Origin of the sequence: Pseudomonas sp. TWI923, assembly GCF_039673365.1 — a bacterium.
In the GTDB taxonomy this organism is placed as follows: domain Bacteria; phylum Pseudomonadota; class Gammaproteobacteria; order Pseudomonadales; family Pseudomonadaceae; genus Aquipseudomonas; species Aquipseudomonas sichuanensis.
In genome coordinates this window covers 1-55,076 of record NZ_JBDJLM010000033.1, presented here as the reverse complement: position 1 = coordinate 55,076, position 55,076 = coordinate 1, and the positions used below count along the sequence as shown (strand labels likewise).

Annotated in this window: 51 protein-coding genes and 1 pseudogene; 33 read left to right on the top strand and 19 right to left on the bottom strand. The window is 64.6% G+C overall.

All coding sequences use genetic code 11. The features are described 5' to 3' along the window. Positions 1-499: pseudogene (locus ABE459_RS14690) on the top strand (PAAR domain-containing protein); the annotation flags it as partial. Positions 500-2,148: 1,649 nt separating this feature from the next. Here the strand turns inward: ABE459_RS14690 and ABE459_RS14685 are convergent. Genes ABE459_RS14685 through ABE459_RS14660 form a run of 6 tightly spaced genes read right to left on the bottom strand, consistent with a single transcriptional unit; the run spans position 2,149 to position 8,951 of the window. Then, a complete protein-coding gene (locus ABE459_RS14685; protein WP_323831166.1) occupies positions 2,149-3,771 on the bottom strand; it encodes a BatD family protein in 1,623 nt (540 codons plus the stop codon). Then, a complete protein-coding gene (locus tag ABE459_RS14680) occupies positions 3,768-5,486 on the bottom strand; it encodes a VWA domain-containing protein (protein WP_323831167.1) in 1,719 nt (572 codons plus the stop codon). Before ABE459_RS14680 ends, ABE459_RS14685 begins: the two co-directional genes overlap by 4 nt. Beyond that, a complete protein-coding gene (locus ABE459_RS14675) occupies positions 5,483-6,559 on the bottom strand; it encodes a VWA domain-containing protein (protein ID WP_125463289.1) in 1,077 nt (358 codons plus the stop codon). Before ABE459_RS14675 ends, ABE459_RS14680 begins: the two co-directional genes overlap by 4 nt. After that, positions 6,552-7,046: a DUF4381 domain-containing protein gene (locus ABE459_RS14670; RefSeq protein ID WP_323831168.1), complete on the bottom strand. Its 495-nt coding sequence runs from the start codon at positions 7,044-7,046 to the stop codon at positions 6,552-6,554. The genes ABE459_RS14675 and ABE459_RS14670 overlap by 8 nt, the downstream gene beginning before the upstream one ends. Beyond that, the gene (locus tag ABE459_RS14665) at positions 7,043-7,987 is read right to left on the bottom strand and encodes a DUF58 domain-containing protein (protein WP_125463291.1); all 945 of its coding nucleotides are present in this window, start codon (positions 7,985-7,987) and stop codon (positions 7,043-7,045) included. The genes ABE459_RS14670 and ABE459_RS14665 overlap by 4 nt, the downstream gene beginning before the upstream one ends. Before the next feature lie 4 nt (positions 7,988-7,991). Then, positions 7,992-8,951, bottom strand: a complete 960-nt coding sequence (locus tag ABE459_RS14660) for a MoxR family ATPase (RefSeq protein ID WP_110995264.1) — start codon at positions 8,949-8,951, stop codon at positions 7,992-7,994. A 347-nt stretch (positions 8,952-9,298) separates the two neighbouring features. Here ABE459_RS14660 and flhA point away from each other — a divergent pair, with 347 nt between their 5' ends. The 14 genes from flhA to ABE459_RS14590 all read left to right on the top strand — a co-directional run bounded on the left by flhA (position 9,299) and on the right by ABE459_RS14590 (position 23,530). Beyond that, positions 9,299-11,428: a flagellar biosynthesis protein FlhA gene (flhA, locus tag ABE459_RS14655; RefSeq protein ID WP_110995265.1), complete on the top strand. Its 2,130-nt coding sequence runs from the start codon at positions 9,299-9,301 to the stop codon at positions 11,426-11,428. An 11-nt stretch (positions 11,429-11,439) separates the two neighbouring features. Next, positions 11,440-12,750: a flagellar biosynthesis protein FlhF gene (gene flhF, locus ABE459_RS14650; RefSeq protein WP_125857942.1), complete on the top strand. Its 1,311-nt coding sequence runs from the start codon at positions 11,440-11,442 to the stop codon at positions 12,748-12,750. Positions 12,751-12,864: 114 nt separating this feature from the next. After that, positions 12,865-13,698 (top strand): flagellar synthesis regulator FleN, encoded by an 834-nt coding sequence (gene fleN / locus ABE459_RS14645; protein ID WP_008093270.1) that lies wholly within the window; start codon positions 12,865-12,867, stop codon positions 13,696-13,698. Beyond that, complete coding sequence (gene fliA / locus ABE459_RS14640) at positions 13,695-14,435, top strand: RNA polymerase sigma factor FliA (protein ID WP_110995267.1); 741 nt, start codon at positions 13,695-13,697, stop codon at positions 14,433-14,435. The genes fleN and fliA overlap by 4 nt, the downstream gene beginning before the upstream one ends. Positions 14,436-14,538: 103 nt before the next feature. After that, positions 14,539-14,913, top strand: coding sequence for a chemotaxis response regulator CheY (locus tag ABE459_RS14635; protein WP_178125875.1), 375 nt, complete (start codon positions 14,539-14,541; stop codon positions 14,911-14,913). An 18-nt stretch (positions 14,914-14,931) separates the two neighbouring features. Continuing rightward, positions 14,932-15,720, top strand: a complete 789-nt coding sequence (locus ABE459_RS14630; RefSeq protein WP_125463293.1) for a protein phosphatase CheZ — start codon at positions 14,932-14,934, stop codon at positions 15,718-15,720. Positions 15,721-15,732: 12 nt separating this feature from the next. Then, positions 15,733-17,973 (top strand): chemotaxis protein CheA, encoded by a 2,241-nt coding sequence (locus ABE459_RS14625; protein ID WP_258706045.1) that lies wholly within the window; start codon positions 15,733-15,735, stop codon positions 17,971-17,973. 45 nt (positions 17,974-18,018) lie between these two features. Further along, a complete protein-coding gene (locus ABE459_RS14620; RefSeq protein ID WP_125463295.1) occupies positions 18,019-19,143 on the top strand; it encodes a chemotaxis response regulator protein-glutamate methylesterase in 1,125 nt (374 codons plus the stop codon). Beyond that, on the top strand, positions 19,143-19,883 hold the full coding sequence (locus ABE459_RS14615; protein WP_110995272.1) for a flagellar motor protein: 741 nt from the start codon (positions 19,143-19,145) through the stop codon (positions 19,881-19,883). Before ABE459_RS14620 ends, ABE459_RS14615 begins: the two co-directional genes overlap by 1 nt. Before the next feature lie 3 nt (positions 19,884-19,886). Beyond that, on the top strand, positions 19,887-20,744 hold the full coding sequence (gene motD / locus ABE459_RS14610; protein WP_153788578.1) for a flagellar motor protein MotD: 858 nt from the start codon (positions 19,887-19,889) through the stop codon (positions 20,742-20,744). Positions 20,745-20,922: 178 nt separating this feature from the next. Beyond that, the gene (locus ABE459_RS14605) at positions 20,923-21,711 is read left to right on the top strand and encodes a ParA family protein (RefSeq protein WP_110995274.1); all 789 of its coding nucleotides are present in this window, start codon (positions 20,923-20,925) and stop codon (positions 21,709-21,711) included. After that, positions 21,711-22,586, top strand: a complete 876-nt coding sequence (locus tag ABE459_RS14600) for a CheW domain-containing protein (RefSeq protein ID WP_323831169.1) — start codon at positions 21,711-21,713, stop codon at positions 22,584-22,586. The genes ABE459_RS14605 and ABE459_RS14600 overlap by 1 nt, the downstream gene beginning before the upstream one ends. Before the next feature lie 67 nt (positions 22,587-22,653). Then, entirely contained in the window at positions 22,654-23,133 is a 480-nt protein-coding gene (locus ABE459_RS14595) for a chemotaxis protein CheW (protein WP_110995276.1), read from the top strand. 1 nt (position 23,134) lies between these two features. Beyond that, complete coding sequence (locus ABE459_RS14590; protein ID WP_110995277.1) at positions 23,135-23,530, top strand: DUF2802 domain-containing protein; 396 nt, start codon at positions 23,135-23,137, stop codon at positions 23,528-23,530. A 55-nt stretch (positions 23,531-23,585) separates the two neighbouring features. Here ABE459_RS14590 and ABE459_RS14585 read toward each other — a convergent pair whose 3' ends face one another. From ABE459_RS14585 to ABE459_RS14575, 3 genes are all read right to left on the bottom strand, one after another. Continuing rightward, a complete protein-coding gene (locus tag ABE459_RS14585) occupies positions 23,586-26,336 on the bottom strand; it encodes a DUF6543 domain-containing protein (RefSeq protein WP_323831170.1) in 2,751 nt (916 codons plus the stop codon). A gap of 70 nt (positions 26,337-26,406) precedes the next feature. Then, entirely contained in the window at positions 26,407-26,745 is a 339-nt protein-coding gene (locus tag ABE459_RS14580) for an EscU/YscU/HrcU family type III secretion system export apparatus switch protein (RefSeq protein ID WP_323831171.1), read from the bottom strand. After that, the gene (locus ABE459_RS14575) at positions 26,742-28,316 is read right to left on the bottom strand and encodes a flagellar hook-length control protein FliK (RefSeq protein WP_346648049.1); all 1,575 of its coding nucleotides are present in this window, start codon (positions 28,314-28,316) and stop codon (positions 26,742-26,744) included. The genes ABE459_RS14580 and ABE459_RS14575 overlap by 4 nt, the downstream gene beginning before the upstream one ends. Before the next feature lie 243 nt (positions 28,317-28,559). Between ABE459_RS14575 and ccmA the strand changes: the two genes are divergently transcribed. From ccmA to ABE459_RS14525, 10 genes are read left to right on the top strand one after another with little or no spacing between them, the layout of a single operon-like run. Next, positions 28,560-29,192 carry a cytochrome c biogenesis heme-transporting ATPase CcmA gene (gene ccmA, locus ABE459_RS14570; RefSeq protein WP_125463301.1) on the top strand — a complete coding sequence of 211 codons (633 nt, stop codon included), beginning with the start codon at positions 28,560-28,562 and terminating at the stop codon, positions 29,190-29,192. Beyond that, positions 29,189-29,857 carry a heme exporter protein CcmB gene (gene ccmB / locus ABE459_RS14565; protein ID WP_110995309.1) on the top strand — a complete coding sequence of 223 codons (669 nt, stop codon included), beginning with the start codon at positions 29,189-29,191 and terminating at the stop codon, positions 29,855-29,857. Before ccmA ends, ccmB begins: the two co-directional genes overlap by 4 nt. A gap of 46 nt (positions 29,858-29,903) precedes the next feature. Next, a complete protein-coding gene (locus ABE459_RS14560; protein ID WP_110995282.1) occupies positions 29,904-30,671 on the top strand; it encodes a heme ABC transporter permease in 768 nt (255 codons plus the stop codon). Beyond that, positions 30,668-30,844: a heme exporter protein CcmD gene (gene ccmD, locus ABE459_RS14555; protein ID WP_110995283.1), complete on the top strand. Its 177-nt coding sequence runs from the start codon at positions 30,668-30,670 to the stop codon at positions 30,842-30,844. Before ABE459_RS14560 ends, ccmD begins: the two co-directional genes overlap by 4 nt. After that, entirely contained in the window at positions 30,841-31,284 is a 444-nt protein-coding gene (ccmE, locus tag ABE459_RS14550; protein WP_110995284.1) for a cytochrome c maturation protein CcmE, read from the top strand. Before ccmD ends, ccmE begins: the two co-directional genes overlap by 4 nt. An 11-nt stretch (positions 31,285-31,295) precedes the next feature. Then, positions 31,296-33,269 carry a heme lyase CcmF/NrfE family subunit gene (locus ABE459_RS14545; RefSeq protein WP_323831202.1) on the top strand — a complete coding sequence of 658 codons (1,974 nt, stop codon included), beginning with the start codon at positions 31,296-31,298 and terminating at the stop codon, positions 33,267-33,269. Further along, positions 33,266-33,802 carry a DsbE family thiol:disulfide interchange protein gene (locus ABE459_RS14540; RefSeq protein WP_125463303.1) on the top strand — a complete coding sequence of 179 codons (537 nt, stop codon included), beginning with the start codon at positions 33,266-33,268 and terminating at the stop codon, positions 33,800-33,802. Before ABE459_RS14545 ends, ABE459_RS14540 begins: the two co-directional genes overlap by 4 nt. Continuing rightward, entirely contained in the window at positions 33,799-34,275 is a 477-nt protein-coding gene (locus ABE459_RS14535) for a cytochrome c-type biogenesis protein (protein ID WP_110995287.1), read from the top strand. Before ABE459_RS14540 ends, ABE459_RS14535 begins: the two co-directional genes overlap by 4 nt. After that, a complete protein-coding gene (ccmI, locus tag ABE459_RS14530) occupies positions 34,268-35,455 on the top strand; it encodes a c-type cytochrome biogenesis protein CcmI (protein WP_323831173.1) in 1,188 nt (395 codons plus the stop codon). The genes ABE459_RS14535 and ccmI overlap by 8 nt, the downstream gene beginning before the upstream one ends. 12 nt (positions 35,456-35,467) lie before the next feature. Continuing rightward, positions 35,468-35,887, top strand: coding sequence for a hypothetical protein (locus ABE459_RS14525; protein ID WP_110995289.1), 420 nt, complete (start codon positions 35,468-35,470; stop codon positions 35,885-35,887). Positions 35,888-35,938: 51 nt separating this feature from the next. On the opposite strand, the gene ABE459_RS14520 is transcribed toward ABE459_RS14525, so the two are convergent. After that, positions 35,939-36,928: a hypothetical protein gene (locus ABE459_RS14520; RefSeq protein ID WP_323831174.1), complete on the bottom strand. Its 990-nt coding sequence runs from the start codon at positions 36,926-36,928 to the stop codon at positions 35,939-35,941. A 51-nt stretch (positions 36,929-36,979) separates the two neighbouring features. Further along, positions 36,980-37,954: a halovibrin HvnA gene (locus ABE459_RS14515; protein ID WP_323831175.1), complete on the bottom strand. Its 975-nt coding sequence runs from the start codon at positions 37,952-37,954 to the stop codon at positions 36,980-36,982. A gap of 268 nt (positions 37,955-38,222) precedes the next feature. On the opposite strand from ABE459_RS14515, the gene ABE459_RS14510 reads away from it, so the two are divergent. From ABE459_RS14510 to ABE459_RS14490, 5 genes are all read left to right on the top strand, one after another. Continuing rightward, positions 38,223-39,161, top strand: coding sequence for a 2-hydroxyacid dehydrogenase (locus tag ABE459_RS14510; protein WP_323831176.1), 939 nt, complete (start codon positions 38,223-38,225; stop codon positions 39,159-39,161). Positions 39,162-39,635: 474 nt separating this feature from the next. Further along, positions 39,636-40,049: a GFA family protein gene (locus ABE459_RS14505; protein ID WP_323831177.1), complete on the top strand. Its 414-nt coding sequence runs from the start codon at positions 39,636-39,638 to the stop codon at positions 40,047-40,049. A gap of 74 nt (positions 40,050-40,123) precedes the next feature. Continuing rightward, entirely contained in the window at positions 40,124-40,462 is a 339-nt protein-coding gene (locus tag ABE459_RS14500) for an FKBP-type peptidyl-prolyl cis-trans isomerase (protein ID WP_125463310.1), read from the top strand. A gap of 209 nt (positions 40,463-40,671) precedes the next feature. Next, positions 40,672-41,334 (top strand): histidine phosphatase family protein, encoded by a 663-nt coding sequence (locus ABE459_RS14495; protein ID WP_323831178.1) that lies wholly within the window; start codon positions 40,672-40,674, stop codon positions 41,332-41,334. Between the two features lie 46 nt (positions 41,335-41,380). Next, positions 41,381-42,574: a D-amino acid dehydrogenase gene (locus ABE459_RS14490; RefSeq protein WP_323831179.1), complete on the top strand. Its 1,194-nt coding sequence runs from the start codon at positions 41,381-41,383 to the stop codon at positions 42,572-42,574. A gap of 52 nt (positions 42,575-42,626) precedes the next feature. Here the strand turns inward: ABE459_RS14490 and ABE459_RS14485 are convergent, their stop codons facing one another. From ABE459_RS14485 to ABE459_RS14475, 3 genes are all read right to left on the bottom strand, one after another. Then, a complete protein-coding gene (locus tag ABE459_RS14485; protein ID WP_323831180.1) occupies positions 42,627-43,355 on the bottom strand; it encodes an aspartate/glutamate racemase family protein in 729 nt (242 codons plus the stop codon). Between the two features lie 17 nt (positions 43,356-43,372). Next, on the bottom strand, positions 43,373-44,908 hold the full coding sequence (locus ABE459_RS14480) for an NCS1 family nucleobase:cation symporter-1 (protein ID WP_323831181.1): 1,536 nt from the start codon (positions 44,906-44,908) through the stop codon (positions 43,373-43,375). A 901-nt stretch (positions 44,909-45,809) separates the two neighbouring features. Next, on the bottom strand, positions 45,810-46,247 hold the full coding sequence (locus ABE459_RS14475) for an Lrp/AsnC family transcriptional regulator (protein WP_110995303.1): 438 nt from the start codon (positions 46,245-46,247) through the stop codon (positions 45,810-45,812). Positions 46,248-46,380: 133 nt separating this feature from the next. Between ABE459_RS14475 and ABE459_RS14470 the strand changes: the two genes are divergently transcribed. Then, positions 46,381-47,283 carry a DMT family transporter gene (locus ABE459_RS14470; RefSeq protein ID WP_323831182.1) on the top strand — a complete coding sequence of 301 codons (903 nt, stop codon included), beginning with the start codon at positions 46,381-46,383 and terminating at the stop codon, positions 47,281-47,283. A 12-nt stretch (positions 47,284-47,295) separates the two neighbouring features. Here the strand turns inward: ABE459_RS14470 and ABE459_RS14465 are convergent, their stop codons facing one another. Continuing rightward, a complete protein-coding gene (locus ABE459_RS14465) occupies positions 47,296-48,027 on the bottom strand; it encodes a TorF family putative porin (protein ID WP_323831183.1) in 732 nt (243 codons plus the stop codon). A 92-nt stretch (positions 48,028-48,119) separates the two neighbouring features. Beyond that, positions 48,120-49,865 carry an amidohydrolase gene (locus tag ABE459_RS14460; RefSeq protein WP_323831184.1) on the bottom strand — a complete coding sequence of 582 codons (1,746 nt, stop codon included), beginning with the start codon at positions 49,863-49,865 and terminating at the stop codon, positions 48,120-48,122. Between the two features lie 105 nt (positions 49,866-49,970). Here ABE459_RS14460 and ABE459_RS14455 point away from each other — a divergent pair, with 105 nt between their 5' ends. After that, positions 49,971-50,888, top strand: coding sequence for a LysR family transcriptional regulator (locus tag ABE459_RS14455; RefSeq protein WP_125463320.1), 918 nt, complete (start codon positions 49,971-49,973; stop codon positions 50,886-50,888). Positions 50,889-50,958: 70 nt separating this feature from the next. Next, the gene (locus ABE459_RS14450; protein ID WP_323831203.1) at positions 50,959-51,885 is read left to right on the top strand and encodes a class I SAM-dependent methyltransferase; all 927 of its coding nucleotides are present in this window, start codon (positions 50,959-50,961) and stop codon (positions 51,883-51,885) included. Between the two features lie 127 nt (positions 51,886-52,012). Here ABE459_RS14450 and ABE459_RS14445 read toward each other — a convergent pair whose 3' ends face one another. The 3 genes from ABE459_RS14445 to ABE459_RS14435 all read right to left on the bottom strand — a co-directional run bounded on the left by ABE459_RS14445 (position 52,013) and on the right by ABE459_RS14435 (position 54,975). After that, positions 52,013-53,011, bottom strand: coding sequence for a sulfate ABC transporter substrate-binding protein (locus ABE459_RS14445; protein ID WP_125857967.1), 999 nt, complete (start codon positions 53,009-53,011; stop codon positions 52,013-52,015). 221 nt (positions 53,012-53,232) lie between these two features. After that, positions 53,233-54,054 (bottom strand): ion transporter, encoded by an 822-nt coding sequence (locus tag ABE459_RS14440; RefSeq protein WP_323831185.1) that lies wholly within the window; start codon positions 54,052-54,054, stop codon positions 53,233-53,235. Between the two features lie 45 nt (positions 54,055-54,099). After that, on the bottom strand, positions 54,100-54,975 hold the full coding sequence (locus ABE459_RS14435; protein ID WP_323831186.1) for an urea transporter: 876 nt from the start codon (positions 54,973-54,975) through the stop codon (positions 54,100-54,102). Between the last annotated feature and the right edge of the window lie 101 nt (positions 54,976-55,076).

The following is a 55,076-nucleotide window of genomic DNA, read 5'->3' as shown; positions in this document are numbered from 1 at the left end:
GCGCAGCGCTTTTCTCGGCAAGTACCTGAACCTGGGGCAGCACGAGGATTTGCGTCGTGGGCTGGGGATCTCGACCAAGAGCCTGGTGCATCACTGGTCGAAGGCCGGCGCTCCGGGGGCGATCCCTGGGTATGCGACGCACCTGGATGAGATGGCGAAGATGACCAAGTACCTGAAGTACGGCGGGCATGTGGCGGTGGGGGTGGGGGCGACTTCGTTGTACATGAAGATCTACGAGGCGTGCCGGGCGGGGGAGACCGAAGAGTGCAAACGGATTCGGTTCACTGAGACAGGTAGCTTTGCTGGAGGGTTGGCCGGAGGAACAGCTGGCGCTTTGGCCGGGCAGTCGGCAATCAAGTACGTTTGCTACTTCGGCCCGTGGGGGCGAGCAGTCTGCGGAATAGCAACAGTTGGGGCAGGTTCTTTTGCAGGCAGTTCGTTCTTGGGGCAAGCCGCTGAGTATGTTGGAGAGACAATTTACGAGACATTCTATGATTGATCTGAATGATTGGCCGGCAGGTGTGAAAATCGCAGTATTGATTACACCCTTTTTAACTGGGCTCACAGGCATAGGAATCAGTGCGCATATCGCTTCCTCGAGGCACTTTGATTTGATGTGTGAAGCGCTTCAGAGAAGTAAATGTTTGCATGATGAGTTGAGGCGAGGAGGGGGGTTTACATTAAAGCTCCGATTGATGACGGTGGGTGCTATTGCGGGAGTGCTAATCTGGCCAGGGTTATCGATTAGGCGGGGTGATCTGGATTCGGAGGACTATCAAAACTTTCCTGCCTATCTCAAGAGGCGTATAAGAGCCGCTATTGTCTGTGTCTATGTTTCTTTGGTTTGGGCAGCCGTCATTGAGCTATTTGTTGAGCTGAAACGGACATAATAGTTGCGGGGTCAATCATCTCGGCTATTAATGGAGGTTGTGGTGATGCGGTCACCGTCGAGGACTTGGCCTTTGCGGTAGATCACGATGCGATAGACCATAGCGATCACCTGCGGCAATGACCTTGAAGCGGTTGCTGGTCATGCGGGCTTTCCTTGTGCGCAGAAAACGCCGAACGCTAGCAGCTCGATGGGGGTTATTTATAATGCTGAATATAATTGATGTCAGTGGGGGCTCTGTTGTTGTAAAGCTGCTGTTGCTGGTGACTCCATTTCTTTTGTTGATTGTCGGGCTCGTCGTTAATGCCTATATTGCGGGTTCACGCCACTTTCACGTCATGTGTCGTGCCTTTGGGCGCAGCAGTGGCCTGCAGGATGAGCTTGTTCTTTGGGGGGGCGACGAGGTTGCGGTCTCGGATGTTGATCGTTAGTGCTATGAGCCTTGCTGCGGTTTGGCCATCACACGGGTTCCGCCGTGGATGGTTGGACGCTAACGACTGGCGAGATTTCCCTGAATATTTGAAATGCTGCATGAAAGTGAGTAGCTATTTTTTATTTATAGGGCTGGGAATGCTTTTTCTCTTGGTGTCATTTGTGAGAGTTGTACCTTGAGAAAGTGATAATTCAGGTAAGGCTTTGATGCCTTGCAGTAGTCTGTGGTTTGAGCTTGGGGTAGCACGAGGACCTGCGTTGGGGGATCTCTTGGCCGAGTAGCCAGTCGAGGAAGCAGGCATGTAATAAGTCGTTCCTGGCCATGCAGGCTCTGGCCAAGGTGCCAGTCGGAAGTGTGAAACAGACGCATGGAAGATCCGCTGGATGAGCGGCAGGGGGTATTGGGGTGAGGGCGATATGGTAACTCATCGGGGGGGCTTGGAGCCGGGTGTGTGGTGTTGAGGTTGGATCGGTTTGGCCGTGATGTGTTCGCCGAAAGAGTTGTAGTGCCTACAAGATCGAGCGCCGCCCGCGCGGCGCATCGCTGGCAAGCCAGCTCCCACATCTGTTTCGGGCCAGTCACTCCTGTGACTACATCGCTGCACGCCTTGTTGGCCCGACTCGATTTCGAAGTGGGCGCTGAAGGCCCTGCGCCAGACTCAAGACATGCACCAAGGCGGGCAGCGGTACCCCCACAGGCATAATTGGCCCGAAACAAATGTGGGAGCTGGCTTGCCAGCGATGCGCCGCGCGGGCGGCGCTCGATCTCAAGAGCGCTGCAAGACTGTCGCCTGGCACCTCGCCGCCCTCAAGCGATAGACCTGCGGTTATTTCGGATACAACGGCGGCAAGCTCCCCGCCTCACCCGCCGGCGCCAGCACCTGCTCGGCCCGGGGAATGTCGCCGATCGCCCGCCACAGCTCATCCCCATGCCAGTACTGGCCACTCTCGCTGTACAACGCCCCATTCAAACCATCCAGCGCATCGGACAACGGCACGAAGCGCGCCGCCATCTCGGCCAGGGTCTCCGGCTGCTGCCGCGCCCAGGCGTCGAGCGCCTGGCGGGTGGCCTGGGGGTCGTTGGCCTGGCAGGCGCGCTTGAGGTCGTCGAGCAGCGTGCGCGGGCTCGGGCCGGTCTGCGCGGCGCGTAGTACCGCCGGCTGCGAGCGGGCGCGCCACCACAGGGTGAAACCGAGCAAGGTGGTCAGGGCCAGGATCAGCGTGGCCAGCTGCCAGGGCCACAACAGGTGGTTGGTGCTGCTGTCGCCGACCGGGGTGTCGGCGCTGAGCGCCGGGTTGTCCTGCACGCTGAGGGTGCGCGCCGGCAGGCTGGTCTGCTGCAGGTGGTCTTCGAGGGTGTTCCACCAGGTCACCTCCAGCGCCGGCAGGGCCAACTCGCCACTGTGGGTGGGCACCAGCGCCTCGCGCTCTTCGCGGTTGGCGACCATGCCGCGTTCGCTGATCTCGTTGCGCAGCAGCGGCTGGTCCGGGTAGCGGCGCAGGCCGACTGCCTCGGTGGCCGGCAGCGGCGGCAGCTGGGTGCTCGACAGCCCGTCGGCGCGCAGGGTGACATTGCGCGTCAGCGAGTCGCCGATCTGGGTAGGCTGGCTTGCTGGGTCGGGGTACCAGTGCTCTTCCAGGGTCAGGTTGCGTGCCGGCAGCCAGGGGCGGTCTTTCGGATAGTTGGCGGGGATTGCCTTGACGGTCAGGCGCAACGGCAGCGAGCTGACCTGCACCTGGCGCCCGACCCGGGGGCTGCCGGCCGCTTGCGTGCCGTTGTCGGCGGCGGTGGCGGTGAACTGCAGCGGTGGGATTTCGAGCTCGCCACTTTGCTGCGGGTAGAGCGCGTAGCGGGTTTCGATCACCCCGTGGCGCACGCCGTTGATGTCTTTTTCATAGGTGCGCGACTCACCCAGCGGGTCGACCTTGGCGTTGTCCAGTTGCAGCGGGCTGAGGCTGCTGTCGTCGTACAGCGCCACCGAATGATAGATGCGCAAGGTGAGCACGGCCTGGGCCTGCACGTACACCTCGTTGCTGTCCAGGGTGGTCTCGACGAACACCTGGGAGGCGACGTCCGGGCGTTGGCTGTCGGCCTGCTGCACTTGCAGGTCGATGGCCTGGCTGTGGGACTGCCCCAGTTGCAGTTCGGGGATGCGCAGGCTGCCGCTGCGCCGCGGCAGCAGGGTGATGATCCAGCGGGTGCTGGCGCGGGTTTCGCCGTCAAGGCTGTGCAGGCTGTTGAGCTGGCGCGTGCCGCGCACCTCGAAGTCGGCGTCGAGGGCATGCAGGTCGGGTTTGCCGAACTGGGTGACGTCCTGGCTCTCGAGGGTGAGCTCGAGGGTTTCGCCGGCTTCCAGGCGCGTGCGGTCGACACTGGCCTTTAGGGTGAGCTCGGCCTGGGCCGCCAGGGCCCACAGCAGGGTGAAAATCAAGACGCCGAGGCGACTCATCGTGAGGTTTCCTGATGCAATTGCTGTTCATACCAGAATTTGCGCCGCAACAGCTCCGCCGGGTTGTCGGGGATCTCGCGCAGCCATTGTTCCAAGGCCTGGCGCTGTTCGGCGTCGAGGCTGGTGGAGACCGGCCGCTGTGGCGGCTGGGTGACACTGTCATCGTTGCCCCCGGCAGTGCCGGGCGCTGTCTGGCTGGTGTTGCCGTTGGCATTTTCAGCAGACTGCTCTGGCTGGGCCTGCTCATCGGCGCCAGGGGTTCCCTGGGCGCTGGATGAACTGCTGTTGCCTTGGTTGTCGGTGCCGGGTGTGTCCTGGGCATCGGCATTGGCCGGCGGTTCCTCGGCCTTGGCCTCGCGCTGTTGCAGCAGCTGCTGGACCAGGGCCTGGTTGTCCAGCGCCGGCTTCAGGTCGGGCTGGCGCTCCAGCGCCTGTTCGTAGGCGTCCAGCGCCGCTTCCAGCTCGCCGGCGCGGGCCAGGGCATTGCCTCGATTGTAGTGGGCGGCGGCGTCGCTGCCTTGGGCGAAGGCGGCGGCGGCGCCCGCGAAGTCGCCGGCCTGGTACAGGGCCATGCCGCGCCATTGCGGGTCCTGGAAGTGGCGCGCGGCCGCCGCCGGTTGCTGGCGCAGGAGCAACTGCTGGCCCTGCTGGTCCGGCCTTAGCCACAGGTCATTGAACTCGAAGGCCTGGCTCGGTTGCGGCAGCGCCAGCAGCAGCGGCAGGCAGAACAGCCAACCGCGTCGACCGGCGCAGGCGGCCAGCAGCAGCAGGGGCAGCAACAGCCAGTAACCCTGGTCGGCCCAGCTGTCCAGTTGCACGGTCTGGCCGTCGTTGCGCAGCAGGCGCGGGTTGTCGAACAGGCCCAGGCCGCGCAGGTCGAGGTCGTCGATCCGGGCGTGGCGGTAGCGCCCGCCGGTGCCATTGATGAAACTCTTGAGCGCGGCGCTGTCCAGGCGCGGCATGAGGATGCCGCCCTGATCGTCCTTGAGGTACTCGCCGTTGGCCTGGCGCACGGGCGCGCCTTCAGTGCTGCCGATGCCCAGCATCAACAGGCTTGGGCCCTGGCGGCCCAGGGCCTTGGTGATGCCGTCGCGCTCCTGTTCGCTCAGGGCCGAGCCGATCAGCAGCAGGCGGCCCTGGCCAAGGCCGCTCTGTGCCAGCAGCGAGAGGCCTTTCTGCACGGCCAGGTCGGCGCGCTGGCCGGGCTGCGGCATGATCGACGGGTCGATTGATTCGAGCAGATTGCGCGTGGTGCCGAGGTCGTCGGACAGCGGCACCAGGGTGTGCGCGGAGCCGGCGTAGACCACCAGCGCGGTCTGGCTGTCACGCCGGTGTTCGAGCAGGTCGAGGATCTTGCGCCGGGCCTGCTCCAGGCGGTTGGGCGCGGTGTCTTCGGCGAGCATCTGCGGGGTGAGCTCGAGCAGGATCACCAGCGGGTCGGCGGGGCGCTGGCGAGTTTCTTCAAGGCGCTGCCAGCTTGGCCCGAGCAGGGCCAGCACCACCAGCAGCCAGGCCAGGCCCAGGGCGACCCAGGGTAATTTGCTGGTGCTGCCGCTGCCGCCACCGAGCAGCACGGCGTGGAACTGCTGGGGCAGGATCAGCTGCCAGCGCCCGGCACGCTTGCGCCGGTGCCAGAGCTTGAACAGCAGCCAGCCGAGCAGGGGCACTACCAGCAGCCAGAGTGGGCGTAGCCATTGCGGCCAGAGTTCGATCATCGCCGCCTCCTCAGGCGCAGGCGTTTGAGGCGCTGGCGCCATTCGGGGTGCGGCTGCAGAAAGCGCGGTTTGCGCAGCAGGCGTTGCAGCAGGTTGTCCGGCCACTGCACGGCTACCACCAGCAGCACGCTGAGCAGCAGGGCCAGGGCCAGCGGCCAGGCGTACAGCTCGCTGGCGGTGCGGGCCTGGGTGGGTTGCTGGGCCACCGGTTCCAATTGGTCGAGGGTGTCGCCGATGGCGTTGAGCTCAGCGCCGTCATGGGCACGGAAGTAGCTGCCGTGGGTGATGTCGGCAATCTCCTTGAGCGAGGCCTCGTCCAGGTCCAGGCTCGGGTTCAGCCCGAGCAGGCCGGGGGTGCCGCTGGCCTCGGGGTTGGCGCCGATGCCGATGGTATAGATGCGCACGCCTTCCTGGGCCGCCAGGCGGGCGGCGGTCAGCGGGTGTATCTGCCCGCCGTTGTTGGCGCCGTCGGTAATCAGTACCAGCACCCGGCTTTGTGCCGGGCGCTGGCGCAGGCGCTTGACCGCCAGGCCGATGGCGTCGCCGACGGCGGTGTTCTTGCCGGCGATGCCGATCTGCGCTTCGTCGAGGAAGGTGCGCACGGTACGCCGGTCGAAGGTCAGCGGGGCCTGCAGGTAGGCCTGGCTGCCGAACAGGATCAGCCCGACCCGGTCGCCCTGGCGGTCCTGGAGGAAGTCGCCCATCAGGGCCTTGACCAGGTCCAGCCGGCTGATTTCCTCGCCTTGCCACTGCATGTCGGGAAAGTCCATGGAACCGGACACATCCACCGCCACCAGCAGGTCGCGGCCGCTGGCCGACACCGGCACCGGCTCGCCCAGCCATTGCGGGCGGGCGGCGGCCAGCAGCAACAGCAACCAGATCAGGATGAACGGCGCCTGTTGACGCCAGGTCGGCAGGTTCAGCCGTGCGCGGCGCCCGGCCAGGCCTTCGAGCTCGTCGAGGAAGCCGACCTTGAGCACCGGCTCGCCACTGTCGGCGGCGGGCAGCACCAGGCGCGCCAGCCAGGGCAGCGGGAACAGCGCCAGGAGCCACGGCCAGGCCAGTTCAAACATGCTTGCGGATCCAGATTTCGACCGCCTGGGCGAGCCCGGCGATGGCTTTATCGTCGAGCTTGCACTCGGGCTTGTAGGCGCCTTCGACCAGCACCATCCAGCGTGTCAGGCCGGCGGCCGGGCAGCGGTTGTCGAGGAAGGCCAGCCATTGCCGGCCGTTGAGGGTATGGCTGTTGGCGCCGGGGTAGTGGTTGCGGCACAGGCGTTTGAGCAGGGCGTTGATCTGCTGCAGCCAGGCGCCGGCCGGCACACCGTCGTAGGGGCGCGGCAGGCGCGCCAGCTCTGCCAGCGCTTCGACGCGCACTGGGTCCAGCGGCAGTTCGGCACGCACCACCTTGCGCTTGCCTGGGCGCCAGCGGCGCAGGCGCCAGGCACCCCAGGCCAGCAACGGCAGCAGGGCCAGCAGCAACCACCAGCCCGGCGCCGGTGGCCACAGGCCGATCGGCGCCGGGGCGATCAGTGGCTGCAGCTGATCCAACGGGTTCATTGGCGGCTCCCGGAGCGCTGGGCATTCAGGTATTCGCGCAGTTGCTCGATCATTTCGCTCTGGGTGCTCAGCGGCATCAGCACTACCCGCAGTTTTTGCGCCAGCAACTCCCAGCGCTCGATGCGTGCTTCGGCCTGCTGGCGGTAAGCCTGGCGCAGGCCGGCGTCGAGGGTGTCGAGTTCCAGTTGCGCACCGCGCTGGGCGAAGCGCAACAGGCCGGCGGCGGGCAGGGCGTGGTCGAGCGGGTCGCTGACCGGCAACAGCAGCACGTCGCAATGGCGCGAGAGCATCGCCAGGTGTTGCTCGACGCTGGCGCTGAGGGCGCGTTCGTCGCAGATGACGATGGCCAGGCTGCCCGGGCGCAGCACCTCGCGCGCCCGGCGCAGGGCCAGGCCCAGGCTGTCGGCCTGGGGCAGGGCTTCGGTATGCAGGGCCTGGTTGACCTTCGCCAGGCGGTTGAGCAACTGCAGCAGGCTTTGTTTGCTGCGCCGGGGCTTGATCTCCAGGTGCTCGTTGTCACCGAACACCAGCCCGCCGATACGGTCGTTGTGGCCCAGCGCGGCCCAGCCGAACAGGGCAGCGGCCTGGGCCGCCAGCACCGACTTGAACATCAGCCCTGAACCGAAGAACAGGCGCTGGCTCTGTTCGACCATGATGAAGATCGGCCGCTCGCGCTCCTCATGGAACAGCTTGGTGTGCGGCTCCTGGGTGCGCGCGGTGACGCGCCAGTCGATGTTGCGCACATCGTCGCCGGCCTGGTAGACCCGCACCTGGTCGAAGTCCACCCCGCGCCCGCGCAGCTTGGAGTGGTGCAGGCCCACCAGCGGGCTGCGTTGCCCGGGCCGCGAGAACAGCTGGATTTCGCGCACGCGGTGGCGCATGTCGATCAAGTCGGCGAGGCCGATGCGGATGCCGGAGTCGGCCAGCGTGCGGGTGGGCATGGGTTCAGGCGACGGCGACGACGTCGAGGATGCGCTGCACCACGCGGTCCTGGTCGACCCCCGCGGCCTCGGCCTCGAACGACAGGATGATGCGGTGGCGCAGCACGTCGAACAGCACCGCCTGGATGTCCTCGGGGCTGACGAAGTCGCGCCCGGCCAGCCAGGCGTGGGCGCGTGCGCAGCGGTCCAGGGCGATCGAGCCGCGCGGGCTGGCGCCATAGGCGATCCAGTCGGCCAGTTCGCTATCGAACTTGGCCGGGGTACGCGTGGCCATCACCAGTTGCACCAGGTATTCCTCCACGGCGTCGGCCATGTACAGGCCGAGGATTTCCTTGCGTGCGGCGAAGATGGCCTGCTGGCTGACCCGCCGCTCGGGTTTCACTTCACCGCCCAGTGCTTCGCCACGGGCCTGCTGAAGGATGCGCCGCTCGACCGCAGCATCGGGGAAGCCGATCTTCACGTGCATAAGGAAGCGGTCTAGTTGGGCTTCGGGCAGCGGGTAGGTGCCCTCCTGCTCGATCGGGTTCTGCGTGGCCATCACCAGGAACAGCGGCGACAGCTCGTAGGTGCTGCGCCCGACGCTGACCTGGCGCTCGGCCATGGCTTCGAGCAGCGCCGACTGGACCTTGGCCGGGGCGCGGTTGATTTCGTCGGCCAGCACCAGGTTGTGGAAGATCGGCCCCTGCTGGAACACGAAACTGCCGGTTTCCGGGCGGTAGATTTCGGTGCCGGTGATGTCGGCGGGGAGCAGGTCGGGGGTGAACTGGATGCGATGGAACTCGGCTTCGATGCCCTCGGCGAGCTCTTTGATGGCCTTGGTCTTGGCCAGGCCCGGAGCCCCCTCCACCAGCATGTGGCCGTCGGCCAGCAGCACGATCAGCAGGCGCTCGACCAGTTTTTCCTGGCCGAGGATCTGGGAAGAGAGAAAGGTGCGCAGCGCGTTCAGCGCCTCACGGTGTTCCATCGTCGACGGTTCCTGGGAGTGGGCCTGGGGTGCGCTGGGGCGCGGTTGCCGGGCGGGGGGATACTTTAATCTATCCGGGGGTGCGGGGCCTAATGGGCGGGGGTAAAAATCTTGAAAAGAAAGGGGGGTGAGGGCGGCTGGGAGTTGCGTCTGGAGCACCAGGTGTTCGCCTGGATTTTTGGGGTGGGGCGCAAATCGAGCGCCGCGCGGGCGGCGCTCGATTTCACAGGCGCAAAACCTCTCAAGGCGAACACTTCTCCAGCCTTTCCCCAAAGTTGGAAAGCTTCTTGCAAAGCCAGCGCCAGGCGCCACCCAGGCGTCAAAGTTTTGCTTCAAGAGGACTCGCGGTGGATCGCACTCAGTTAATCAGCAACGCGCGCAACAACCTGGCCGGTCTCGGCAGGGGCAACCTCGGCGTGCCGCTGTTACTGCTGGTGATGTTGGCAATGATGATGTTGCCGATACCGCCGTTCCTGCTCGACGTGTTCTTCACCTTCAACATCGCCCTGTCGATTGTGGTCCTGCTGGTGTGCGTCTATGCCCTGCGCCCGCTCGACTTCGCCGCCTTCCCGACCATCCTGCTGGTGGCCACGCTGTTGCGCCTGGCGCTGAACGTCGCGTCCACCCGAGTGGTCATGCTGCATGGCCAGGAAGGGCATGGCGCCGCGGGCAAGGTGATCCAGGCGTTCGGTGAAGTGGTGATCGGCGGCAACTACGTCGTCGGTGCGGTGGTGTTCGCCATCCTCATGATCATCAACTTCGTGGTGGTGACCAAGGGCGCCGGGCGTATCTCCGAGGTGAGCGCGCGTTTCACCCTTGACGCCATGCCCGGCAAACAGATGGCCATCGACGCCGACCTCAATGCCGGCCTGATCGACCAGGCCCAGGCCAAGGCGCGTCGTAGCGAAGTGGCCCAGGAGGCCGAGTTCTACGGCTCGATGGACGGTGCCAGCAAGTTCGTCCGTGGCGATGCCATCGCCGGCCTGCTGATCCTGTTCATCAACCTCATCGGCGGCATGCTGATCGGCATGCTGCAGCACGGCATGACCTTCAGCGATGCCGGCAAGGTCTACGCGCTGCTGACCATCGGTGACGGTTTGGTGGCGCAATTGCCATCACTGCTGCTGTCCACCGCTGCCGCGATCATGGTGACCCGTGCTTCGGGCTCCGAGGACATGGGCAAGCTGATCAATCGGCAGATGTTCGATTCGCCCAAGGCCCTGGCGGTTTCCGGCGCGCTGATGATCGTCATGGGCCTGGTGCCGGGCATGCCGCACATGGCTTTCCTCAGCCTGGGCGGGGTGGCCGCCGGCGCTGCCTACCTGGTGTGGAAGAAGCAGCAGAAGGCCAAGGCCCTGGCCCTGGAAGAGATTCAGCGCCAGCAGGACCTGCTGCCATCGCCGCAGCGTGCCATGGACACCAAGGAACTGGGCTGGGATGACGTCACCCCCATCGACATGATCGGCCTGGAGGTGGGTTATCGCCTGATTCCGCTGGTGGATCGCAACCAGGGCGGCCAATTGCTGGCGCGGATCAAGGGTGTGCGCAAGAAGCTGTCCCAGGACCTGGGCTTCCTCATGCCCACCGTGCACATTCGCGACAACCTCGACCTGCAGCCCAGTGCCTATCGCCTGACGCTGATGGGCGTGATCCTGGCAGAGGCCGAGATCTACCCGGACCGTGAGCTGGCAATCAACCCCGGCCAGGTATTCGGCACGCTCAACGGCATCGCCTCGCGCGACCCGGCGTTCGGCCTGGAGGCGGTGTGGATCGATGTGGGTCAGCGCGCCCAGGCGCAGTCGCTGGGTTACACAGTGGTGGATGCCAGTACCGTGGTCGCCACCCACCTCAACCAGATCCTGCAGAAGCACTGCCATGAGCTGATCGGCCATGAAGAAGTCCAGCAGTTGCTGCAGGTGCTGGCCAAGGCGTCGCCGAAACTGGCGGAAGAGCTGGTGCCGGGTGTCATTTCCTTGTCGGGTTTGCTCAAGGTTCTGCAGGCGTTGCTTTCCGAGCAGGTGCCGGTGCGCGACATTCGCAGCATTGCCGAAGCCATCGCAAACAATGCGGTGAAGAGTCAAGATACCGCCGCGCTGGTGGCGGTGGTGCGGGTCGGGTTATCCCGCGCTATCGTTCAAAGCATTGTCGGCGTTGAGTCCGAGCTGCCTGTGATCACCCTTGAGCCAAGGTTGGAACAGATCTTGCTCAATAGTTTGCAAAGGGCCGGGCAAGGTCAGGAAGACGGTGTTCTTCTTGAGCCGAGCATGGCCGAAAAGCTTCAGCGCTCGTTGATCGAGGCGGCCCAGCGTCAGGAAATGCAGGGCCAGCCGGCCATCCTTCTGGTGGCGGGCCCGATCCGAGCCATGCTGTCGCGTTTCGGTCGCCTGGCTGTACCGAATTTGCATGTTTTGGCGTATCAGGAAATACCTGACAACAAGCAAGTCACCATTGTTGCCACCGTGGGCCCCAACGGCTGAGGTAGTGGGTTATGCAAGTTAAGCGTTTTTTCGCCGCCGATATGCGTCAGGCCATGAAGCTGGTTCGTGATGAGCTTGGCTCCGATGCCGCCATCATCGGCAACCGGCGCATCGCTGGCGGTGTCGAGTTGACGGCCGCGCTGGACTACAAGCTGTCCGCCCTGGCCCCACGGGTGCCCAATGCCGAGCTCGAGGACGAGTTGCGCAAGACCCAGTCGCGCATTGTCACCGCCCAGGCTGAAATCAGCGGGCGCAACGAAATCGGCGAGGGCAACCGGCAGTTGTTCGCCGGCCAGTCGCTGACCGCTTCCGAACCGCTGGTCGAGCCGCATGTCGACGTGCCGGCGGCGCCTGCCGCACCGGCTGCCGCGCCGGTCGACCCGCGCCTGTTCGACGCCATGCGCTCGGAGCTCACCGGCCTGCGCGAGCTGCTTGAAGTGCAGCTCGGTTCGCTGGCCTGGAGCCAGCTGCAAGGTAACAAGCCACAACAGGCCAACCTCTGGCGCCGCCTGCAGCGCTTGGGCTTGTCGGGCGGGCTGGCCCGCGAACTGCTTGAGCTGACCGCCGAAATCGAAGAGCCGCGCCACGCCTGGCGCATGGTCCTGGCGCACCTGGCGCGGATGATCGACGTGCCCGAGGTCGAGCCGATCGAAGAGGGCGGGGTGATCGCCATGGTCGGCCCGGCCGGCATGGGCAAGACCACTACCCTGGCGAAACTGGCCGCACGCTATGTGCTCAAGTACGGCGCGAGCAATATCGCCCTGGTGAGCATGGACAGCTTCCGCATCGGCGCCCAGGAACAGCTGAAAACCCTGGGGCGCATCCTCAATGTGCCGGTTACCTACGTCGACCCGGGCGAGTCCCTGGCCCAGGCGCTCGAGCCGCTGCTGCGCAAGCGCGTGGTGCTGATCGATACCGCCGGCCTGCAGGCCAGCGACCCGGCGCTGCGCATGCAGCTGGAGACGCTGGCCGGGCGTGGCATCGCCTCGAAGAACTATCTGGTACTGGCCACCACCAGCCAGAAACAGGTGCTCACCGCCGCCTACCACAGCTACAAGCGCTGCGGCCTGGCCGGTTGCATCCTGACCAAGCTCGATGAAACTGCCTGCCTCGGTGAAGTGCTGAGCCTGGCCATCGGTCACGAATTGCCGATTGCCTACCTGACCGACGGGCCACGTATTCCGGATGACCTGCAATTGCCGCGTAAACACCAGTTGGTGAGCCGCGCGGTGAGTGTACAGATGCAGGACGAGCCCAGCGAAGAGGCCATGGCCGACATGTTCGCTGATCTCTACCACAACCCCGGCAAGCGGGCGGGGTGAAGGTGAACACTGTGCAAAGTACCTACATCATGGGGTTGCCCGGCCTGGCCGCGGCGCTGAGCATCAAGCCCCTCATGTGGCCTGGGTCCAAGCAAGACAAGGTAAACAACAGACATGGGTAGCATGCATCCCGTACAGGTGATCGCCGTCACCGGTGGCAAAGGTGGCGTCGGCAAGACCAACGTTTCAGTGAACCTGTCCCTGGCGCTGGCCGAACTCGGCCGCCGGGTCATGCTGCTCGACGCCGACCTGGGCCTGGCCAATGTCGACGTGCTGCTGGGCCTGACACCCAAGCGCACCCTGGCCGACGTCATCGAGGGCCGTTGCGAGCTGCGTGACGTGCTGCTGCAGGGGCCGGGCGGGGTACGCATCGTGCCGGCCGCCTCGGGCACCCAGAGCATGGTGCACCTGGCGCCGGCTCAGCACGCCGGCCTGATCCAGGCGTTCAGCGAAATCGGCGACAACCTCGATGTGCTGGTGATCGACACCGCCGCCGGGATCGGCGAGTCGGTGGTCAGCTTCGTCCGTGCGGCGCAAGAGGTGTTGCTGGTGGTCTGTGACGAGCCTACCTCGATCACCGATGCCTACGCCCTGATCAAGCTGCTCAACCGCGACTACGGCATGAACCGTTTCCGCGTGCTGGCCAACATGGCGCAGAGCCCGCAGGAAGGGCGCAACCTGTTCGCCAAATTGACCAAGGTCACGGATCGCTTCCTCGACGTCGCCCTACAATACGTCGGCGCCGTGCCTTACGACGAATGTGTGCGCAAGGCGGTGCAGAAGCAGCGGGCGGTCTATGAGGCCTTCCCACGGTCCAAGTGTGCGCTGGCCTTCAAGGCCATCGCGCAGAAGGTCGACAGCTGGCCGCTGCCAGCCAACCCACGCGGGCACCTGGAGTTTTTCGTCGAGCGTCTGGTGCAGCCCACCAGCGCGGGGCCAGTGCTATGAGTGCGAGCGGCTTCAAGATGTACAGCAAGGCGTCGAAGGACGCCCAGTACGAACTGGTCGAGCGCTACGCGCCGCTGGTCAAGCGCATCGCCTACCACCTGCTGGCGCGCCTGCCGGCCAACGTGCAGGTCGAGGACCTGATCCAGGCCGGCATGATCGGCCTGCTGGAGGTCGCCAACAAGTACGACGCCAGCAAGGGCGCCAGCTTCGAGACTTACGCCGGCATCCGCATCCGCGGCGCCATGCTCGACGAGGTGCGCAAGGGAGATTGGGCGCCACGTTCGGTGCACCGCAATACGCGCATGGTCAGTGACGCAATGCGCTCGGTTGAAGCAAGAACTGGTCGCGACGCTAAAGATCACGAGGTTGCTGCCGAACTCCAATTGAGTCTCGATGATTACTACGGGATTCTGAACGACACCTTGGGCAGCCGCCTGTTCAGTTTTGACGACCTGTTGCAGGACGGTGAACACGAAGGTTTGCACGAGGACGGGGCCAGCGGCCAGCTGGAGCCATCGCGTGACCTGGAAGACGAGCGCTTCCAGCGCGCCCTGGCCGAGGCGATCGCCAACCTGCCGGAGCGTGAGCGCCTGGTGCTCGCGCTGTACTACGACGAAGAGCTGAACCTCAAGGAAATCGGTGAGGTGCTGGGGGTCAGCGAGTCACGTGTCAGCCAGTTGCATAGCCAGTGCGCGGCGCGTTTGCGCGGCCGCCTGGGGGAATGGCGGGCACGCTGAGCCCGGGTTCGATGCAGTCGTTTTTTGCTCTACCGAATTGATTGACTGCGCGCTCGGCGCCGAGCGCGTTTAAGACTGCTTGGAGGTCTACTTGAACAAAGACATGAAAATCCTCATCGTTGACGACTTTTCGACGATGCGGCGGATCATCAAGAACCTGTTGCGTGATCTGGGGTTCACCAATACCTCGGAAGCTGACGACGGCAACACCGCGTTGCCGATGCTGGAGAGCGGCCACTTCGATTTCCTGGTGACCGACTGGAACATGCCGGGCATGTCCGGCATCGAACTGCTGCGCAAAGTCCGCGCTGACGAGCGTCTGAAGCACCTGCCGGTGCTGATGGTGACCGCTGAAGCCAAGCGTGAGCAGATCATCGAAGCGGCCCAGGCCGGGGTAAACGGCTATGTGGTCAAGCCTTTCACCGCCCAGGTGCTCAAAGAAAAGATCGAGAAGATCTTCGAACGCGTCAACGGCTGAGTCACCTCAGGGGGCGCCATGGAGTCAACCAACAACTCTCTGGGTGAGTTCGAATCAACCCTGAAAAAACATGCCCAGGAACTGGTCGAGAGCCTCGAGCGCGGCCGTTTCGGCGATGCGGTGCAGCTGATTCATCAGCTCAACCAGACTCGCGACCGGGGCTTGTATCAGGAAGTCGGCAAACTCACCCGTGAACTGCACAGTGCGATCGTCAGTTTCCAGATCGACCCGGCGATGCCGCAGGCCGAGGAGGTCTCGCAGATCACCGATGCCACCGAGCGCCTCTCCTACGTGGTGCGCCTCACCGAAGGCGCGGCCAACCGCACCATGGACCTGGTGGAGGAGAGCACGCCGGTGCTCAACACCCTGGCCAGCGAAGCTCAGGACCTGTCCGCCGATTGGCAGCGCTTCATGCGCCGCGAAGTGGCGGCGCCGGAATTCCGTGAGCTGGTCAAGCGTGTCGACAGTTTCCTGACGCACAGTGCCGAAGGCAACCGCAAGGTCGCCGGGCACCTCAACGATATCTTGCTGGCTCAGGACTATCAGGACCTGACCGGCCAGGTGATCAAGCGGGTTACCGCGCTGGTCACCGAAGTAGAAAGCAATCTGCTCAAGCTCGTGCTGATGGCCAGCCAGGTCGACCGCTTCGCCGGTATCGAACATGACCACCAGCAGCTGCGCGCTGAAAAAGATGAAGAAAAACATCCGACTCGGGGTGAAGGTCCGCAGATTCATGCCGATAAGCGTGAAGACGTCGTGTCCGGTCAGGACGATGTCGATGATCTGCTGTCCAGCCTGGGTTTTTAAGGAGCACGTTTAATGAGCTTCGGCGCCGATGAAGAAATCCTCCAGGATTTCCTGGTAGAGGCCGGCGAAATCCTCGAGTTGTTGTCCGAGCAACTGGTCGAGCTGGAAAGCCGGCCCGATGACGCGGACCTGCTCAATGCGATTTTCCGCGGTTTCCACACTGTAAAAGGGGGCGCCGGCTTCCTTCAGCTCAACGAACTGGTGGAGTGCTGCCACATCGCCGAAAACGTGTTCGACATCCTGCGCAAAGGTGAGCGCCGGGTCGACGCGGAACTGATGGACGTGGTGCTCGAAGCGCTCGACACGGTCAACAGCATGTTCGGCCAGGTGCGTGAGCGCACCGATGTCACCCCGGCTACCCCGGAGCTGCTGGCGGCGCTGTCGCGCCTGGCCGAACCGGGTGCCGCCCAGGCGCCAGCCGCCGAGGTCGAGGCTGCGCCAGTGGTCGAGGCCAGCGCCGAGCCGGACATCACCGACACCGAGTTCGAGCAACTGCTCAATTCGCTCGATGCGGTCAAGGCCGAGGCCGAAGCCGAGCTGCATGAGCAGATGCAAGGCGAGGCGCCGGTCACCGGCGGTGACGAGATCACCGACGCCGAGTTCGAAAACCTGCTCGACCAGTTGCACGGCAAAGGCCAGTTTTCGACCGAAGTGGCGGCCAGCGAGCCGGCAACTGCCGCTCCCGCTGCAGCCAGCGACGAGATTACCGACGACGAATTCGAGTCGTTGCTTGACCAGTTGCACGGCAAGGGCACCTTCGCCGTCGATGCACTGCAGGGCGCTGCCGCGCCGGCTGCAAGTGCCGCGCCTGCTGCTGGGGGCGATGACATCAGCGAGCATGAATTCGAAGCGCTGCTGGACCAGTTGCATGGCAAGGGCAAGTTCTCCGCTGATGCGGCGGTTGCCGAAGCACCCGCTGCCGCCGTGGCGACCGCGCCCAAGGCAGAAGCAAAGCCTGTGGCCAAGCCTGCACCTGCGCCAGCTGCCGCACCGGCCCCGGCCCCGGCTGCTGCCGCCAAGCCGGCCGCTGCGGCTCCTGCCCGTGCCCCGGCACCGGCCGCCGAGAAGCATGGCGCCAGCGAAGCGGAAACAACGGTGCGGGTCGACACTGCGCGCCTGGACGAGATCATGAACATGGTCGGCGAACTGGTGCTGGTGCGTAATCGCCTGGTACGCCTGGGCCTGAACAGCGGCGACGAGGCCATGTCCAAGGCCGTGTCCAACCTCGACGTGGTCACCGCCGACCTGCAGACCGCGGTCATGAAGACCCGCATGCAGCCGATCAAGAAGGTCTTCGGTCGCTTCCCGCGCCTGGTTCGTGACCTGGCGCGCCAGCTCAAGAAAGAGATCAACCTGGAACTGGTCGGTGAAGAGACCGACCTCGACAAGAACCTCGTCGAGGCCCTGGCCGACCCGTTGGTGCACTTGGTGCGCAACGCCGTCGACCATGGTGTAGAGATGCCCGACGAGCGCGAAGCTTCGGGCAAGGCCCGTACCGGCCGCGTGGTGCTGTCGGCGGAACAGGAAGGCGACCACATCCTGTTGTCGATCTCCGACGACGGCAAGGGCATGGACCCAAGCGTGCTGCGTGCCAAGGCCGTCGAGAAGGGCCTGATGGACAAGGACGCCGCCGACCGCCTGAGCGAGTCGGACTGTTACAACCTGATCTTCGCCCCGGGCTTCTCGACCAAGACCGAGATCTCCGACGTGTCCGGCCGCGGTGTCGGCATGGACGTGGTGAAGACCAAGATTTCCCAGCTCAACGGCTCGATCAACATCTTCTCGGCCAAGGGCCAGGGCTCGAAGATCGTCATCAAGGTGCCGCTGACCTTGGCGATCATGCCGACCTTGATGGTGATGCTGGCCAACCAGGCGTTCGCCTTCCCGCTGGTCAACGTCAACGAGATCTTCCACCTCGACCTGTCGCGCACCAACGTGGTCGACGGCCAGGAAGTGGTGATCGTCCGCGACAAGGCGCTGCCGCTGTTCTACCTCAAGCGCTGGCTGGTCCAGGACCAGGCGCACGAGGAGCAGCACGAAGGCCACGTGGTGATTCTGTCGGTGGGCACCCAGCGCATCGGCTTCGTGGTCGACCAGTTGGTGGGCCAGGAAGAAGTGGTGATCAAGCCGCTGGGCAAGATGCTGCAGGGTACCCCGGGCATGTCCGGCGCCACCATCACCGGTGACGGCCGTATCGCGTTGATCCTCGACGTTCCGAGCATGCTCAAGCGTTACGCCGCCCGGCGTATTTGATTTCGGTGGCGCGCCCTGGCGGGTGCGCCACCTAATGGAGTGTTTATGGCAGTCAAGGTCCTGGTGGTGGATGATTCCGGTTTCTTCCGCCGCCGTGTCTCGGAAATTCTCTCGGCCGACCCGACGATCCAGGTCGTGGGCACCGCGACCAATGGCAAGGAAGCTATCGACCAGGCGCTGTCGCTCAAGCCCGATGTCATCACCATGGACTACGAAATGCCCATGATGGACGGCATCACTGCGGTGCGGCACATCATGCAGCGCTGCCCGACGCCGGTGTTGATGTTCTCCTCGCTGACCCATGAAGGCGCCCGCGTTACGCTGGATGCGCTGGATGCCGGTGCAGTGGACTACCTGCCGAAGAATTTCGAGGACATTTCGCGCAACCCGCAGAAGGTCCAGCAAATGCTGTGCGAGAAGGTTCACACCCTTGCACGCAGCAACCGCCGTTTCGGCGCCTATTCCAGCCCGGCGCCGGCCGCAGCGCCTGCACCGGCCAGCAGCCACGCCCCGGCCAGCAGCTTTGCCGGCAGCGCGCCTGCCCGCCCGGCCGCGCCGGTGCGCACCGCCGCGCCTGCGGCTGCCCATTCGCCAGCACCCAAGCGCAAGCCTTACAAACTGGTGGCCATCGGTACCTCCACCGGCGGCCCGGTCGCGCTGCAGCGCGTGCTCACCCAGCTGCCTGCCAGCTTCCCGGCGCCGATCGTGCTGATCCAGCACATGCCGGCGGCCTTTACCAAGGCCTTCGCCGAACGCCTGGACAAACTGTGCAAGATCAGCGTCAAGGAAGCCGAGGACGGCGACGTGCTGCGCCCGGGCCTGGCCCTGTTGGCGCCTGGCGGCAAGCAGATGATGGTCGACGGCCGTGGCACGGTGAAAATCCTGCCGGGTGACGAGCGCCTGAACTACAAGCCATGTGTCGACATCACCTTCGGCTCCGCCGCCAAGTCCTATGGCGACAAGGTGCTGTCGGTGGTGCTCACCGGCATGGGCGCCGATGGCCGCGAAGGCGCGCGCCTGCTCAAGCAGGGTGGCAGCACCGTATGGGCGCAGGATGAGGCCAGTTGCGTGATCTATGGCATGCCCATGGCGATCGTCAAGGCCAACCTCGCCGACGCGGTGTACAGCCTGGACGAGATCGGCAAGCACCTGGTCGAGGCGTGCGTCTGATGGATGTCTTGAGCCTGATCGGCCTGATCCTCGCTTTCGTCGCCATCGTTGGCGGTAACTTCCTCGAGGGTGGGCATGTCGGTGCGCTGCTCAACGGCCCGGCGGCGTTGATCGTGCTGGGCGGCACCCTGGCGGCGGCGCTGCTGCAGTCGCCGCTGTCGTCGTTCAAACGGGCGCTGCAGATCGTCCGCTGGATCTTCTTCCCGCCACGGGTGGACCTGGCCGGCGGTATCGACCGTGTCGTCAACTGGAGCCTGACCGCGCGCAAGGAAGGCCTGCTGGGCCTGGAAGGCGTGGCTGATGCCGAGCCCGACCCCTATGCGCGTAAAGGCCTGCAACTGCTGGTCGATGGTGCCGAGCCGGAAGCCATTCGCAGCGTCCTCGAGGTGGATTTCCTGACCCAGGAGTCCCGCGATATCCAGGCGGCCAAGGTGTTCGAGAGCATGGGCGGTTATGCGCCGACCATCGGTATCATCGGTGCGGTGATGGGCTTGATCCACGTGATGGGCAACCTGGCCGACCCTTCGCAGCTGGGTAACGGCATTGCCGTGGCGTTCGTCGCTACCATTTATGGTGTCGCCAGTGCCAACCTGATCCTGCTGCCGATCGCCAACAAGCTCAAGGCCGTCACCCTGCGCCAGTCGCGTTATCGCGAGATGCTGCTCGAGGGCCTGCTGTCGATCGCCGAAGGGGAGAACCCGCGTTCGATCGAACTCAAGCTGCAAGGCTTCATGGAGTAACCCATGGCCCGTCGTCGTCATACCGAGGAGCATGAAAACCACGAGCGCTGGCTGGTGTCGTACGCCGACTTCATCACCTTGCTGTTCGCTTTTTTCGTGGTCATGTACTCGATTTCCTCGATCAACGAGGGCAAGTACAAGCAGATCTCGCAGGCGCTGATCGGGGTGTTCAACGACCCCGAGCGCAGCATGAAGCCGATCCCCATCGGTGATGAGCGCCCGCTCACGGTCAAGCCGGCCGAGCCGCTGGTCAAGGACAGCGAGCAGACCGACGCCGGCCTGGCTCAGGCCAGTGTCGATCCGCTCAAGAGCATTGCCGACGATGTGCGCGATGCGTTCGGCGACCTGATCAAGTCCGACCAGATGACCGTGCGCGGCAACGAGCTGTGGATCGAGATCGAGCTCAACTCCTCGCTGCTGTTCGGCAGCGGTGACGCCATGCCCAGCGATGTTGCGTTCTCGATCGTCGAAAAGGTGGCGAAGATCCTCAAGCCGTTCGCCAACCCGGTGCACGTCGAAGGCTTTACCGACAACCTGCCGATCCGCACGGCGCAGTACCCGACCAACTGGGAGCTGTCTTCGGCGCGAGCGGCGAGCATCGTCCGCCTGCTGGCGATGGAAGGCGTCAACCCTGCGCGCATGGCCTCGGTGGGCTATGGCGAGTACCAGCCGGTGGCCGGCAACGACACCGCCGAAGGGCGCGCGCGCAACCGTCGGGTGGTGCTGGTGATTTCACGCAACCTCGAGGTGCGTCGCAGCCTGACCGGTAGCGGCAGTGCCAACGCCACGCCGGATGCGGCCTTGCGCCGGGCTGGCACACAAAGTGCACCAGTCACACCTGCAACGCTGACGGGGCAATGATTCGTCAATTCCCCGACGCTTACGGCCATACAGGTGAGTGGTCTTGCGCGGCCTCTGTAGGAGCGGGCTTGTCCCGCGAAACAGGCTGCGCGGTAGTGGCACCGGCTTCGCCGGTGTTCGCGGGTCAAGCCCGCTCCTACAGAGTCTCGCGCCAAATCAACGAGATAGAATTTGTCCTATGAGAGTCTGGGCAGTAGCCAATCAAAAGGGTGGCGTTGGCAAGACCACCACCACCATCGCCCTGGCCGGCCTGCTGGCCGAGGCGGGCAAGCGCGTGGTCGTTGTCGACCTCGACCCGCACGGCTCGATGACCAGCTATTTCGGGCACAACCCCGACGCGCTCGAGCACAGCTGTTACGACCTGTTCCTGCATAAAGGCACGGTGCCCGAAGGGCTGCCGGGCCAGTTGCTGCTGCCCACCAGCGACGAGCGTATCTCGCTGCTGCCGTCGAGCACCGCGCTGGCGGTGCTGGAGCGCCAGTCGCCGGGGCAGAGTGGCCTGGGCCTGGTGATCGCCAAGAGTCTGGCGCAGCTGTGGCAGGACTTCGACTTTGCCCTGATCGACAGCCCGCCGCTGCTCGGCGTGCTGATGGTCAATGCCCTGGCCGCCTGCCAGCAACTGGTGATCCCGGTGCAGACCGAGTTCCTTGCAGTCAAGGGCTTGGAGCGCATGGTCGGGACCCTGGCCATGGTCAACCGTTCGCGCAAGCAGGCATTGCCCTACCAAATCGTTCCAACCCTGTTCGACCGCCGCACCCAGGCATCGCTGGGCACTTTGAAAGTGCTGCGCGACACCTATGGCGAGCAGGTCTGGCAGGGCTACATCCCGGTTGACACGCGCCTGCGCGATGCCAGCCGCAATGGTGTCACGCCCTCGCAGTTCGACGGCAAGAGCCGTGGCGTCATTGCCTACCGGGCGCTGCTCAAACACCTGCTTACTTACCGCTCCGCGCTGCAGGTGGCCTGATGAACCAAGCCCGGCATATTGCCAGCAAACCGCAAATGGCCCTGCAGTCGTACCTTGATGGCCTGCTGCAGGAAGCCACCGAGTCGTTCGAGCTGCCAGAACCTGCGCCTGTCGCGCAGCAGGCCAGCCAGGCCCCCAGCGACGAATTCGAAGCGGCTGTTCGCGAAGAACAGGCCGCTGATGCCCGCCGCCAGGCCGAGCCGGCACCCGCAGCGCCGCGGCCTTTTGCCGAGCCGCAGGTGAAGGTGCTGCCGACCGTTCTGCCGCCGGCCCAGCCAGTGGTCAGCGTGGTCGAGCAAGACGTTCCGGCCGAGGCGCAGGCCGCCGAACCGGTCGCACCCTTGGTCGAGGTGCACCTGCCAGCACCCGCCGCGCCTGTGCCACCGGCCACGGTCGACGGCCGACCAGCCTGGGCGGCCGAACCGTTCGAATGCCTGCTGTTCGACGTCGCCGGCCTTACGCTGGCGGTGCCGCTGGTATGCCTGGGCTCGATCTACTCGCTGGCCGGTCAGGAACTGACGCCGCTGTTCGGCCAGCCCGACTGGTTCCTCGGCATCCTCAGCTGCCAGGCGGGCAACCTGAAGGTCCTCGATACCGCGCGTTGGGTCATGCCCGACCGCTACCGCGAGGACTTCCGCCAGGGCCTGCAGTACGTGATTTCGGTGCAGGGCTACGAATGGGGGCTGGCGGTACACCAGGTCAGCCGTTCGCTGCGCCTGGACCCGAACGAGATCAAGTGGCGCAGCCAGCGTGGCCAGCGCCCGTGGCTGGCCGGCACGGTGATCGAACACATGTGCGCGCTGCTCGACGTCGCCGAGCTGGCCGAGCTGATCGCCAGTGGCGCGGTCAAGCAGATGAATACCAAACACAACTGAATCAACGCCGCTACTGCCGCGGCTATACAGAGCACACCGCCGAAGGCGGATTGAGAGGGCTAGGGGAATGAAGAAGTCGTCTGCACAAGGTTCCGAAGATCCGATCCTGCAATGGGTTACTTTCCGTCTGGACAACGAGTCCTACGGCATCAACGTCATGCAGGTCCAGGAAGTGCTGCGCTACACCGAGATCGCTCCGGTGCCGGGCGCACCCAGCTACGTGCTGGGCATCATCAACCTGCGCGGCAACGTGGTGACGGTGATCGACACCCGCCAGCGCTTCGGCCTGATGCCCTCGGACATCACCGACAATACCCGCATCGTCATCATCGAGGCGGACAAGCAGGTGGTCGGTATCCTCGTCGACAGCGTCGCTGAAGTGGTGTACCTGCGTCAGTCGGAAATCGAGACTGCGCCGAACGTCGGCAACGAAGAATCGGCCAAGTTCATCCAGGGCGTCTGCAACAAGAACGGCGAGCTGCTGATCCTGGTCGAGCTGGACAAGATGATGACCGAGGAAGAGTGGTCCGAGCTGGAGAGCATCTGAGTTGATTTTCGAGGCTGCTGTCATCCTCCTGGCGCTGCTGTGGGCGCTGAGCCTGTGGTTCTTCCTCAATTACAGCAAGCGCCAGCGCGAGCTGGCGGCACAGCAGGCCCAGGGCGATGCGCTGCGTGATCAGCGCATCAAGGACCTGGGCAAGCGCCTGGACGACTACCAGAACGGTACCGTGCGCATGGGCGAGGCCATTCACGAACTGCGCGCGGTGGTCGCGCCGTTGCCGGAGAAGCTCCAGCAACTGGAACAACGCGACCCCAACAGCGTCACCTTCACGCAGGCCGCCAAGCTGGTAGGCATGGGGGCCAGTGTCGAGGAGCTCACGCAAACCTGCGGCCTGACCCAGGCCGAGGCCGAACTGATGCGCAAGCTGCACCACGGCGAGTGATCCACGCCGAGTCGCTATCGGGGGCGCGCAGCGGCCCCGACAGGCTTGAGTGACATCAGGTGGTGGCCCAGGAATGGCTGCCGCCGATCCTGACGATGCGGCCCAGTGGCAGCCACTGGTGCTGCAATTGGTTGAAGCGCTGCAGGTCGACGAAGTGCCCTGCGTTTACCCGGGGCATGCCATACAGGTTGGTGATCTGGCGCAGCGTGGCCTGCAGTGGCAGGTGCCGGTCGATTACGCTGTTGAGCATGGCCGGACCGGTCAACTTGTTCAGTCTCGTTGCATAGTCGTAGGCGGCCTGCGGGTCGACCTGTGGGTCGGGTCGGCTGTCATAGAAGCCCGGCTCCGCGGCAAACCTTGAATGCATTTCCTCCGAAATGGCCTCCAGCAGTGGGTTGCCCGGGTGGCTGCCGATCGGTGTGGTGTTGTACAGCAAGTGCATGCCGAGCTTTTCGTTGGAAACCGGTGGGTACAGCAGCAGGCCATCCCTGGGGGCGAGCAATTCGATCGAATCGATGGCCTCGCCCGGCTCGCCCCGTGGCTGGCCATTGATCATCAGCGGCCTGCCAGGTTCGCGCAGGGTGTCGTCCACGTCCAGGTACAGGCCGCCCTCGTGGTTGAGCAACGGATAACGCAGCACGTCCGAAGCAGAGGAAAAATTGGTGGCCACGCCACTGTTGCCGTCGATGGCCGCCTGGTACTGAGCGAAGTAGCGACTGCGTTGGAAGCTGGCGTAGAACGGCTGTTCTTCCAGGGTCATGACCTGGAGGGTCGGTGCGTGTTCGGCGAGCAGGCGCAGGTTCTCCCGGTAGGCTTCGGGCGTTGTGTTCGACAGGAACAACCGGTAGGCATACTGGCTTTCACTCAGGCGCGTGGCGTTCCTTCCGAGGTTGGTCAGCAGCGCTGGACTGATCACCTTGTCACCGACCCAGATGCTCGATACCTGTTTGGGGATCGGCTGCAGTGCCGTGGCGTCGATGGTGGGGTACTCGATCGGCAGGTGCAGGTCGATACCCAACGCACGCAACGTGCCCATGCGCATGGCGTCGGTGACCGGGCGGGTGCGCACATCGACTTCCATCAGGCGGTTGGTCTCTGGATCCGGTACATGGAAGTTAGGGTCCACATGGTTGAGTTCGTCCTCCCGGATGAACGCATCGAACTCCACGTCGTAGATCATTTCGGTGACATAGCCGTCGACCGTCGCATACAGGCTGTCGGGTGTGCCGTCGTAGCGCGGCGCGCGCGTAACCCTGCTGCTGACCAGTGGATCGGCGTCAGTCAGTGGGGCGATCGGTTCGGGGTTGTGAAAGTACTCGACTATTGCTTCAGGAAAGTGAGGCGGCGAGACCGGCCCCATGGGATAACCCAACTGGCCGTTGACCTGGCTGGGCATGACGAAGCGTTCGTCCTTGAAACTCAGCAGCAAGGGTGATTCCTGGGCGAGTTGGTGCAACAGGGGCGCGGCGTTGAGCAGGCCGAAGGCGGCCACTTGCACGCCCGCGGCCTGTTGCGCCTGGCTCTTGCCGTGGATGGCCTGATCCAGCCCGAGGCCGAATTGCGCCATGCCGCCGATGGCGAACAGCGGAGCCAGTTCCGGTACCACCAACGCCAGGGGCGCCAGGTAGTCGAGCGCCGACTTCAGGTAGCCGCGCCAGCGCGCCTTGAGCACTTCGTTTTGGTCGGTGACGATAAAGTCCGCGTCCTGATAGCTGCGACGTTTGTGGCGCTGGGCCAGCGCCAGGAACAGCTCGCCTGCGATGGGCGGGCTGTAGGTGTTGATCTTGTAGTTCACATAGTCCCGAGGCGCCCAATGGCCTTCTGTGGTGAACCCGGGGCGCTGAGGGTTCAGGTCGTTGCTGCGCGGGTATGCCGCCAGGCCGTCGAGGGCAGTCGCCAGGCCGCTGTAGCTCAGGCCGTCCGGCGTATCGGCCTGGGCGAAGTGTTCCATCAGCGCCTGGCGTTTTTGCAGGTCCTTGCACTGCTGCGCGAACCACTCCTTGAGCAGCGCCTCGTTGGCGAACTCATGCAGGGGCGAGGCGTTGCCGGGTATGTACAGCAGGGTCAGGCCGCTGGTCCTGTCCTTGAAGCAGAGCAGGTCGGTCGCGGTATAGCCATACACATTCAGTGGGCGGACCTGGACGCTGGAAGGGCGGGTGGTCACTCCGGCGGCCTGCCAGGCGAGGCGTACGCCGGCGCGGCTGAGGCTGCCTTGCGCTGCCTGCTTGTTGCAGGCAGCGAGGAAGTTGATCTGCGCGCTGACGCGATAGCTGTCCAGGTGGTTGGACCAATAGCTGTCCAGCAAGGCCTTGTAGCGGGTATGAAAATCCAGGTTCCAGATGAACCGCTGCAGGTCTTCGGCCGGCACATCGATATGGGTCTTGTGGCTGTATTCCTGGGGCTGCGAGCGTCGGAACAGGCCGTTGTACACTGCGTAGGCCGCGCCATTGCTGTACCACTCGCGCTCACGCAATTTTTCGACCAGGCGGATCTTGCCGGGAAAATGCCCGGCCCAGGGTTCACCGAACAATCCGCCAACCAGATTGTTGTTGGATTCGCCTTGCCAGTTCGACAGCATGGCCTGCGTCAGGCTCTGCTTCTGCACGACGATACCCTCCCAGCTGGCGTTGCTGCCTGACTGGTAGTGCAGGGTCACCACATCGACCTGGTCGGGGTCCAGATTCAGCTGGTGCTGGGCCGCCCAGTCCTTGATGGCATCGGCAGCGATGCGGTCGGGGCGAGGAAAGTGGCGCAGATGGTCGCGGACGTACTGCACACCCGCGTTGTTGACGATGGGAGTATTCAAGGTAGTGCACCTTAGCCGTTAACGAGTTGGCAAAGGTGGCAGGCGGCGGGGGCGCGCGGGCCCTACATAGTTATCGTCGCGGTTCGGGCAGGGCGAGTGTGGATGGGGAAATGTCCCGTTCGCCTGGCGGTGTGTCGTCGAAGCCGGCCGGCACCTTGCCGCGCAATTGCCAGGCGAAGGCGATGATCTCGGCGATGGTCAGATACAGCGCTTCGGGGATCTGCTCGCCCAGTTCCAGGCGCGCCAGCAGGCGTACCAGCTCGGCATTCTCGTAAATCGGCACTTCATGCTCGCGGGCCAGCGCGAGGATGGCTTCGGCCAGTTCGTCGTCGCCCTTGGCACTCAGAGTGGGGGCCTGCTGGCCGTCGTAGCTCAGGGCAATGGCCTGGCGTGGTTGCGGCTGCTTCATGCGTTCTCGTCCACCCAACGTTGTTCCAGGCGTGTGCGTGGGCCTTGCGGTGGCGTGCCGGGATGGCATTCCAGGTCGCCGACATCCAGGCCGCAGGCCAGCAGGCGTTCGCGCAGGGCGCCGAGCTGGCTGTCGATCAGCCGTGCCGTGCGCTCCTGCTCGGCCCAGAGCTGGCCCGACAGGCGCCCCTGGGACAGTTGAGCCTGGACTTGCAGGGGGCCAAGGGGGGCCAGATCGAAGGCCAGCTCGATGCGCCATAGTGCGGCCAGCGGATCACGCTGTTCGTGCTGTTCACGTTCACGGTCGGCTTGCTGCTGCGGGGTTTCCTCGCGTTGCAGCTTGACCTGCAGGGGGATGAACTCCTGGCCGTGGCGGATGGGGATTTCGGTCTGCCAGGTGGTCTGCAGGTTGCCGTTTTCCAGTTGGCCGGATTGCTGCAGGCTGGACAGCGCGTGGCTCTGCAGGCGCGACACGGCCCCGGCGGCCAGGCGCAGCAGTTGCTGCAGATCGCCTTCCTGCTCCAGCTTCTGCAGCAGGCGCGTGGGCAGCGGGAAGGGGCCCGACTGTGGGCGTGGGCTGACCTGGCCGAGCATGCCCAGTGCGCTGCGGGCAAAGCCAGGCAGCGCCTGGGCCAGGGAAGTGCTGGTCAGCATCGGGCTGAGTGGCGAGCTGGCCGGTGGCGGCGGCAACTGGGCAATCAGGCGCACCAGTTGGGCCTTGAGGTCGGGTGCCACGCCGCTGGCAAGCCCGCCGAGCAGCTTGGACTCCAGGAATGCGCCGCTGTTGCTGAGCGCCTGGGCGAGGCTCTTCGGTTCGCTCAGTTGGCGGGCGTCCGGCAGGCTGGCCAGCAGGCGCTCGGCGCTGGCGCGCAGTTCGACACCGGCGTCTGGCGAGCGGGCGATCTGCTGCAGGCCGCTGAGCAGCCCCGGCAGTGACGCCTGCTGCCCTTGCTGGGTGACCAGGTGCTGGGCGATCGCCAGTTGATCCTGACGGCCACTGAGGGGCACGAAACGCAGCGACTGGTCGCCTTGCACCTGGGCGCTGAGCAGGCTGCCGACCGGTAGTGGGCGTGGGCTGTCGATGGTCAGGGTGGCTCCGGCCTGGCTGCTGTTGAGCAGGCTCACCAGCGAACGGAAGCTGGCTGCTTCTCCGGGGGGCTGCGGCAATGCCTGACTGGTCAGCACTTTGCCTTGCAGCAAGGTGCCGACCGGCACCTGGCGGGTGTCGAGGCGGGTGAGGGTGGCGATATTGCTGGCGTTGGCCTGCTGCACCAGCACCGCGAGGCGGTTGCTGTCGGTTTGGCTGACGGTGATCAGGCTGCCCTGGGGCAGTGGCTGGCTGGCGCTGGCCTGTAGCTGGGTCTGGGTGCCGTTGGTCTGGGTCAAGCGCAGCAGAAGCTGGAATTCCTGGCCGACCTGGCGCAGTGACATGACTTCGGCGCGTGCTGTCTCGCCCGGTGCCAGCAGATCGGGCTGCGATTGCAGCAGGCGCAGCAGTTCACCGGTCATGGCGGCCCTGGTCGCCTGGGGGCTTGGCGCAGTTTGTGCGCCGAGACTATTGATTTCAGTCATGATTGTATACAACCTGTCGAACCCGCCCTCTTGGCAGCGGGACAGCGCGTGTAATAATGCCGGCCGCCCGCCTGCCAGTATAACGGCAGGGCAGGGGGCGACTTGAGACAAGGGTTCAAGACCGGTGTCGTCTGCTTCGCGGGTAAGCCCGCTCCCACAAGGATTGCGTTGGTCCTTGTGGGAGCGGGTTTACTCGCGAAGAGGCGGCGCAGATCATGAGCCCAATCTGAATAAGGCGAAACCGTGACCCTTCACCTCCAAGCCGCAGGCCTGGCCTGCGAGCGCGACTGGCGACTGCTGTTCGAGCACCTGGACTTCGAACTGCGCCCTGGCGACATGCTGCAGATCGCCGGCCCCAACGGCAGCGGCAAGACCAGCCTGTTGCGCCTGCTGGCCGGGTTGATGCAGCCCACCGCCGGGCAGATCCTGCTCGGCGGCCAGCCATTGGCCGAGCAGCGCCACGCCCTGGCCAGCATCCTCATCTGGATCGGGCACGCCGCCGGCATCAAGGACTTGCTCACCGCCGAAGAGAACCTCGCCTGGCTCTGCGCGCTGCACCAGCCGGCGGGCCGCGATGCCATCTGGCGCGCGCTGGAGGCCGTCGGCCTGCGCGGTTTCGAGGATGTGCCGTGCCATACCCTGTCAGCCGGCCAGCAACGGCGCGTGGCGCTGGCGCGGTTGTACCTGGACAGCCCGCCGCTGTGGATTCTCGACGAACCGTTCACCGCCCTCGACAAGCAGGGCGTCGCCCAGCTCGAGGCGCACCTGGCGGCGCATTGCGAACAAGGCGGCACGGTGGTGCTGACCACCCACCACAGCCTCGCGCACAAGCCTGCCGGTTACCGTGAACTTAACCTGGGGCAATGGGCGGCATGAGCGTATTCCTTCTGCTGTTGCGCCGCGAAGCGCGCCTGTTGTTCCGCCGTCCGGCGGAACTGGCCAACCCGCTGGTGTTCTTTGCCATAGTGGTCGCGCTGTTCCCCCTGGCGGTGGGCCCCGAGACGCAATTGTTGCAAACCTTGTCGCCGGGACTGGTCTGGGTCGCGGCGTTGCTGGCGGTGTTGCTGTCGCTGGACGGGCTGTTTCGCAGCGACTTCGAGGACGGCTCGCTGGAGCAGTGGGTGCTGTCGCCGCACCCACTGGCGTTACTGGTGCTGGCCAAGGTCCTGGCGCACTGGATCTTTTCCGGCCTGGCGCTGGTATTGTTGGCGCCACTGTTGGCGCTGATGCTCGGTTTGCCGGCCAGTTGCCTGCCGGTGCTGCTCGCTTCGCTGTTGCTGGGCACGCCGGTACTGAGCCTGCTGGGCGCGGTGGGGGCGGCGCTGACGGTCGGTCTCAAGCGCGGCGGTTTGCTGCTGGCGTTGCTGATTCTGCCGTTGTATATCCCTGTATTGATCCTGGGCAGTGGTGCGTTGCAGGCGGCGTTGCAGAATATGCCGGCCACCGGCCACCTGCTCTGGCTCGCCAGCCTGACGGCCCTGGCGGTGACACTGGCACCCTTTGCGATCGCCGCCGGCCTGAAGATCAGCGTCGGCGAATAACGAGTTCCGGGCATTGCAGCCTGGCCAACACCCTGGATGTACCCTGATGAAAATTAGCTGGACGTGGTTCCACAAGCTGGGTTCCCCCAAATGGTTCTATGCCATCAGCGGCCGCATGCTGCCGTGGCTGACCGTTTCCGCCATCCTGCTGCTGCTGGTGGGCATCACCTGGGGCCTGGCCTTCGCCCCCCAGGACTACCAGCAGGGCAACAGTTTCCGCATCATCTATATCCACGTGCCGGCAGCGATGCTGGCGCAGTCCTGCTACGTGCTGCTGGCGGTGGCCGGGGTGGTGGGGCTGGTGTGGAAGATGAAACTGGCCGACGTCGCCCTGCAATGCGCAGCGCCCATCGGCGCCTGGATGACCGCGGTGGCGCTGGTTACAGGCGCCATCTGGGGCAAGCCGACCTGGGGCAGCTGGTGGGTGTGGGACGCGCGCCTGACCTCGATGCTGATCCTGCTGTTCCTGTACTTCGGCATCATCGCCCTGGGCCAGGCCATCAGTAACCGCGACAGCGCGGCCAAGGCCTGCGCGGTGCTGGCCATCGTCGGCGTGATCAACATCCCGATCATCAAGTACTCGGTGGAGTGGTGGAACACCCTGCACCAGGGCGCCACCTTCACCCTCACCGAAAAACCGGCGATGCCGGTGGAGATGTGGCTGCCGTTGCTGCTCACGGCGCTGGGTTTCTACTGCTTCTTCGGCGTGGTGCTGTTGCTGCGCATGCGCCTCGAAGTGCTCAAGCGCGAAGCCCGCGCCAGTTGGGTCAAGGATGAGGTAATGAACAGCCTGGGCCGGGGGGCAGCACGATGAGCTTCGCCTCGTTCAATGATTTCCTCGCCATGGGCCACCATGGCCTGTACGTCTGGTCGGCCTACGGCATCTGCCTGGCGGTGCTGGCGCTGAATGTCGCCGCGCCCCTGCTGGCCCGCCGTCGCTACCTGCAAGAAGAGGCGCGCCGTCTGCGCCGGGAGAGCAAACCGTGAATCCGCAGCGCAAGAAACGCCTGTTCATCATCCTCGGCCTGCTGGCCGGTGTCGGCGTGGCCGTGGGCTTTGCCCTGAGTGCCCTGCAGCAGAACATCAACCTGTTCTATACCCCCACGCAGATCGCCAACGGCGAAGCGCCGCTGGACACCCGCATCCGCGCCGGCGGCATGGTCGAGAAGGGCTCGGTGCAGCGCTCGGCGGACTCGCTGGACGTGCGCTTCGTGGTCACCGACTACGCCAAGTCCGTGCCGATCACCTACCGCGGCATCCTCCCCGACCTGTTCCGCGAAGGGCAGGGCATCGTCGCGCTGGGCAAGCTCAACGCCGACGGCGTGGTGGTGGCTGACGAGGTGCTGGCCAAGCACGACGAGAAATACATGCCGCCGGAAGTCAGCAAGGCCCTGAAAGAAAGCGGCCAGGCGGAGGCCAAGCCATGAACGCGGCCCTGGTGATCCCCGAACTCGGCCAGTTGGCGATGATCCTGGCGATCTGCTTCGCGGTCGTGCAGGCCACGGTGCCCTTGCTTGGCGCCTGGCGCGGCGACAGCCTGTGGATGAGCCTGGCGCGCCCGGCGGCCTGGGGGCAGTTTGCCTTCCTTGCCTTCGCCTTCGCCTGCCTGACCCACGCCTTCATGACCGACAACTTCTCGGTCGCCTATGTGGCCAGCAACTCCAACAGCGCCTTGCCCTGGTACTACAAGTTCAGCGCCGTGTGGGGCGCCCACGAGGGCTCGCTGCTGCTGTGGGCGCTGATCCTCGGTGGCTGGACCTTCGCCGTGTCGATCTTCTCGCGCCAACTGCCGCAGGTGATGCTGGCCCGGGTGCTGGCGGTGATGGGCATGATCAGCGTCGGCTTCCTGAGCTTTTTGATCATCACATCCAACCCGTTCGCGCGCCTGTTGCCGCAGGTGCCAGGCGACGGTCGCGACCTCAACCCGCTGCTGCAGGACTTCGGCCTGATCGTCCACCCGCCGATGCTGTACATGGGCTATGTGGGCTTCTCGGTAGCCTTCGCCTTCGCCATTGCCGCGCTGCTCGGCGGGCGCCTGGACGCTGCCTGGGCGCGCTGGTCGCGGCCCTGGACCATCGTGGCCTGGGCCTTCCTCGGGGTGGGCATCACCCTCGGCTCGTGGTGGGCCTACTACGAACTGGGTTGGGGCGGCTGGTGGTTCTGGGACCCGGTGGAAAACGCCTCGTTCATGCCCTGGCTGGTGGGCACGGCGCTGATCCATTCGCTGGCGGTCACCGAAAAGCGCGGCGTGTTCAAGAGCTGGACCGTGCTGCTGGCCATCGCGGCGTTCTCGCTGAGCCTGCTGGGCACCTTCCTGGTCCGTTCCGGCGTGCTGACGTCGGTGCACGCGTTCGCCGCCGACCCGTCGCGCGGCATCTTCATCCTGATCTTCCTGCTATTCGTGGTCGGTGGCTCGCTCACCTTGTTCGCCCTGCGCGCACCGGTGGTCAAGAGCCAGGTCGGTTTTGCCCTGTGGTCGCGGGAAACCCTGCTGCTGGCCAACAACCTGGTACTGGTGGTGGCGGCCTCGATGATCCTGCTCGGCACCCTCTACCCGCTGGTGCTCGATGCCCTGACCGGGGCCAAGCTGTCGGTCGGCCCGCCTTACTTCGATGCCTTGTTCCTGCCGCTGATGGCGCTGCTGATGCTGGTGCTGGGCGTGGGTGTGGTGGTGCGCTGGAAGGACACCCCCGGCAAATGGCTGGCGAGCATGATGACCCCGGTGCTGATCGGCAGCGCCGTGCTGGCACCGCTGGCCGGGTTGCTGGTCGATGACTTCGACTGGCCGGCCCTGAGTGTATTCGCCCTGGCTGCCTGGGTGGTCCTCAGCGGCGTACGCGACATTCTCGACAAGACCCGCCACAAGGGCTTGTTCAAAGGCCTTGGCGGCCTTGGTCGCAGCTACTGGGGCATGCAGCTGGCCCACCTCGGCCTGGTGGTGTGCGCCCTGGGCGTGGTGCTGTCGAGCAACAACAGCGCCGAGCGCGACCTGCGCATGGCGCCGGGCGAGACGGTCGAGCTGGGCGGCTACCACTTCCTGTTCGAAGGCGCCAAGCACTTCGAGGGCCCGAACTTCATCTCCGACAAGGGCACCGTGCGGGTTTCCCGCGAGGGCCGTGAAGTCTCGGTACTGCACCCGGAAAAACGCCTGTACACCGTGCAGCAGTCGATGATGACCGAGGCCGGCATCGATGCCGGCTTTACCCGCGACTTGTATGTCGCCCTGGGCGAACCGCTGGAAAACGGCGCCTGGGCGGTGCGGGTGCATATCAAACCCTATGTCCGCTGGATCTGGCTGGGCGGTCTGCTGACCGGCCTGGGCGGTTTGCTGGCGGCCTTCGACCGACGCTACCGCGTCAAGGTCAAGACCCGGGTGCGTGAGGCCCTGGGCGTGTCTGGAGCAACTGCATGAAGCGTTGGGTCATGGTGGTGCCACTGGCGGTGTTCCTGCTGGTGGCGGTGTTTCTTTACAAAGGGCTGTTCCTCAAGCCCGACGAGCTGCCCTCGGCGATGATCGGCAAGCCGTTCCCGGCCTTCTCGCTGGGCACTGTGCAGGGCGACCGCACGCTGACCCAGGCCGACTTGCTCGGCCGTCCGGCGCTGGTCAACGTGTGGGGCACCTGGTGCCCGTCGTGCAAGGTCGAGCACCCTTACCTCAACCAGCTGGCCGAGCAGGGTGTGGTGATCCACGGGGTCAACTACAAGGACGACAACGCCGCCGCGTTGAAATGGCTGGCCGAGTTCCACAACCCCTACCAGCTCAATATCGCCGACCCGCAAGGCTCGCTGGGCCTGGACCTGGGGGTGTACGGCGCGCCGGAAACCTTCCTGGTCGATGCCAAGGGCATCATCCGCTACAAGCACGTCGGTGTGGTCGATGCCACGGTGTGGCGCGAGCAGCTGGCGCCGCTGTACCAGGGCCTGGTCGATGAGGCCAGGCCATGAAGCGCTGGTTAGCCGCCGCCGTGCTGGGTTTGAGCCTGGCCGGCGCCGCCAGGGCAGCCATCGACACCTACCAGTTTCGCGACGAAGCCGAGCGTGAGCGCTACCAGCAGCTGACCAAGGAACTGCGCTGCCCCAAGTGCCAGAACCAGGACATCGCCGACTCCAACGCGCCGATTGCCGCCGACCTGCGCCGCGAGATCTTCCGCATGCTGGGCGAGAACAAGAGCAATCAGCAGATCGTCGACTTCATGGTCGATCGCTATGGCGACTTCGTGCGTTACAAGCCAGCGCTCAGTGGGCGCACCTTCCTGCTCTGGTTCGGCCCGGGCATCCTGCTGGCTGGCGGTTTCGTGGTGCTGGCGCTGATCGTGCGCCGCCGCCGTGGCCAAGCCGCGGCCGGCCCCGCCGAATTGTCTGCCGACGAACGCGAGCGTCTCGCCAAACTGCTGGAAAAAGACCGTACCCATGACTGAATTCTGGCTTAGCGCGGGCCTGCTGCTGCTCGCCGCCCTGGCATTTCTGCTGCTCCCGATCCTGCGTGGCCGCCGTCGCCAGCAGGCCGAGCAGGACCGTACCGCACTCAACGTGGCGCTGTTCGAAGAACGCGTCGCCGAGCTGGCTGCCCAGCAGCAGGCTGGGGTGCTCGACGCCGAACAACTGGCCAAGGGCCGCGACGAAGCGGCCCGCGAGCTGCTGGCCGACACCGAGCGCGACGGCGCCGCCCGCCAGGGCCACCTGGGCAAGGCCATCCCGCTGCTGGCGGCGGTGCTGGTGCCCGCCATGGCGCTGGGGCTGTACCTGCACTTCGGCGCCGCCGACAAGGTCGAGCTGACCCAGGAGTTCGCCAAGGCGCCGCAATCCATGCAGGAAATGACCTCGCGCCTGGAACGGGCGGTGCAGGCCCAGCCGGACTCGGCCGAGGCCCTGTACATGCTGGGCCGCACCTATATGGCCGATCAGCGCCCGGCGGATGCCGCCAAGGCCTTCGAGCGCGCAGTGTCCCTGGCCGGGCGCCAGCCGGAACTGCTCGGGCAATGGGCCCAGGCGCTGTACTTCGCCGCCGACAAGCAGTGGAGCCCGCAGTTGCAAGCGCTGACCGAGGAGGCCTTGAAGGCCGACCCGCAGGAAGTCACCAGCCTTGGTCTGCGCGGTATTGCCGCGTTCGAGGGGCAGCGTTACCAGGAAGCCATCGGCTTCTGGCAGCGCCTGCTGGCGCAGCTGCCCGAGGGCGATGCCTCGCGTGCCGCGCTGCAGGGCGGCATCGACCGCGCCGCAGACAAGCTCAAGGCTGGCGGCGGCAAGGTCGAGCAAAGCGCACGTCTGAAAGTGCGGGTAGAACTGGCCGCCACGCTCAAGGACAAGGTGCGCCCGGACGACACCGTGTTTATCTTCGCCCGCGCCAGCAATGGCCCGCCCATGCCGCTGGCGGCCAAGCGGGTGACCGTGGCGCAGTTGCCGATCGAGGTGGAGCTGTCGGACGCCGACGCGATGATGCCGCAGATGAAACTGTCGGACTACGCTGAAGTCCAACTGGTTGCCCGTGTCTCCCGTGCCGGCCAGCCGACCCAGGGTGAATGGAAGGGCCAGAGTGCCCCGCTGGCCACCGGCACACAGGCCACCCAGCACCTGACCATCGACAGCCCCGATTCATAAGAGAGCAGCGCCATGAACAGCACCGTCCGCCTGACCCTGATCACCCTGGCATTGGGTCTTTCCGCGTGTACGGTGCATCAGCCGGGCGAACGCGAGCCGCTGCCGCCGATTCAGGGCACGCCACCGCCGCACCAGGGGCCGGCGGTCAAGCCGCTGCCGGGCAGCAAGCCCACACCCGGCAGCCCGGCAGTGTCGCCCAAGCCGATGCCGCGCACCTCTGCCAGCTTCGCCCCGCCACCTGGCGGTGCTAGCCACTGGGATCCGAAGCTGGGTGTCTATGTGCTGGAAAAGCAGCCCAACACCTTCTACCGCCAGCGCACCTATTATCGCTGGAACAACGGCTGGAGCTGGTCGCTGAGCCCCAACGGCCCGTGGCAGGACACCGACAGCAGTGGTGTGCCGGGTGGGTTGGGTCGGGCTTTTGCTCAGTGAGTTGCCAACTCGGATCGTGCTGATATGAGTCTGGTCTGTTTCGGTGTGGTGTCACAATTTCATTCGAAGCACTCGTGAGAACCTGAACTTTTCACCGTTGCCGCGGTAGATCGAATAGTTGATCAAGACATCACGCCCTGCATTCTGACTGACCCAGGCCGCAGAAATGTCGAAGTCTTCTCTGCGGCCAGGCTCTAGCTGTTGGGTTTGCGAATCATGGACTGTCGAGCCTGAACAGCGCACGCGCCCGGTGTGACCCACCTGCTGATCAGGCGAAAGTAGCGAAACCGAGTAACGTCCACCGCCCAGCGTGTTGAACTGCGGTGGCGGCATGTTCATTCCTTGTCCATCGATGATCAACTGGAAAATCGGCGACAGGAAGGTGTTGTTCACGGTGTAGCGCACACTCATGGAACTACCGATGGCATCGACTACTTCAAGCCGGGGGATGTTGAACTGGTAACGCCTCACACTGTCGACCCACTGAGCGGGACTTGTCCAAGTGAAATACGGGCCAATCCACTCAACCGTGATGGATTGGCCCTGCGCCATGCCCGAATAGGGCGGAACTTCGACGACAAGAAAGTCATCTTCGTACATGTCGTTGTGAATATTCAGTCGCTTGTTCGGCGCTTTTGGGATGAGCAGCTCACCGGGAGCAATCGCCGCAGGTTGCACATGGAACACAACGGGCGGCTCGGACGTGCCTCTTCCTGGGACTGAGTAAGTAACCGAAACGTCTTTGTTCAGGTTACCTGCAATGAATGCACCATCGACTTTCAACGTTTGCGGCCCAGCGACCTCTACCGTGACCCTCCCTTGGGTCGGCAGAGACGCGGACCAGATTACCGTGATGATGTCACCCACGCTCATGCCTGGGTATTGGGGGATACGGACCGTGGTGAACGTAAGGGCGCCGTCGATGAGCCCGTTGGACACCCCATCCACCGAGGGGGCGGGCAGCGGTTTCGAACTATTCGACTGCACTTTGAAATTTAGGGGCAACGAGATGGCTCTGTTGGTTTGCGACTTGCCGAGCATATGCAGTCTCCTGTGGCAGCGGATAACGTGCTATGGCTTGCGATCGGTCAATCAAGCGCAAGGAGCAAGGCCGGATGGGCATCGCCCGGATTCCGGAACCTGGGTTCGCGGCGCAGGGCGCACGGGTGTTGATGTGACCTGCTCGCGCCTGTTGTCAGCGGCGACATAATCGAAGCGCGCATCTGCGGAGGCTGTTTGCGGCAGTGTGACCTGGATCAATGGAAGGTCGATGCCTGTCTTGGCCAGGAATCGCCGTTTGATGTCCTTGGCCTCTGCCAGGCCGGTAGCACTGTTGTTCAAGTAGAAGAAGGCCTGGATCGGCAAACGGCCATCGGTATCGTCCGTCCAGGACTTGATAATTATTTCGTTCTGTTGGACGAACAGTGTGCTTGCCAGGCTGCCGGTACTTTTGGCGAGGAGGCTCTGGTAGAACGAGGGGCCCGCGTGGTCGTTGGCACTGTCACGCACGTTGAAACCGCACAGGCTCTGACTCACTCCACCAACTGCACGATAGTGATTTTGCCAGTCGGCCGCGGTGAGGATATTGCTCGAATGACACAGCTGGCTCACCGGATATCCAGGGTAGGCACCGCACCCATGATCGGGTCTGTTATTGGTCCAGCCATCGATGACGAACGAGCAGAACACTTCCAGTTTTACCTTGTCAGGCGGCATGTCGAAGATGGGATAGAAGATAAAACCATTGGTTTGGCTGAACACCAGTTGGCCAAACTTTGAATCTTTGCGTAGATATGAAAACGACACGCCGTCCCTGGCCTGTGCAGTCGGGCTGGCATCCCAGGGGTCATAAGCGGTCGAGTATGCGGTGGCGCGAAGAACCACGCCGCTGCATAGAAATGCTGGAATGCTCGGGGTGCCGCAGTTTTGCCGAGTATCAGCATATCGCGCATTCAAGGCTTGAGCGGTTGTCGGCCCATCCACAGTAATGTGTACAGGTGGTACAGGCTGCAACTGGGTGCATGCAGCCAACATGAGCGCAAGGCCAAGTATCGTGAAGATTTTCATGGCAAGTGATCTTCCTGAGAAATTATTGTGTGCTGGCCGGAGGTGAGTGCCTTTTCTTGTCTGGCTAAGTTGAGGTGTTTATAAAACTAAGTTCACGTGGCTCAATCGACAACTGGCAAAATTGCTAGGTGGCCAGGTGACGTGGAGGCTAGGGGCCTGCAGCTGCGCCAGCGGAACTGGCGACCCAGGGCAAGCATTTTCGAGTTGTTATTTGACCGCCTTCCCCGGCAGTTCTGCATAATGGCTGCCGAATTGAACTGGAGGTGGCATGCGAAAGACAGTCCTGGTTCTGGTGGAAACCGTCGATGATTATCTTCCCCTGCTGGAGCGGGCAGGGTACCGATTGATCCGTGCGCCATCGCAGCAGTTGCGAGCCGAAGCCGTTGCCCGTCATGCGGCAGAGATTGACGTGGTGCTTACCCGTGGCCCGCTTGGTCTGACGGCTGTCGAAATCGATCGACTGGTTAACTTGCGGATCATCTGCGTGATCGGTGCCGGCTACGAGCAGGTCGACCTGGCCGCGGCCGCAGCCCGTGGCATCACTGTCACCAATGGCGCCGGCGCCAATGCCGGGGCGGTGGCCGACCATGCCATGGCCCTGCTGCTGGCTCTGCTGCGGGACATCCCAAGGGCCGATGCCAGCACTCGCAGGGGTGAATGGAACCGAGTGATCAGCCCGTCGGTGAGTGGCAAGCGCCTGGGCATCATCGGCCTTGGCGCAGTCGGCCAGGCCATCGCCCGGCGCGCCGCTCTGGGCTTCGACATGAACGTCAGCTACCACAGCCGCACCCCGCGCACCGATGTGCCCTACACCTGGTACGACAGCCCGCTGCACCTGGCCGACGCGGTGGACATCCTCGTGGTGGCCACTCCGGGCGGCAACGGCACTCGCCACCTGGTGGATGCCCAGGTGCTCGAGGCCTTGGGCGCCGAGGGCTATCTGGTCAACATTGCCCGGGCCAGTGTGGTGGATACCCAGGCATTGGTCGCTGCCCTGCAGCAGGGCGCTATCGCCGGCGCCGCGCTGGATGTGTTCGATGACGAGCCTGCCGTGCCCGATGAGCTCAAGGTGCTGGGCAATACCGTGCTCACCCCGCACGTTGCCGGGCAGTCCCCGGAGGCGGCGCGCGATACCGTGAACCTGGTGCTGCGGAATCTGCAGGCGTTTTTTGCGGGTGAGGCAGTGTTGACGCCGGTTCGTGCTTGAGTTTGCTTTAAAACCCGGTGTTCGTATTGGTAGATACCATCATGGGGCGTGTCAGGGCTGCGAGGTGTTCGCCGATAGCGTTTCTGCGCCTGTGAGATCGAGCGCCGCCCGCGCGGCGCATCGCTGGCAAGCCAGCTCCCACAGTTTGTTTCGGGCCAATCATTCCTGTGAAAGTACCGGCGCCGGCCTTGGTGCATGCCTTGAGTCATGTGGGGCGGCGGTAGCGCCCACGCTGAAATCGCGTCGTACCAACAAGGCGGACAATGATGACCTTACAGGAGTAACTGGCCCGAAACAGATGTGGGAGCTGGCTTGCCAGCGATGCGCCGCGCGGGCGGCGCTCGATCTCACAGGCGCAGAGCCTCTATCGTCGAACATTCCGCAGTCCCATCGCCGTAGCAAAACCTGGAAAACGCCCCTTCGAGAACCACGGCCTATACTGCAGTGCCCCCCAAACAGCACGGAGCTTCGATCATGCCATTGGAAAAACAAGGCACCTGCCTCTGCGGCGCCACACGCCTGAAAGTAACCCTCGATCACACCCACGTCGGCGCCTGCCACTGCAGCATGTGCCGCAAGTGGACCGGCGGCCCGCTGCTGGCGGTGCATTGCGCCGCGCCGCCGCAGATCGAGGGCCCGGCTCCCAGCGTCTACGACTCCTCGCCATGGGCCCAGCGCGGTTTCTGCGGCCAGTGCGGTACGCACTTGTTCTACCGCTTGAAAAAGGACGATATGTACGTTGTGCCGGTAGGCTTGTTCGACGGTAAGCAAGACTGGACCTTAACCGAGCAGATCTTCATCGATGAAAAGCCCACCTGGTACTGCTTCAAGAACGAAACCAAGGACCTCACCGGCCAGCAGGTCTTCAAGCAGTTCGCCCCAACCTGAGGCAACCTGCCTTGCTAAACCTGCGCATTCCTGCGAAAAGGGCGGCCACGAAAAACCGCTTCGAGGAACCTGCCATGAGCAGTGAGCTGCAAGTCATCGATCTACAGGAAGGCGACGGCAAGGCCGTGGTCAAGGGCGCGCTGATCACTACCCAGTACCGGGGCACCTTGGCCGACGGCAGCGAGTTCGATTCGTCCTGGACGCGCGGCAAGCCGTTCCAGTGCGTGATCGGCACCGGCCGGGTGATCAAGGGCTGGGACCAGGGCCTGATGGGCATGCGCGTGGGTGGCAAGCGCAAGCTGCTGGTGCCGGCACATCTGGGCTATGGCGAGCGCAGCGTGGGCACGATCCCGCCGAATTCCGATCTGACCTTCGAGATCGAACTGCTCGAAGTACTGACCCGGGACGATTGAGGCACGGGACATCATTTGGCAACAGTCCTCTACTAACGTGGTCGCTGGTCACGGAACGGCAGTTGTATCCAGGGAGGAACCAAACGGGGCGAGGGCACTCTGACCCTCACGCGCGGCCAGGGATGGCATCCACTGCAAGGGCGCCTGCGGCATCGACGGCAGGCCATGTGGCGAGCCTCGATACCTTCTGTCACAAGAGCCTGCCGTAGATGAAACTGCCCCCCTTCGTTCGCCGTCGTCGTCACCTGCTGTTGAGCCTGATGCTCACCGCTGCGGCCGTGCCCCTGGCAATGGATGTGGTCGAAAGCCGGGCGCAACCGGTGGATGGCACCCAGACCCTGGTATTCCTGCGCCACGCCGAAAAGCCTGGCGAAGGCTTGGGCCAGTTGAACTGCCAGGGGCTCAACCGTGCCATCGACCTGGCCACCTTGCTGCCGGAGCGTTTCGGCAAGGCCGACTACGTGTTCGCCGCCAACCCCTCGCGACATGTCGAGGAAGGCAGCCAGGACCGGAGCTACAGCTATATCCGCCCACTGATGACCATCACCCCCAGTGCCATCCGCCTGGGCCTGCCGGTGAATATCGACTACGGCGCCAACGACACCGACGGCCTGGCCAGGGAACTGCTGCGCGACAAGTACCGCAATGCCACCGTCTATACCGCCTGGTCCCATGGTTACCTGCCGGAACTGATCAATGCCGTGGCCGGCAAGGCCCTGGGTGAGGAGCGGGTGATCACCCAGGACTGGAGCGGTGACGACTTCGACACCCTGTATGTGCTCACCCTGACCTGGCACGACGGCAAGGCCAGCCTGCTCAGCCGTAATGTGCGCCAGGGCCTCGACAACGGCGCGTCTGGCTGCCCGACCTGAGCTGCTGTTACTGTCTTGCGCTGAACCCATGCACAGGGATGTACGGATGAGCCAGCGGGTAACAGTGATCGGAGGAGGGGTGGTTGGCCTGGCGACCGCCTATGCGCTGGTGCGCGAGGGGTACTCGGTCGACCTGGTCGAAGCCCGTGACAGCCTGGCCAGTGCCACCAGTTTCGCCAATGGCGGGCAGCTGTCGTACCGCTATGTGGCGCCGCTGGCCGATGCCGGAGTGCCATGGCAGGCGCTTGGTTGGTTGTTGCGGGGCGATTCGCCCTTGCGCTTGCGCCTGCGCCTGGACCCGGCCCAGTGGCGCTGGCTGGCGGCCTTCGTCATGGCCTGCCGCACAGGGGTCAATCGGCGCAATGCTGCCCAGTTGTTGAACTTGGCCCTTGAGAGCCAGGCAGCGCTGGCGCGTTGGCGCAAGGAGGACGGCCTGGCGGATTTTGCCTGGCGGCGCAACGGCAAACTGGTCGCCTTCCGCACCCGACAGGCCTTCGCCCATGGGCGCGAACAGTTGCTCGATCCACTCAATCAGCAGGTGCTGGATGCCGAGCAATTGCGCCTGCTCGACCCGGCGTTGGCCGAGGCGCCTTTTATCGGCGGTGTGTTCACCCCGGACGAGGAAGTCGCCGATTGCCACCGCTTCTGCCTGCGCCTGGCCGAGCGGCTGCAGGCGTCGGGGCACTGCCGGCTGCACCTGGGCCAGGCGGTGACGCGGCTGATCCGGCGCAAGGACGAGGTGGTGGCGCTGGCGCTCGCTGATCGCCAGTTGGACGTCCAACGCCTGGTGCTGTGCGCCGGGCACCGCAGCGCCAGCCTGGCATTGCCCGGCCTGAACGTGCCGGTTTATCCACTCAAGGGTTACAGCCTGACCGCACCCGTCACCGAGGCCCATCGGGCGCCTGACGTGAGCCTGACCGACTACGAGCGCAAGATCGTCTATGCGCGGCTGGGCCAGCAGCTACGGGTGGCGGCGATGGTAGACATCGTCGGCTACGACGAAACGGTGGATGCCGGCAGGCTTCGCAGCATGCGCCGTCTGGCGGGGGAGACGCTGCCCGGGGCGGCCGATTATGGCCAGGCGGTGGAGTGGGCGGGGATGCGGCCGGCGACGCCGACCGGGGTGCCGATCATCGGGGCGACGATGTACCGCAACCTGTGGTTGAACCTGGGGCATGGGGCGTTGGGGTTCACCCTGGCCTGTGGCAGTGGCGAGCGGTTGGCCAGGATGATGGGGTGACTTTGCCGGCCCTATCGCGGGCTTGCCCCGCGATAGGGCCGCTACAGGCAGCTCAGCGGCCGAACCGCATCGGCCAGCCCAGCACCTTCTTCACCCGCGGCGTGGCATAGGTGCGCACCTTGGAAGTGCTCAAACCCAGGCGCACCAGCGATTCGGCGATGGTCACCGCCGCACTCACGCCATCCACAACCGGCACCCCGGTGCGCTGGCGAATTTCTTCGTCAAGCCCGGCCATACCGCCACAACCCAGGCAGATCACCTCGGCCTTGTCCTCCTGCACGGCGCGCTCGGCCTGCTCGACGATGGCTTCAACGGCCCGCCTTGGGTCTGCTTCCAACTCCAGTACCGCCAGCCCGCTGGCACGCACCGAGGCGCAGCGGTCGTACAGGCCCGACAGTTTCAGACGGTCCTCGATCAGCGGCACGGTGCGGTCCAGGGTGGTTACCACCGAGTAAGCGTGGCCCAGGTACATCGCCGTGCTGGCGGCGGCGTCGGTGATGTCCACCACCGGTACGTTGAGCAACTCCTGCAGGCCTTCGCGGCCATGTTCGCCGTAGCCGGCCTGGATGACGGCGTCGTAGGGCTGGTCATAGGCCAGCACCCGGTCCATCACGGCGATGGCGGCCAGGTAGCTCTCGAAATTGCCTTCCACCGATTCGGCGCCGAACCAGGGCGTCAGGCCGACGATCTCGGTGCCCGGCGCGGCGACGCTGCGCGCCTGCTCGGCGATGGCCTCGGTGATGGCTGCGGTGGTGTTGACGTTGGCGATCAGAATACGCATGACGGACTTCCCTGAAATCAGTGGCTGCTGTGGTCGACGGCGATGCACTCGCCGCTGACGTCGTGGTACTGGGCGTGGCGCGGTGCGATCAGCAGGTACAGGGCGGCGGCGATGCCGGCCCCGATCAGCCAGGAGAACGGCGCGACACTCTGGAAGTTGGGTACCAGGGCCAGGACGATGGCCAAGAGCGCTGCGGGGATGAACGCGGCGAGGGCGCGCAGGTTGATGCCCTTGCTGTAGTGGTAGGCGCCGGCAGGGTTTTCGCTGTACAGCTCGGGCACGTTGATGCGGCCCTTACGCAGCAGCCAGTAGTCGGCCATGATCACACCGTACAGCGGGCCGAGCAGGGCGCCCAGTCCCGACAGGAAGTACACGATCACTAGCGGGCTGTTGTACAGGTTCCACGGCAGGATCAGCACCGCCAGGGTGGCGCTGATCAGGCCGGCACGGCGGAAGTTCAGGTGGCGTGGCGCCAGGTTGCTGAGCACGAAGGCCGGGGCGACGAAGTTGGCCATGATGTTCACCGCCACGGTGACGATCAGGAAGGCCATGCAGCCCAGCACCAGGAACAGGGTGTTGGGGATGCTGGCGACGATCTGCGTCGGGCTGTCGATGATCTGGCCGTTGATCTGGAACTGCGCGCCGCACAGCACCACGGTGATGGCGGCGAACACCAGGATGTTCACCGGCAGGCCCCAGAAGTTGCCGACGCGGATGGTCTTGCGGCACGGCGAGCTGCGCGCGAAGTCGCAGAAGTTCAGCACCAGGGTGCCGTAGATCGCCAGCCACAGTGCGCCGCCGGCAAAGATGTTGCGCCACATCTCGTAGCCGGTCAGGGGTTCGGCAACCGACCAGGCGATGCGCGCGTCGGCCTTGAAGTACATGAATACCGCCAGGCAGGCCACGGTCAGCAGGATCACCGGGCCGGCGAAGGCTTCGTAGCGGCGCACCATTTCCATGCCGTAGGCGAGGATCACCAACTGCACCAGCCAGATCGACACGAAGCACACCCAGCCCAGGCTCGACAGGCCGAGGATGCTGTCGTGGTCGTAGGCGGCCACTTGCGGCCAGACGGCCGTGAGCAGCACCCGCAGCACTACAGAGGCGAGGTAGGTCTGGATACCGAACCAGGCGATGGCGATCACCGCGCGGATCAGCGCCGGGATCTGCGCGCCGTGGATGCCGAAGGCGATGCGGCTGATCACCGGGAACGGCACGCCGGTTTTCTGCCCCATGTAGCCGGACAGGTTCATGAAGAAGTACACCAGCGCCGCGCCGATCGCCAGCGACAGGAGGATCTGCCAGCCGCCCAGGCCGAGGGCGAACAGCCCCATGGCGAAGGAGTAGTTGGCGATGTTGTGCACGTCGTTGGTCCACAGCGCGAAGATGCTGTAGCCGCCCCAGCGCCGGCCTTCGGCTTTGGTCGGGGCGAGGTCGCGGTTATGCAGGCGCGGGCTCAGTTCGAGGTCGGCCGGGTGGCCTTCGAGGGCGGTTGCGGCGGGGCTGGTGCTGGCAACGGAAAGTTCAGGGGCAAGGGGGAGGCTGCTACTCATTCCGGCGGCTCCTGATGCGTGTGACTGCGATGAGCGGGCGCTGGCGCACGGGCTCGCCATCTCGTCGGTGCAGGCGTTGGCATCACTGGGTTCTGGGCGCGGCGGTCGCGGTTCGGGGCGACGCTGCGGGTTCTTGTGTATTTATGTTTCGTTCAACTTGTATACAAAACACGAACACACAAAAGCCAGTTCTATGCCAGGGTGAATCCAAGTTTCAGGCTGCCACTATTTTGAATTTGGCTAGTTGAAATATAAGTTGCTGAAATTAAGGATTTATAAGTTGACCAATTGAACAGTTTAAATTTTTTGAGATGCGAATTAGTTGATCAATTGGTCAAAATTAGTTGGCCGTAGTGTGTAACCTAATGGGGCGCTGCTTCGCAAAAGTGCACACAAAAATGGCACTTAAGGTGACATTTATGTGTACAAAAAATCGCCAAGGTTCTTCGCCGGTAAGCCGGCTCATTCAGCGCGCACTGCGATACCCCGCCATGCCAACAAGGCGGACAGCGGTGATGGCCCAGGCATAACTGGCCCGAAACAGATGTGGGAGCTGGCTTGCCAGCGATGCGCCGCGCGGGCGGCGCTCGATCTGATAGGCGCTGCATACCTGTCGCCATGCACCTGTTGGCCCACATGCGATTTCAAGACAGGCCCTTGGGCGTCACACCGTTGGCCCTGGGTAGTCAGGATCGGGTAACGGCCACCAGGTGCATGCCGGGAGATTGGGTGAAGGCCACCAGGTGCCTGGCGATGATTTTGTAGCGCCTACAAGATCGAGCGCCGCCCGCGCGGCGCTTCGCGGGTAAACCCGCTCCCACAGTTTGTTTCGGGCCAGTCTTTCCTGTGCCATCACCTGGTCCGCCTTGGCGCATGTCGAAAGTCCTGCGCTGGCCCATCTTCAAGCCATCGGCGGCAGCCTGCGCTTCACCGGGGTCTTCTTGATGATCGCGGTATTCGTCTCGGCCAGCACATTGAGCCGGTCGAGCAGGGTATCCAGCTGCTCCATCGAGCGCACATGCAGCCGGGCGATGAAGCAATCCTCCCCCGTAACCTTGTCGCATTCGGTGAACTCGGGGATGGCGACAATCTGCCGCTCCACCTCCTGCAACTGCCCGGGCAGTGGGCGCACGCGCACGATGGCCTGCAACTGGTAACCAAAGCAGCGTGGGTCCACCTCCACCGTATAGCCACGCAGCACGCCACGTTCCTCCAGGCGGCGCAGCCGCTCGCTGACGCTGGGCGCGGACAGCCCGCTGATCTGCGCCAGGGCCTTGAGCGAGCGGCGAGAGTCCTCCATCAAGGCATTGATCAATAGCTGGTCGATGTCGTCAGTCATGGCTACCTCGTTAGGCAATACGGGTGATTGGCCTTGATAGTAAAGGCGAACTGGTGAATTTGCCTTCGCTATCCGCTGGAAGGCCCATCGGCACCCCGCGCATACTGTGGCCATCGTGTACAGGAGGTGTGAGATGGACAATTCGCTGCGCCGCGGCTCCCTGGAAATGGTCGCCGCAATGCTGATCTCCGGGACCATCGGTTGGTTCGTGCTGGTGTCGGGGCAGCCGGTGCTGGAGGTGGTGTTCTGGCGCTGCCTGTTCGGCGCCGGCACCTTGCTGCTGATCTGCGCGGCCATGGGCTTTCTCAAACCCGGCGTGCTGACCCGCGCCACCTTCCTGCTGGCGGTGGTCAGCGGGGTGGCGATCGTCGGCAACTGGGTGCTGCTGTTCGCCTCTTACTCGCGGGCATCGATCGCCATCGGCACGGCGGTGTACAACGTCCAGCCGTTCATGCTGGTGGGGCTGGCGGCGCTGTTTCTCGGCGAGAAGATCACCCTGCCCAAGCTGACCTGGCTGGGCGTGGCCTTTGCCGGCATGCTGGCCATCGTCAGCGCCCATGGCGCCGGGCAAGCCAGCGGCAGCGAGTACCTGCTGGGCATCGGCCTGGCGCTGGGGGCCGCATTCCTCTATGCGCTGGCGGCACTGATCATCAAGCGCCTGACCGGCACGCCGCCGCACCTGATCGCACTGATCCAGGTGAGCACCGGGGTGTTGCTGCTGGCGCCGTGGGTGAAGCTCGGCGGCCTGCCGGGTGAATGGCCGGCATTGGGCAGCCTGGTGACCTTGGGCATCGTCCATACCGGGTTGATGTACGTGCTGTTGTACAGCGCCATCCAGCGCCTGCCCACCGCGCTGACTGGCGCGCTGTCGTTCATCTACCCGATCGCGGCGATCCTGGTGGACTGGGTGGCCTTCGGTCATCGACTGGCGCCGTTGCAATGGCTGGGGGTGGGCCTGATCCTGTTGGCGGCGGCGGGCATGCAACAGGGTTGGTGGCTGCGCCCGGCGCGCGCCAAGGGCGTGGCCAGGCCTTAGCAGCGGGCCGCTTCAGAACTTCTTGGCGACGCTGGCCACCAGCGTCGCCGAACAGACATCGTCGAAGCCATAGCTGCTGGCGCACTCGGCCTGCGACAGGTCGGTGTCGACATAGGCCAGGCTCCAGTCGACCCCGGCAAAGGCGCGGGTCAGCTTCACTTCCCATTCGCGGTAGCTGTCGGCCGTGCGCTCGCTGGCCGAGACGAACATCGGGTCCTTGAAGTCCATGCGCCCGTAGCGCAGCTGCAAGCCTACCTCCAGTGGCAGTTGAGCTTCGTAGCCGACATAGGTGTAGAGGGTGTCCTGGTCCTCGCCGAACAGGTTGCCGGCGTCGTCGGAATAATTGGCGGCCAGCTTGAAGCCGTAGGCCGTCAGGGCGGCGTAGTACTCGCTCTGGTTGTACAGGCTCGACTTGGGGTAGGTGTACCTCAGGTAGCCCAGGTCCAGGCTCACCTCTTCGCTGGCCTGCCAGTACCAGCCGGCGTAGTAGTCCACCTCCTGGCGCGTCTTGGAACCGAAACCGAAGTCGACGTTGGAGGTCCAGGCGCCGAGGTACAGGCCGCTGGCGTGCTGCAAGGTGGCGCCGAACTGGGCGGCGGGGTCGTTCTGGGTCTGCGAGATGCCGCGGTTGCGGTAGTCGCTGTGCAGGGCGAGGTCGAACTCCAGGCTGAAGTCGTCGTTCAGTGGCACGGCCTGGCAGGCGAGGGGGGCCAGGGTGAGGGCGAGCAGGGTGATGCGACGCATGGCGATACCTGTTGTTGTGATTGTCGGTAGATGCGGGGCACGGCTGGGCCGGCCCCCGCCGTGCGACGGGAGCCAGGCAGAGGGCGACGGAGTCAGAGGTCGGCTTTGTACACTTCGCGGCCGCCGAACCAGGTCTGCAGCACACGGGTGTCGGCCAGGTCCTGATCGGCGACGCTGAGCACGTCGCGGTCGAGGATGATGAAGTCGGCCTGTTTGCCGGGGGTCAGCGAGCCGATCTGCCGCTCCAGGCCGATGGCCTTGGCGGCGTTTAGGGTGTAGGCCTGCAACAGGGTCTGGCGGTCGATGCGCTCGGCGGCGTTGAGCACGCCCTTGGGGCCTTCGCGGGTGATGGCCTGGTGAATCGCCAGCCACGGGTTGGGCGAGGACACCGACCAGTCACTGGCGCCGGCGATGGTGGCACCATGGCTGAGCAGCGAATGGGCCGGGTACTGGTAGGGGTAGATCGCGCTGCTGACATAGGGCTTGACCATGTCCACGGTGTACTCGTCGGCCGAGGCCCACAGCAGCTGCATCGAGGCGATCACGTCCAGCGGCTTGAGACGGGCGAACTCGGCGGGGTTGACCAGTTGCAGGTGGGTCAGCGAATGGGTGACGCCGCTGTGGCGGTCCTTGCGCGCCTGCTCGATGCCATTGAGCGACTCGCGCACCGCGCGGTCGCCGATGGCGTGGATGTGCACCAGCCAGCCACGGGCGTCGGCGGCGCTGACCAGCTCGCCGAAGTGCGCCGGGTCGATCAGCAGCGCGCCGTTGCCGTGGGTGTTGCGGTAGGGCTCGAGCATGGCTGCGCTCTGCGCCGGGTACTCGACCACGCCGTCGGCGAAGATCTTGATCCCCGGCAGGGTGAGGTTGGGGATGCCCTGGAACTGCTGGCGCACCTTGTCCAGGGTATCGAGGTCGGCCGGGGTGCTTTTCGGGTTGGCCACCAGCAGGGCGGCGACGTGGGCGTTCAGCCCGCCCTGGGCGGCCAGCGCCTTGTAGGCCGGCAGCACGCCGACCGATTTCTCCGTGGGTTTGAGGCTGAACAGCGATTCACCTGGGGCTGCGTTGACGGCCGGGTCCATCCAGGCGGTGATGCCGAAGCTGTTGTTGTACTTCACCGCGGCGTCGGCGGCGTGCAGCAGCGCCTCGGCGCTGTGCGCGGGCATGGCGGCGGCGATGCGGTCCCAGCCGGCATCCACGGCGAAACCGTTGGGGCTGCCGTCCTTGCGCTTGCCCAAGGTGCCGCGCTCGGCCGCCGGCAGGCTGGCCAGCAGGCGGGCGTCGACACCTGCGCGTTCGAGCATGGCCTGGTTGGCCCAGGCGGTGTGGTGGTCGCTGCCGATGAACACCACCGGCACGTTCTGCCACTCGCCATGGCTGAAGGTGCGGCCCAGTTCCTCGGCTTTGGCCCAGTAGGTCGAGCTCACCCCGACGACCACCAGCACGTCGCCCAGGCGCGCCCGGCCATCGTCGCGCCAGCCGCGCAGGCGTTGTTGCAAGTCTTGGGTGCTGACCCCTTCTTCGCTGTCGAGGTTGGCCGCCGACAGTTCCAGGCCGCCGAAGATGGCGTGGTTGTGGCTGTCGATCATGCCGGGCAGCAGGCGCTTGCCGGCCAGGTCGACCACCCGGGTCGAGGCGTCGGCCAGGGCCTTGATCTCGCTGTCGCTGCCCACCTTGAGCACCTTGCCGTCCGCCACGGCCATGGCCTGGGCCGATGGCTGGGCGGGGTCGGCGGTGTACAGCTTGCCATTGAGCAACACCAGGTCGGCCGCAGCCATGGCGTCCAACGAGGCAAAAGCCAGCGCCGCCGCCAGCAGGGTGGGTTTGAAAGCTTTCATCGGCGAACCTCTTGTTTTTTTGGGCTTGCCGGCGAGACTAGCCACTGGCCCGGGCCGGCAGAACGCCCGAAACGCGAAAAACGCTTTTGCCTGCCAGGAAAAACCATGGACAAGTTCGCCGCTGTCAGCATGTTCGTCGCCACCGCCGAGCACGGCAGTTTCAGCCGCGCCGCAGAGCAGTTGGGCAAGACCCCGTCGGCGTTGACCAAGGCCGTCAGCCACCTGGAGGCGGAGCTGGGGGTGCGCTTGTTCGAGCGCAGCACCCGGCGCACGGTGCTCACCGAAGCGGGCCGGGTGTACCTGGAGACCGCGCGCCAGGTATTGATGCGCCTGCACGAGGTGGGTGAGGTGGTGGGGCAGATCCAGCATGGCCTGCACGGCATCCTGCGCCTGACCGCGCCACTGGCCTATGGCCGGGCGTTTCTCGATGAGGTGTGCGCGGGTTTCCTGCGCGAGTACCCGCAGATCCGCCTGCGCGTGGACCTGTGCGACGCCTTCGTCGACCTGGTCGAGAGCGGCTACGACCTGGCCCTGCGCGAGGGCCGGGGCGACTTGCCGGGGTTGATCGGCAAGGCCGTCGGGCGCAACTGCCTGACCCTGTGCGCCAGCCCCGCGTACCTGGCGCGCAACCCGCTGCCCGTCACCCCGCAGACCCTCGACCGGCACGACTGGCTGTTGTACCGGCATGCCGCCTTGAGCCGGACCTACTGGTGGGTGGAAAAGGACGGCGAACGGCTCAGTCTGCTGCAGCCTGCCAACGCGCGACTGGAAAGCGACAACTACGACCTGCTGCTGGCCAGCGCGCTGGCCGGGGGCGGCTTGTTCCACGTGCCCATGTGGAGCGGTGCGCCGTATCTGGCCGATGGGCGGCTGGTGCAGGTGATGGCGGATTACGCGATCGACCCGGACGCCTTCGGCCCGCAGATCCTGGCCGTGTACCCGAGCCACCGTCGGGCCACGGGCAAGGTGCTGGCGTTCATCGACTACCTGGCCGGGTATCTGGACGCGCGCGGCTTGGGCTGAATGCTCGGCATTCGATGGCGGCGCGAGCCCCAGCAGGTAGAATGGCGCTTTTGCCCGACCCATGACCGATATGAGCCCAGCCATCGCCACCCTCGAGCAGCACCTGCTCGCCGCCCTCGATCCCGCCCCGAGTGAGACCCGCCGTCTGTTCCATGGCCGTGGCCGTTGCTGGCCGGGGCTGGAGCAGATCACCGTCGACTGGCTCGACGGTGTGCTGTCGGTCGCACTGTTCCGTGAACCGCCCGAGGGCCAGTTGGCTGAGCTCGAGGCGATGCTGCGCAGCCTGGCCGAACGCCCGCAGTGGACTGGCCAGGCCATGCTGTTGCAGCACCGCTACCTGCCCGACAGCCCAGGCCAGTGGCTGCTCGGTGAACCCTGCCAGCAGCGCGAAGTCACCGAGGATGGCCTGAAGTACCTGCTCGACCTGGGCGTGCGCCAGAACAACGGCCTGTTCCTCGACATGCGCTATGGCCGGCGCTGGGTGCGCGAGCAGGCGGCGGGCAAGCGGGTGCTCAACCTGTTCGCCTATACCTGCGGGTTTTCGGTGGCGGCGATTGCCGGGGGCGCCGAGCAGGTGGTCAACCTGGACATGGCCAAGTCGGCGTTGTCCCGTGGGCGTGACAACCACCGGCTCAACGGCCACGACGCGTCGCGCGTCGCCTACCTGGGGCATGAGTTATTCAAGTCGTGGGGCAAGGTGCGCAAGTACGGGCCGTACGATCTGATCATCATCGACCCGCCGACCTTCCAGCGCGGCAGCTTCGTGCTGACCCAGGACTACGGGAAGATCCTGCGGCGCTTGCCGGAGCTGTTGACTGCGGGCGGGACGGTGCTGGCGTGTGTCAACGACCCGGGGATCGAGTCGCAGTTTCTGATTGACGGCATGGCTGAGCATGCGCCGGGGCTGGCGTTTGTCGAGCGGCTGGAGAACCCGCCGGAGTTTCCCGATGCGGACGCGGAGGGTGGGTTGAAGGCCCTGGTATTCCGCCAGGTGTGATGTTGCCTTTGCCGGCCTCTTCGCGGGTAAACCCGCTCCCACAGGGACCCTACAGTATTCAGACCTGTAGCGATTCCTGTGGGAGCGGGTTTACCCGCGAAGGGGCCGGACTTGTCTGAATCAATTACTACTTGTTGGTATAGATCTGGTCGAACACGCCACCGTCGTTGAAGTGGGTCTTCTGCACGGTGCGCCAGTCACCGAAGGTCTTCTCCACCGACAGGAAGTCCACTTTCGGGAAGCGGTCGGTGTACTTGGCCAGTACCGTGGCGTCACGCGGGCGCAGGTAGTTGTTGGCGGCGATTTCCTGGGCTTCAGGCGACCACAGGTACTTCAGGTATTCCTCGGCCACGGCCTGGGTGCCTTTCTTGGCCACCACCTTGTCGACCACGCTCACCGGCGGCTCGGCTTCTGCCGACACGCTTGGGTAGACCACTTCGAACTGGTCGCGGCCGAACTCGCGGGCGATCATTTCGGCTTCGTTCTCGAAGGTCACCAGCACGTCGCCGATCTGGTTGGTCATGAAGGTGGTGGTGGCGGCGCGGCCACCGGTATCGAGCACCGGCGCCTGCTTGAACAGCTTGCCGACGAAGTCGCGAGCCTTGCCTTCGTCGCCGCCTTGCTTGAGCACATAGCCCCAGGCCGACAGGTAGGTGTAGCGGCCGTTACCCGAGGTCTTGGGGTTGGGCACGATCACCTGTACGCCGTCCTTGAGCAGGTCGGGCCAGTCTTTCAGCGCTTTCGGGTTGCCCTTGCGCACGATGAACACGGTGGCCGAGGTGAACGGCGCGCTGTTGTTCGGCAGGCGGGTCACCCAGTTGTCCGGCACCAGCTTGCCGTTGTCGGCCAGGGCATTGATGTCGGTGGCCATGTTCATGGTGATGACATCGGCCGGCAGGCCATCGATCACTGCGCGGGCCTGTTTGCTCGAGCCGCCGAAGGACATTTGCAGGTTGACCTTCTCGTTGTGTTCTTTCTCCCAGTGTTTCTGGAACGCCGGGTTGTAGTCCTTGTAGAAGTCGCGCATCACGTCGTACGAGACGTTGAGCAGGGTCGGGGCGGCCTGGGCGAGGTTGCCCAGGGCCAGGCCCGCGGCCAGCAGCGAGGCGCTGAAGAGTTTTTTCACTGGGGGCATTCCTTGTTCTGGTTCAAAGGGTTGGCGATATGCCAGCGACTATAGCGGGTGGCTTTGCGTGGGTTAAAGAACAAAAAGGACTTTGGTTATGTCGTTGTCAGTACTGGCCTCTTCGCGGGTAAACCCGCTCCCACAAGGAGGTCACAATACTTCCGGGTTGCGCAGTACCTGTGGGAGCGGGTTTACCCGCGAAGAGGCCAGCACAGGCAACCTCAATGCTTGGGAAACAATGCATTGCCGCAGCGCGAACAGAACGCAGCGCCATGTTCATGGTGGTGCTTGGCGCAGGTCGGGCAGTCGTGCTGCAACTGCTCCCCACGCAGCGCGTTGGCCAGCTCGGCAGTGAAAATGCCGGTAGGCACGGCAATGATCGAGTAACCGATGATCATCACCAGCGACGACAGCACCTGCCCCAGCGGCGTCTTCGGCACGATGTCGCCGAAGCCCACGGTGGTCAGGGTGACGATGGCCCAGTAGATGCCCTTGGGGATGCTGGTGAAACCATGCTCGGGGCCTTCGATCACGTACATCAGGGTGCCGAACACCGTCACCAGGGTCGACACGCTGACCAGGAACACGATGATCTTCTGCTTGCTGCCCTGCAGCGCCGCCAGCAGGTAGTGGGCCTGCTTGAGGTAGGGGCTGAGCTTGAGCACGCGGAAGATCCGCAGCATACGGATGACGCGAATGATCAGCAGGTACTGGGCATCGCTGTAGTACAGGGCGAGGATCCCCGGCACGATCGCCAGCAGGTCCACCAGCCCATAGAAGCTGAAGGCGTAGCGCAGCGGTTTGGGCGAGCAGTACAGGCGGGTGATGTATTCGGCGAGGAAGATCGCCGTGAAACCCCACTCGATGGCGGCCAGCAGGCCGGCGTAGCCCTGGTGTACTTCGTCGATGCTGTCGAGGATCACCGTGACCAGGCTGGCGAGGATGATCAGCAGCAGGGCCTTGTCGAAGCGTCTTCCAGCTGCGGTATCGGTCTGGAAGACGATGACGTAGAGGCGCTCGCGCAGGCTTGCAGGGTTATCCATGGGCGCGTTCCATTGTGCAAATGGGCAGAGCCTAGGGGCTGGGTATCAGCTGTGCAAGCGCGGCGCGTTGCGGCGTTGGTTGAGCTGCGCCAGGTGGCTGCCTAGGTGCATCAACCAGCAGGCGACCACGAACGGCGCGGTCAGCCCGGCAATCGGCAGCAGGTTGAACAGCGGTTGCAGCAACAGCGCCAGGGCGATGGCCAGCAACGTCACCCAGGGTCTCTCGCCCTGGCGGCTGAAGGCCAGTGCAGCCAATGCCGCGTTGAAACCATACAGCCCTAGCCAGGCCCCTTGCGCCTCACCGGCCAGCAGCGCAACACCACCACCGATGGCCGCACCGATCACCGCCCAGGTAGCGGCATAGGGGTTGGCAAAGTACATCCCGATGACGATCAGCAACCCGGCCATTGGCTTGTCGAGCAGGAAGATCTGCCCGATGCCGCGCAGCATGGCATACAGCGGGTCGGCCTCGACGTAGCTGTTGGTGGTGGGTTCGGCCAGCAGCAGCGCGGCCCAGCCCAACAGCACGAAGGGCGCGGTGTAGGCCACCAGCAACTTGCCGCCGCGTTTGCGCCACTGATGGGTGAGCATGCTCGACAGCCCACCGGCGGCGATGATCAGCGGCGGCAGGATGGCCGACCAGGGCAGCACGGCGCTGATCAGGATGCCGATCAGTACGCCGTTATAGCAGTACAGCCCGGCCTGGCGGTCGGCGCGGTCATAGCCGCGACGTTGGGCGGTGAGCAGGCCGGCGAGGGCGCCGAGCAGGGCGCCGCCGACCAGCGCAGGGGCGGTCAGCAGGATGGCCAGCAGGCAGCACAGGCCGCACAGGGGGTTGCGCAGCAACAGCACCTGGCTGAAGCCGTTGAGCAGCGCCGTGGCCCAGTCGGGGCACGGGTTGACGAAATTTTTGGTGTACATGGGCAGTCGGTAAGGTGAGTGGTCAGCGGTGGGCCTCTTTGGGCCTCGGTTTTCCGCAATGTCTTGGGTCAGCAACGGCTAGCGTGGGAGCGGGCTTGACC

Coding starts and splice junctions, on each gene's coding strand:
- ABE459_RS14685 (WP_323831166.1), bottom strand. CDS start 3,771: ATGAGTCGCCTCGGCGTCTTGATTTTCACCCTGCTGTGGGCCCTGGCG.
- ABE459_RS14680 (WP_323831167.1), bottom strand. CDS start 5,486: ATGATCGAACTCTGGCCGCAATGGCTACGCCCACTCTGGCTGCTGGTA.
- ABE459_RS14675 (WP_125463289.1), bottom strand. CDS start 6,559: ATGTTTGAACTGGCCTGGCCGTGGCTCCTGGCGCTGTTCCCGCTGCCC.
- ABE459_RS14670 (WP_323831168.1), bottom strand. CDS start 7,046: ATGAACCCGTTGGATCAGCTGCAGCCACTGATCGCCCCGGCGCCGATC.
- ABE459_RS14665 (WP_125463291.1), bottom strand. CDS start 7,987: ATGCCCACCCGCACGCTGGCCGACTCCGGCATCCGCATCGGCCTCGCC.
- ABE459_RS14660 (WP_110995264.1), bottom strand. CDS start 8,951: ATGGAACACCGTGAGGCGCTGAACGCGCTGCGCACCTTTCTCTCTTCC.
- flhF (WP_125857942.1), top strand. CDS start 11,440: ATGCAAGTTAAGCGTTTTTTCGCCGCCGATATGCGTCAGGCCATGAAG.
- fleN (WP_008093270.1), top strand. CDS start 12,865: ATGGGTAGCATGCATCCCGTACAGGTGATCGCCGTCACCGGTGGCAAA.
- fliA (WP_110995267.1), top strand. CDS start 13,695: ATGAGTGCGAGCGGCTTCAAGATGTACAGCAAGGCGTCGAAGGACGCC.
- ABE459_RS14635 (WP_178125875.1), top strand. CDS start 14,539: ATGAAAATCCTCATCGTTGACGACTTTTCGACGATGCGGCGGATCATC.
- ABE459_RS14630 (WP_125463293.1), top strand. CDS start 14,932: ATGGAGTCAACCAACAACTCTCTGGGTGAGTTCGAATCAACCCTGAAA.
- ABE459_RS14625 (WP_258706045.1), top strand. CDS start 15,733: ATGAGCTTCGGCGCCGATGAAGAAATCCTCCAGGATTTCCTGGTAGAG.
- ABE459_RS14620 (WP_125463295.1), top strand. CDS start 18,019: ATGGCAGTCAAGGTCCTGGTGGTGGATGATTCCGGTTTCTTCCGCCGC.
- ABE459_RS14615 (WP_110995272.1), top strand. CDS start 19,143: ATGGATGTCTTGAGCCTGATCGGCCTGATCCTCGCTTTCGTCGCCATC.
- motD (WP_153788578.1), top strand. CDS start 19,887: ATGGCCCGTCGTCGTCATACCGAGGAGCATGAAAACCACGAGCGCTGG.
- ABE459_RS14605 (WP_110995274.1), top strand. CDS start 20,923: ATGAGAGTCTGGGCAGTAGCCAATCAAAAGGGTGGCGTTGGCAAGACC.
- ABE459_RS14600 (WP_323831169.1), top strand. CDS start 21,711: ATGAACCAAGCCCGGCATATTGCCAGCAAACCGCAAATGGCCCTGCAG.
- ABE459_RS14595 (WP_110995276.1), top strand. CDS start 22,654: ATGAAGAAGTCGTCTGCACAAGGTTCCGAAGATCCGATCCTGCAATGG.
- ABE459_RS14580 (WP_323831171.1), bottom strand. CDS start 26,745: ATGAAGCAGCCGCAACCACGCCAGGCCATTGCCCTGAGCTACGACGGC.
- ABE459_RS14575 (WP_346648049.1), bottom strand. CDS start 28,316: ATGACTGAAATCAATAGTCTCGGCGCACAAACTGCGCCAAGCCCCCAG.
- ccmB (WP_110995309.1), top strand. CDS start 29,189: ATGAGCGTATTCCTTCTGCTGTTGCGCCGCGAAGCGCGCCTGTTGTTC.
- ABE459_RS14560 (WP_110995282.1), top strand. CDS start 29,904: ATGAAAATTAGCTGGACGTGGTTCCACAAGCTGGGTTCCCCCAAATGG.
- ccmD (WP_110995283.1), top strand. CDS start 30,668: ATGAGCTTCGCCTCGTTCAATGATTTCCTCGCCATGGGCCACCATGGC.
- ABE459_RS14540 (WP_125463303.1), top strand. CDS start 33,266: ATGAAGCGTTGGGTCATGGTGGTGCCACTGGCGGTGTTCCTGCTGGTG.
- ABE459_RS14535 (WP_110995287.1), top strand. CDS start 33,799: ATGAAGCGCTGGTTAGCCGCCGCCGTGCTGGGTTTGAGCCTGGCCGGC.
- ccmI (WP_323831173.1), top strand. CDS start 34,268: ATGACTGAATTCTGGCTTAGCGCGGGCCTGCTGCTGCTCGCCGCCCTG.
- ABE459_RS14525 (WP_110995289.1), top strand. CDS start 35,468: ATGAACAGCACCGTCCGCCTGACCCTGATCACCCTGGCATTGGGTCTT.
- ABE459_RS14520 (WP_323831174.1), bottom strand. CDS start 36,928: ATGCTCGGCAAGTCGCAAACCAACAGAGCCATCTCGTTGCCCCTAAAT.
- ABE459_RS14515 (WP_323831175.1), bottom strand. CDS start 37,954: ATGAAAATCTTCACGATACTTGGCCTTGCGCTCATGTTGGCTGCATGC.
- ABE459_RS14510 (WP_323831176.1), top strand. CDS start 38,223: ATGCGAAAGACAGTCCTGGTTCTGGTGGAAACCGTCGATGATTATCTT.
- ABE459_RS14505 (WP_323831177.1), top strand. CDS start 39,636: ATGCCATTGGAAAAACAAGGCACCTGCCTCTGCGGCGCCACACGCCTG.
- ABE459_RS14500 (WP_125463310.1), top strand. CDS start 40,124: ATGAGCAGTGAGCTGCAAGTCATCGATCTACAGGAAGGCGACGGCAAG.
- ABE459_RS14495 (WP_323831178.1), top strand. CDS start 40,672: ATGAAACTGCCCCCCTTCGTTCGCCGTCGTCGTCACCTGCTGTTGAGC.
- ABE459_RS14490 (WP_323831179.1), top strand. CDS start 41,381: ATGAGCCAGCGGGTAACAGTGATCGGAGGAGGGGTGGTTGGCCTGGCG.
- ABE459_RS14485 (WP_323831180.1), bottom strand. CDS start 43,355: ATGCGTATTCTGATCGCCAACGTCAACACCACCGCAGCCATCACCGAG.
- ABE459_RS14480 (WP_323831181.1), bottom strand. CDS start 44,908: ATGAGTAGCAGCCTCCCCCTTGCCCCTGAACTTTCCGTTGCCAGCACC.
- ABE459_RS14475 (WP_110995303.1), bottom strand. CDS start 46,247: ATGACTGACGACATCGACCAGCTATTGATCAATGCCTTGATGGAGGAC.
- ABE459_RS14470 (WP_323831182.1), top strand. CDS start 46,381: ATGGACAATTCGCTGCGCCGCGGCTCCCTGGAAATGGTCGCCGCAATG.
- ABE459_RS14465 (WP_323831183.1), bottom strand. CDS start 48,027: ATGCGTCGCATCACCCTGCTCGCCCTCACCCTGGCCCCCCTCGCCTGC.
- ABE459_RS14460 (WP_323831184.1), bottom strand. CDS start 49,865: ATGAAAGCTTTCAAACCCACCCTGCTGGCGGCGGCGCTGGCTTTTGCC.
- ABE459_RS14455 (WP_125463320.1), top strand. CDS start 49,971: ATGGACAAGTTCGCCGCTGTCAGCATGTTCGTCGCCACCGCCGAGCAC.
- ABE459_RS14450 (WP_323831203.1), top strand. CDS start 50,959: ATGAGCCCAGCCATCGCCACCCTCGAGCAGCACCTGCTCGCCGCCCTC.
- ABE459_RS14440 (WP_323831185.1), bottom strand. CDS start 54,054: ATGGATAACCCTGCAAGCCTGCGCGAGCGCCTCTACGTCATCGTCTTC.
- ABE459_RS14435 (WP_323831186.1), bottom strand. CDS start 54,975: ATGTACACCAAAAATTTCGTCAACCCGTGCCCCGACTGGGCCACGGCG.